This is a genomic window from Parabacteroides sp. (genome assembly GCF_977054455.1).
The window spans coordinates 57672-115342 of sequence record NZ_CDRTCT010000006.1; the positions used below are offsets into that span (position 1 = coordinate 57672).

48 protein-coding genes and 3 tRNA genes (2 of these 51 cut by a window edge) are annotated in these 57671 nt (G+C 45.7%); 32 read left to right on the top strand and 19 right to left on the bottom strand.

Features of this window, described 5'->3' with window-relative positions; translation table 11 throughout:
• From ACW6QF_RS04120 to ACW6QF_RS04155, 8 genes are all read right to left on the bottom strand, one after another.
• A protein-coding gene (locus ACW6QF_RS04120) for a SufE family protein (RefSeq protein ID WP_456086922.1) crosses the window boundary here: on the bottom strand, positions 1–223 show its 5' portion. 203 nt of this gene lie to the left of the window's left edge; only the first 223 of its 426 coding nucleotides appear in the window; its start codon is at positions 221–223; its stop codon lies off the left edge, out of view.
• Between the two features lie 30 nt (positions 224–253).
• The gene (locus ACW6QF_RS04125; RefSeq protein WP_298550016.1) at positions 254–1252 is read right to left on the bottom strand and encodes a M28 family peptidase; all 999 of its coding nucleotides are present in this window, start codon (positions 1250–1252) and stop codon (positions 254–256) included.
• 10 nt (positions 1253–1262) lie between these two features.
• On the bottom strand, positions 1263–3041 hold the full coding sequence (locus tag ACW6QF_RS04130) for a membrane dipeptidase (protein ID WP_456086923.1): 1779 nt from the start codon (positions 3039–3041) through the stop codon (positions 1263–1265).
• A gap of 95 nt (positions 3042–3136) precedes the next feature.
• Entirely contained in the window at positions 3137–5092 is a 1956-nt protein-coding gene (gyrB, locus tag ACW6QF_RS04135; RefSeq protein WP_298550012.1) for a DNA topoisomerase (ATP-hydrolyzing) subunit B, read from the bottom strand.
• Between the two features lie 162 nt (positions 5093–5254).
• Positions 5255–5326 (bottom strand) — tRNA-Glu (locus tag ACW6QF_RS04140).
• A gap of 60 nt (positions 5327–5386) precedes the next feature.
• Complete coding sequence (gene rpsT, locus ACW6QF_RS04145; protein ID WP_005637528.1) at positions 5387–5644, bottom strand: 30S ribosomal protein S20; 258 nt, start codon at positions 5642–5644, stop codon at positions 5387–5389.
• Between the two features lie 43 nt (positions 5645–5687).
• Positions 5688–5759 (bottom strand) — tRNA-Glu (locus ACW6QF_RS04150).
• Between the two features lie 131 nt (positions 5760–5890).
• The gene (locus ACW6QF_RS04155) at positions 5891–6286 is read right to left on the bottom strand and encodes a DUF2721 domain-containing protein (RefSeq protein WP_298550008.1); all 396 of its coding nucleotides are present in this window, start codon (positions 6284–6286) and stop codon (positions 5891–5893) included.
• A 91-nt stretch (positions 6287–6377) separates the two neighbouring features.
• Here ACW6QF_RS04155 and recO point away from each other — a divergent pair, with 91 nt between their 5' ends.
• Together recO and ACW6QF_RS04165 are read left to right on the top strand one after the other, a co-directional pair.
• The gene (recO, locus tag ACW6QF_RS04160) at positions 6378–7103 is read left to right on the top strand and encodes a DNA repair protein RecO (protein ID WP_456086924.1); all 726 of its coding nucleotides are present in this window, start codon (positions 6378–6380) and stop codon (positions 7101–7103) included.
• Positions 7104–7174: 71 nt separating this feature from the next.
• Positions 7175–7246, top strand: a tRNA-Arg gene (locus ACW6QF_RS04165).
• A gap of 37 nt (positions 7247–7283) precedes the next feature.
• On the opposite strand, the gene ACW6QF_RS04170 is transcribed toward ACW6QF_RS04165, so the two are convergent.
• Together ACW6QF_RS04170 and ACW6QF_RS04175 are read right to left on the bottom strand one after the other, a co-directional pair.
• Positions 7284–7697: a hypothetical protein gene (locus tag ACW6QF_RS04170; RefSeq protein WP_456086925.1), complete on the bottom strand. Its 414-nt coding sequence runs from the start codon at positions 7695–7697 to the stop codon at positions 7284–7286.
• A 95-nt stretch (positions 7698–7792) separates the two neighbouring features.
• The gene (locus tag ACW6QF_RS04175) at positions 7793–8539 is read right to left on the bottom strand and encodes an IclR family transcriptional regulator (protein ID WP_298550743.1); all 747 of its coding nucleotides are present in this window, start codon (positions 8537–8539) and stop codon (positions 7793–7795) included.
• A gap of 770 nt (positions 8540–9309) precedes the next feature.
• Between ACW6QF_RS04175 and ACW6QF_RS04180 the strand changes: the two genes are divergently transcribed.
• The 10 genes from ACW6QF_RS04180 (at position 9310) to ACW6QF_RS04225 (ending at position 25012) form a co-directional block, all read left to right on the top strand.
• Entirely contained in the window at positions 9310–12300 is a 2991-nt protein-coding gene (locus ACW6QF_RS04180) for a SusC/RagA family TonB-linked outer membrane protein (protein ID WP_456086926.1), read from the top strand.
• A gap of 24 nt (positions 12301–12324) precedes the next feature.
• Positions 12325–13782: a RagB/SusD family nutrient uptake outer membrane protein gene (locus tag ACW6QF_RS04185; protein ID WP_298550740.1), complete on the top strand. Its 1458-nt coding sequence runs from the start codon at positions 12325–12327 to the stop codon at positions 13780–13782.
• 54 nt (positions 13783–13836) lie between these two features.
• Positions 13837–15066, top strand: a complete 1230-nt coding sequence (locus ACW6QF_RS04190; protein WP_298550738.1) for an MFS transporter — start codon at positions 13837–13839, stop codon at positions 15064–15066.
• Positions 15067–15091: 25 nt separating this feature from the next.
• On the top strand, positions 15092–16393 hold the full coding sequence (locus tag ACW6QF_RS04195) for an endo-1,4-beta-xylanase (protein ID WP_456086927.1): 1302 nt from the start codon (positions 15092–15094) through the stop codon (positions 16391–16393).
• Positions 16394–16411: 18 nt separating this feature from the next.
• Positions 16412–17962, top strand: coding sequence for an endo-1,4-beta-xylanase (locus ACW6QF_RS04200; protein WP_456086928.1), 1551 nt, complete (start codon positions 16412–16414; stop codon positions 17960–17962).
• A 10-nt stretch (positions 17963–17972) separates the two neighbouring features.
• Entirely contained in the window at positions 17973–19163 is a 1191-nt protein-coding gene (locus ACW6QF_RS04205; RefSeq protein ID WP_456086929.1) for an enolase C-terminal domain-like protein, read from the top strand.
• 12 nt (positions 19164–19175) lie between these two features.
• Positions 19176–19949 carry an SDR family NAD(P)-dependent oxidoreductase gene (locus ACW6QF_RS04210; RefSeq protein WP_456086930.1) on the top strand — a complete coding sequence of 258 codons (774 nt, stop codon included), beginning with the start codon at positions 19176–19178 and terminating at the stop codon, positions 19947–19949.
• 21 nt (positions 19950–19970) lie between these two features.
• The gene (locus ACW6QF_RS04215; RefSeq protein ID WP_186929962.1) at positions 19971–20714 is read left to right on the top strand and encodes an RraA family protein; all 744 of its coding nucleotides are present in this window, start codon (positions 19971–19973) and stop codon (positions 20712–20714) included.
• Between the two features lie 10 nt (positions 20715–20724).
• Positions 20725–22158: a cellulase family glycosylhydrolase gene (locus ACW6QF_RS04220; RefSeq protein ID WP_456086931.1), complete on the top strand. Its 1434-nt coding sequence runs from the start codon at positions 20725–20727 to the stop codon at positions 22156–22158.
• Between the two features lie 109 nt (positions 22159–22267).
• Positions 22268–25012, top strand: a complete 2745-nt coding sequence (locus tag ACW6QF_RS04225) for a glycosyl hydrolase 2 galactose-binding domain-containing protein (protein ID WP_456086932.1) — start codon at positions 22268–22270, stop codon at positions 25010–25012.
• A gap of 134 nt (positions 25013–25146) precedes the next feature.
• Here the strand turns inward: ACW6QF_RS04225 and ACW6QF_RS04230 are convergent, their stop codons facing one another.
• Positions 25147–26100, bottom strand: coding sequence for a hypothetical protein (locus ACW6QF_RS04230; protein ID WP_456086933.1), 954 nt, complete (start codon positions 26098–26100; stop codon positions 25147–25149).
• Between the two features lie 138 nt (positions 26101–26238).
• On the opposite strand from ACW6QF_RS04230, the gene ACW6QF_RS04235 reads away from it, so the two are divergent.
• The 4 genes from ACW6QF_RS04235 to ACW6QF_RS04250 all read left to right on the top strand — a co-directional run bounded on the left by ACW6QF_RS04235 (position 26239) and on the right by ACW6QF_RS04250 (position 30260).
• Positions 26239–27228 carry a sugar phosphate isomerase/epimerase family protein gene (locus ACW6QF_RS04235; RefSeq protein ID WP_456086934.1) on the top strand — a complete coding sequence of 330 codons (990 nt, stop codon included), beginning with the start codon at positions 26239–26241 and terminating at the stop codon, positions 27226–27228.
• Positions 27229–27913: 685 nt separating this feature from the next.
• The gene (locus tag ACW6QF_RS04240; RefSeq protein WP_456086935.1) at positions 27914–29149 is read left to right on the top strand and encodes an RHS repeat domain-containing protein; all 1236 of its coding nucleotides are present in this window, start codon (positions 27914–27916) and stop codon (positions 29147–29149) included.
• Complete coding sequence (locus tag ACW6QF_RS04245; RefSeq protein ID WP_456086936.1) at positions 29146–29280, top strand: hypothetical protein; 135 nt, start codon at positions 29146–29148, stop codon at positions 29278–29280. The genes ACW6QF_RS04240 and ACW6QF_RS04245 overlap by 4 nt, the downstream gene beginning before the upstream one ends.
• A 23-nt stretch (positions 29281–29303) precedes the next feature.
• A complete protein-coding gene (locus ACW6QF_RS04250; protein WP_456086937.1) occupies positions 29304–30260 on the top strand; it encodes an outer membrane beta-barrel protein in 957 nt (318 codons plus the stop codon).
• 63 nt (positions 30261–30323) lie between these two features.
• Here the strand turns inward: ACW6QF_RS04250 and ACW6QF_RS04255 are convergent, their stop codons facing one another.
• Positions 30324–30560, bottom strand: coding sequence for a winged helix-turn-helix domain-containing protein (locus ACW6QF_RS04255; protein WP_456086938.1), 237 nt, complete (start codon positions 30558–30560; stop codon positions 30324–30326).
• Between the two features lie 286 nt (positions 30561–30846).
• On the opposite strand from ACW6QF_RS04255, the gene ACW6QF_RS04260 reads away from it, so the two are divergent.
• From ACW6QF_RS04260 to nagB, 4 genes are all read left to right on the top strand, one after another.
• Positions 30847–31743 (top strand): diaminopimelate dehydrogenase, encoded by an 897-nt coding sequence (locus ACW6QF_RS04260; RefSeq protein WP_298550715.1) that lies wholly within the window; start codon positions 30847–30849, stop codon positions 31741–31743.
• A gap of 29 nt (positions 31744–31772) precedes the next feature.
• The gene (gene lgt / locus ACW6QF_RS04265; RefSeq protein WP_456086939.1) at positions 31773–32606 is read left to right on the top strand and encodes a prolipoprotein diacylglyceryl transferase; all 834 of its coding nucleotides are present in this window, start codon (positions 31773–31775) and stop codon (positions 32604–32606) included.
• A 37-nt stretch (positions 32607–32643) separates the two neighbouring features.
• Positions 32644–33840 (top strand): FprA family A-type flavoprotein, encoded by a 1197-nt coding sequence (locus ACW6QF_RS04270; protein WP_456086940.1) that lies wholly within the window; start codon positions 32644–32646, stop codon positions 33838–33840.
• Positions 33841–33913: 73 nt separating this feature from the next.
• Entirely contained in the window at positions 33914–34726 is an 813-nt protein-coding gene (nagB, locus tag ACW6QF_RS04275; protein ID WP_186930675.1) for a glucosamine-6-phosphate deaminase, read from the top strand.
• 67 nt (positions 34727–34793) lie between these two features.
• Here nagB and ACW6QF_RS04280 read toward each other — a convergent pair whose 3' ends face one another.
• A complete protein-coding gene (locus ACW6QF_RS04280; RefSeq protein ID WP_298550708.1) occupies positions 34794–35057 on the bottom strand; it encodes a tetratricopeptide repeat protein in 264 nt (87 codons plus the stop codon).
• Between the two features lie 149 nt (positions 35058–35206).
• On the opposite strand from ACW6QF_RS04280, the gene topA reads away from it, so the two are divergent.
• Positions 35207–37552 (top strand): type I DNA topoisomerase, encoded by a 2346-nt coding sequence (gene topA, locus ACW6QF_RS04285; protein WP_298550707.1) that lies wholly within the window; start codon positions 35207–35209, stop codon positions 37550–37552.
• Positions 37553–37839: 287 nt separating this feature from the next.
• On the opposite strand, the gene ACW6QF_RS04290 is transcribed toward topA, so the two are convergent.
• The 4 genes from ACW6QF_RS04290 to ACW6QF_RS04305 form a co-directional block, all read right to left on the bottom strand.
• A complete protein-coding gene (locus ACW6QF_RS04290; protein ID WP_298550705.1) occupies positions 37840–38715 on the bottom strand; it encodes a VIT1/CCC1 transporter family protein in 876 nt (291 codons plus the stop codon).
• A gap of 1 nt (position 38716) precedes the next feature.
• On the bottom strand, positions 38717–39481 hold the full coding sequence (locus ACW6QF_RS04295; protein ID WP_456086941.1) for a class I SAM-dependent methyltransferase: 765 nt from the start codon (positions 39479–39481) through the stop codon (positions 38717–38719).
• Between the two features lie 15 nt (positions 39482–39496).
• Entirely contained in the window at positions 39497–41290 is a 1794-nt protein-coding gene (gene argS, locus ACW6QF_RS04300; RefSeq protein WP_456086942.1) for an arginine--tRNA ligase, read from the bottom strand.
• 181 nt (positions 41291–41471) lie between these two features.
• Positions 41472–41744 (bottom strand): HU family DNA-binding protein, encoded by a 273-nt coding sequence (locus ACW6QF_RS04305; RefSeq protein ID WP_005637478.1) that lies wholly within the window; start codon positions 41742–41744, stop codon positions 41472–41474.
• A gap of 187 nt (positions 41745–41931) precedes the next feature.
• Between ACW6QF_RS04305 and ACW6QF_RS04310 the strand changes: the two genes are divergently transcribed.
• The 5 genes from ACW6QF_RS04310 to ACW6QF_RS04330 all read left to right on the top strand — a co-directional run bounded on the left by ACW6QF_RS04310 (position 41932) and on the right by ACW6QF_RS04330 (position 46886).
• Positions 41932–42642, top strand: coding sequence for a rhomboid family intramembrane serine protease (locus ACW6QF_RS04310; RefSeq protein WP_298550700.1), 711 nt, complete (start codon positions 41932–41934; stop codon positions 42640–42642).
• Positions 42623–43501, top strand: a complete 879-nt coding sequence (locus ACW6QF_RS04315) for a rhomboid family intramembrane serine protease (RefSeq protein ID WP_456086943.1) — start codon at positions 42623–42625, stop codon at positions 43499–43501. The genes ACW6QF_RS04310 and ACW6QF_RS04315 overlap by 20 nt, the downstream gene beginning before the upstream one ends.
• Positions 43498–44619, top strand: a complete 1122-nt coding sequence (locus ACW6QF_RS04320; RefSeq protein ID WP_456086944.1) for an endonuclease/exonuclease/phosphatase family protein — start codon at positions 43498–43500, stop codon at positions 44617–44619. The genes ACW6QF_RS04315 and ACW6QF_RS04320 overlap by 4 nt, the downstream gene beginning before the upstream one ends.
• Before the next feature lie 122 nt (positions 44620–44741).
• On the top strand, positions 44742–45236 hold the full coding sequence (locus ACW6QF_RS04325) for a hypothetical protein (RefSeq protein ID WP_298550694.1): 495 nt from the start codon (positions 44742–44744) through the stop codon (positions 45234–45236).
• 21 nt (positions 45237–45257) lie between these two features.
• Positions 45258–46886 carry a flotillin family protein gene (locus ACW6QF_RS04330; protein ID WP_298550692.1) on the top strand — a complete coding sequence of 543 codons (1629 nt, stop codon included), beginning with the start codon at positions 45258–45260 and terminating at the stop codon, positions 46884–46886.
• Positions 46887–47014: 128 nt separating this feature from the next.
• Here the strand turns inward: ACW6QF_RS04330 and ACW6QF_RS04335 are convergent, their stop codons facing one another.
• Together ACW6QF_RS04335 and ACW6QF_RS04340 are read right to left on the bottom strand one after the other, a co-directional pair.
• Complete coding sequence (locus ACW6QF_RS04335; protein WP_456086967.1) at positions 47015–47566, bottom strand: DUF4468 domain-containing protein; 552 nt, start codon at positions 47564–47566, stop codon at positions 47015–47017.
• 8 nt (positions 47567–47574) lie between these two features.
• Complete coding sequence (locus tag ACW6QF_RS04340) at positions 47575–48576, bottom strand: DUF4468 domain-containing protein (protein WP_456086945.1); 1002 nt, start codon at positions 48574–48576, stop codon at positions 47575–47577.
• A gap of 165 nt (positions 48577–48741) precedes the next feature.
• Here ACW6QF_RS04340 and secDF point away from each other — a divergent pair, with 165 nt between their 5' ends.
• The 6 genes from secDF to hutH form a co-directional block, all read left to right on the top strand.
• Positions 48742–51756, top strand: coding sequence for a protein translocase subunit SecDF (gene secDF / locus ACW6QF_RS04345; protein ID WP_298550687.1), 3015 nt, complete (start codon positions 48742–48744; stop codon positions 51754–51756).
• A gap of 174 nt (positions 51757–51930) precedes the next feature.
• Positions 51931–53934: a urocanate hydratase gene (locus ACW6QF_RS04350; protein ID WP_456086946.1), complete on the top strand. Its 2004-nt coding sequence runs from the start codon at positions 51931–51933 to the stop codon at positions 53932–53934.
• Positions 53931–54836, top strand: coding sequence for a glutamate formimidoyltransferase (gene ftcD, locus ACW6QF_RS04355; RefSeq protein ID WP_298550684.1), 906 nt, complete (start codon positions 53931–53933; stop codon positions 54834–54836). Before ACW6QF_RS04350 ends, ftcD begins: the two co-directional genes overlap by 4 nt.
• Before the next feature lie 3 nt (positions 54837–54839).
• Positions 54840–56090 carry an imidazolonepropionase gene (hutI, locus tag ACW6QF_RS04360; protein WP_456086947.1) on the top strand — a complete coding sequence of 417 codons (1251 nt, stop codon included), beginning with the start codon at positions 54840–54842 and terminating at the stop codon, positions 56088–56090.
• A gap of 90 nt (positions 56091–56180) precedes the next feature.
• Entirely contained in the window at positions 56181–56816 is a 636-nt protein-coding gene (locus ACW6QF_RS04365) for a cyclodeaminase/cyclohydrolase family protein (protein ID WP_456086948.1), read from the top strand.
• A 5-nt stretch (positions 56817–56821) separates the two neighbouring features.
• Positions 56822–57671 carry the 5' portion of a histidine ammonia-lyase gene (hutH, locus tag ACW6QF_RS04370; protein ID WP_298550678.1) on the top strand. It continues 644 nt past the right edge of the window, so the window shows 850 of its 1494 coding nt (coding positions 1–850); its start codon is at positions 56822–56824; the stop codon falls past the right edge of the window.

Sequence of the window (57671 nt, forward strand, 5' to 3'; positions counted from 1 at the left end):
CTGCGTCACTCTCGCCTTTGAACACGATCTTGCCATCCGCATAATCCGCCTGCAACCAGACACGGCTTTGGCAACCTTCGATCAGGTTGCTTTCTGTTTTGTACTTTTCATCCAAAGGGGGAAGCGAGTTACCCAAGTCTATCAGTAACGCATACTTGTCCATCCAGTCGTCGAAATCTGCAAACTCTTCGATGACGTTGTCTTGAAGTTCATTAATGCTCATCTTCTTATGATTTTTTTGAGTTATCCATTGTCAGTTCGTATATACGACTTCCAGTACTGTCTGCCCTACGGCTTTCAGCACGTTTTTGTCTATATTTCCCATGTTGTCGTTTTGTGTATGCCAATGGTCGCGGAAACCTTTGTCCGAGTTCGGATCATAGTTGATGATGTCCAGACAAGGAATGCCGGTTTCTTCAATGACCGCTTCATGGTCGTCCGTCACGCCTCCGCCGTTCGCGTTGATGAAATATTTGCCGTATCCTAAGTTACGGGCCGCTTCCCACACTTCGTCTACATAGCGGGCGGCATATTTCATGGAGATATATTCTTTATAAAAGACCGCATCTTTGGCTCCGACCATGTCGAGCAGGATACCGAATTTGGCTTTGTAGCCCAGTTTGTGCGGGTTCTTACCCCAGAAGCGGCTGCCGAGGCACCAGGTGTCGCTCGTGTCGTTGTACCTGTCTTTAGCAAATTCGGGTGTCCCGTAGTCTTCGGCATCGAAGAAGATGATGTCCACCCCTACGTTCGGAGCTTTCATTCCTATCTGGCGGGCGATCTCCAACAGGGTGCCTACGCCGCTTGCCCCGTCATCGGCGCCATCCAACGGTTTCTTATGGTTGGCCGGGTCGGGATCGTGGTCCGAATAAGGACGCGTGTCCCAGTGGGCGAAAAGCAGGATACGTTTGTCTTTGTCGGGATTGAAGGAACCGATGATGTTGCGCGATTCCAACGGAGTCCCGTCGTATGCCGTGAGCGTAGCTTCCTGTTCGTAGACTTGTGCCCCGAAACGTTTCAGCTCGGATGCCAGGTAATCGCCGCAAGCCTTGTGACCCGGCGTGTTCGGGACGCGGTAACCGAATGACACCTGTTTCTCGACATAAGCATAGGCGCTGTCCGCATCAAACGACGGGGCGGTTGTTGCCGGAGCTTTCTTCACTTCCGTGACGGGAGCCGTTGTCTCGCCGGCTCCTTTCTGACCGCATGAAAACAGGGCCATGGAGAATAATAATAAAATCAGTTTAGTCATATCTTGTCGTTTATAAGGAGTTATCGGGGGCGGATTGCGCTTTGTTCATCACGCGCAGCAGGTTGCCTCCCCATATTTTAGCAATATCGTTTTCTGTATATCCTTCTTTTAAAAGACGCATGGTGATGTTTATCAGTTCGTTGCTTGCCCGGCAACCGATCAGTTCGCCGTCACCGTCGAAGTCGGAGCCGATCCCGACATGGTTGATCCCGATCAGGTCCACGATATGGTCGATATGGCGGATCGCATCGCTCAGAGACGCTTTTTCGGCATCTTCGTTGATGAATCCTTTGTAGAGGCATATCTGTGCGACGCCACCTTGTTCGGCAAGCGCTTTCAGTTGTTCGTCCGTCAGGTTGCGCGGATGGTTGCAGAGGGCGCGGGCGGAAGAATGGGAGGCGATGATCGGGTAGGCGCTTGTTTCAAGTGCGTCATAAAAGGTACTTTCGGCGGCATGCGAGATATCGACCAATACCCCTGTCTCATTCATTTTGCGGACGACCTCTTTTCCGAAGGGGCTGAGTCCGTTCCATTCCGCATCTCCTCTTGCCGAGTCGCATAGGTCGTTGCTCCCGTTGTGGCAGAGAGTGATATAGGAAACTCCCATTTTTCGGAAACGGGTGATATTCTCGATGTCCTTGCCTATCGCATATCCGTTTTCCACGCCTAACATGATCGCTTTCTTTCCGGCAGCTTTCAGCACGTGGACTTCCTGCGGCGTGTAGGCAATACACATGCGTGTACGGTTCAACTCCATTTGCCGGTGTATTTCCTGCAGGCGGTTCATGGCGAAGTCCGTCGCTTTCAGCAGTGAAGCATCGTCTCTCGGTCCCTGTGGAATGTAGGCGACCATGATCGCCGCATCTATCAGCCCCTCTTCCATGAAAGGGAGGTTCACCTTGCCGCCTTCTTTCAACCCGATGTTGAATTCACCCGGAAAGATCATCGGGGTATCGGTATGGGAGTCGAGCGTCACGTTCCGGTGATGGATGTGTTTGGCTTCTTTGAACAGACGGGACGATTCGACATGATGCCTGAAAAGTTTCAACATCTGTTCGTCGTCGTTGGCGGCCATCGCTTCGGGATGCCATTGGACGCTGAATATTTCTTTTTCCGGATGTTCCATCGCTTCGTTGATCCCGTCGGGAGCTGTTGCCGTAGCGATAAATTCGGGAGCCGGCTCTTTGATTGCCTGATGATGGAAGGAATTGACCAAAAGTTCTTTTTCACCGTCCAGCATGGTGCGGAGCTTCGAAGGACCTTCGGCCAGCGTGACGGAATGGGAAGCCTGTTCGCGAGGAAGCGCCTGGCTGTGTTTCAGTAACTTTTGATTGTGCTGGGTATGGATATCCTGATATACGCCGCCGCCGAATGCGACGTTCAGTATCTGGTGGCCGCGGCATATCCCCATCACCGGCAGCTGGCGGTTGGTCGCCAAGCGGAGCAATATCAGGTCGTATTCATCCCGGTAGGTATCCACATCCTGTAAGGCGGGGATCGGTTCTTCCTGCATGTAAAGCGGGTTGATATCGCCACCGCCGCTCATGACCAGTCCGTCCAACCCGTTCACGATTGCCGTCAACGCTTCAATGTCCGTAATGACCGGGATCAGGACCGGTGCGCCGCCGGCTTTCAGCACCGCCTGCACGTATGTCTCTGCTATGCAGGAAAGCCCGTCTTTCCGATTGGCGGATATTCCTATACGGGGAGGTTGAAGACTTTCTTTTTTCGGAATATAATGATCTACTTCCTTGTAGAGGGCCTCTAAATTCGGACGACGGAGCTTCATGTATTTATGATTTATAATGTATGATTTCTGAATTATGATTTATAATTTATGATTTAGTATCGGTGCATAAATCATAAATTATAAATCATACATCTTTACGCGTCGATATTTGCGTATGTCGCATTCTCTTCGATGAACTCGCGGCGCGGACCGACATCTTCCCCCATCAGCATGGCGAATATCTGGTCTGCTTCGGCGGCACTGTCGATCGTGATCTGCTTCAGCGTACGGTTTTCTGGGTTCATGGTCGTATCCCACAATTGGTGGTCGTTCATTTCTCCCAAACCTTTGTATCGCTGTGTGTGAATCTGGTTTTCGTTACCGCCGCCGTATTTGTCGATGAATGCCTGGCGTTGCTGGTCGGTCCAGCAATATTCTTCCACTTTGCCTTTCTTGCACAGGTAGAGGGGAGGAGTGGCCAGATAGACATATCCGTTTTCGATCAGCGCACGCATACGGCGGAAGAAGAAGGTCAGGATCAGGGTGGCAATGTGGCTTCCGTCCACATCGGCATCGGTCATGATGATCACCTTGTGATAGCGCAGTTTACTCAGATTCAATTCTTTCGGATCTTCTTCGGTGCCGATGGTAACCCCCATTGCCCGGAAGATGTTCTGGATTTCTTCGCTTTCGAATATCTTGTGGTCCATCGCCTTTTCGACGTTCAGGATCTTACCGCGGAGTGGCAGGATCGCCTGGAAGTTACGGTCGCGTCCCTGCTTGGCCGTACCGCCTGCAGAGTCCCCTTCGACGAGGAACAACTCGCAAAGTGCGGCATCCTTAGAAGAACAGTCGGCCAGCTTGCCTGGAAGTCCGCCACCTGTCATCGGCGATTTGCGTTGTACCAGTTCGCGGGCTTTACGGGCTGCTTGGCGTGCCTGGGCTGCGAGGATCACCTTGTCGACGATTATCTTGGCTTCCTTCGGGTGTTCTTCCAAGTAGTAGCCTAATGCTTCGCCGATGGCCATGTCTACGGCGCCGGTCACTTCGTTGTTTCCCAACTTCGTCTTGGTCTGACCTTCGAACTGCGGTTCCGCCACCTTGATGGAGATGACCGCTGTCAGACCTTCGCGGAAGTCATCGCCGGAGATTTCAACCTTAGCTTTTTCAAGCAACTTGGAGTCGTCGGCATATTTTTTCAGCGTACGGGTCAAACCGCGGCGGAAACCGGCCAGGTGCGTACCTCCTTCTATGGTGTTGATGTCGTTTACATACGAAAATACGCTTTCGTTGAATGATGTGTTGTAAGTCATGGCGACTTCGACCGGAATACCCTGTTTTTCCGTAACGATATGGATCACGTCCGGGATCAGTTGCTCTTTGGAACGGTCGATGTAGCGGACAAATTCTTTCAAGCCTTCTTCCGAACGGAATATCTCGGATTTGTAGCTGCCGTCTTCCTTCACGACGCGTTTGTCTGTCAGGCTAAGTGTGATGCCGGCATTCAGGAATGCCAACTCGCGCAAACGGGTAGCCAGGATCTCGTATTTATACTCGGTCACAGAGAAGATGCTTCCGTCCGGCTTGAACAGGATAGTGGTACCGGTCACATCTGTCTCGCCGATCACTTCGATGGGATGAAGGGGCTTACCGCAGGAGAATTCCTGCATGTGGACTTTCCCGTCACGGCGTACCTCCGCTCTCAGGTAAGTGGAAAGTGCGTTTACGCAGGATACACCCACGCCGTGCAGACCTCCCGAAACCTTGTAGGAGCCTTTGTCGAACTTACCTCCCGCGTGGAGAACGGTCAATACGACTTCAAGTGCTGACACGCCTTCTTTCTCATGAATATCTACCGGGATACCACGGCCATCGTCCGTAACGGAGATGGAGTTATCTTCGTTTATCACTACGTCAACTTGGGTACAATACCCGGCCAGTGCTTCGTCAATAGAGTTGTCAACAACTTCGTATACTAAATGGTGGAGACCTTTCTCGCTGGTATCGCCAATATACATGGACGGTCTTTTACGTACTGCCTCTAACCCTTCAAGTACCTGAATACTATCCGCAGAGTACTCTGTAGAAGTATTCTTAATTTCTTCACTCATGAGTCTTTATCGTTTAAAATCTGTAATTATCTGTCTGTCTAAAAAAGCTAACAAATATAGTGAAAATAATTAACTTAGATGATATAGATAGTGTGAAAATAGTCAAATGCCGGGGGATAACAAAAAAAGAGACAAAGTTAGACTTTGTCTCTTTTTAAAAGGTAGCCCGTGGGGGAATCGAACCCCCCTTTCAAGAATGAAAATCTTGCGTCCTAACCGATAGACGAACGGGCCGTCAGGTTTAAAAAAGCCGGGCTGACCAGTCCGGCTTTATACTATATAAAGTATAATACCTTATTTTGCAAGTGCGTTGACGTGCTTTGCTAATTTGGATTTCAAGTTGCCAGCCTTATTCTTGTGAATAATGTGCTTTTTAGCAAGCTTGTCCAACATAGAGCACACCTTCGGGAACAGAACCTGAGCTTCGTTCTTGTCTTCAGTAGCACGCAGAACTCTCATTGCATTTCTTGCAGTCTTTGCATAATATCTGTTATGCAGACGTTTTGCGTTGGTCTGTCTGATTCTCTTGATAGATGACTTGTGATTTGCCATTTCTTAGCTATTCTCTTTATTTATTCTTTAATCCTGTTTATTGTAGCCCGTGGGGGAATCGAACCCCCCTTTCAAGAATGAAAATCTTGCGTCCTAACCGATAGACGAACGGGCCATCCTGTCAAAGCTCTTGCTTTTTGCTCCCGGAATTGTTGATTTCCCGATTGCGAGTGCAAAGATAGATGTTCTCTTTAAACTGACAAAATATTTGAAAGAAAAATCATTCATCTCTATCTCATTTAACATCTATTTGGAACTCATGTCTTGTAGGTGTATCTCCAATGCGTTGACGGAAATATTTATTTCCCAGATACATACGCATAACGACGCAGCCAGCAGGAGTAATCCTACTCCGAATATATAGGCGGCTATGATTTGCCACGAAATATAGATGAAGAACATCGAGACGACGCAAAAGAGCAGGCTGAGCAGCCCTAATATTTGCATCGAACGTGTCAGGTATAATCGTTTCCGCAGGTTGGCAATCTGTGCGATGTCTTTCGGATCATGTGTCTGTTGATGTTTCTCTTTCAATGTCCGTACGAGGCTCGCATACGAAATGAAGCGGTTGGTATAGGCCAGCAGGATAAGCGATACTGCCGAAAACAGCAGCGATGGGGTGGTAAGCGTGAGTTCTTGCATGTTTATATGTTCTTTAGGATGTAGTTTGTTATGTAATAAAACAAGGCGGAAAAGGAAAATGTTGTAACTTTGTTGAGCAAATTTCAGTGATATGTTGTGTAAAACGCGCGGGATTGTCCTGCATTCCATTCCGTATAATGACAAGTACTCTATTATATATATGTACACGGAGGCTTTCGGGCGTGCTTCTTATCTGGTTGCCCGCACCCGTGGGAAGAAGTCTTCTGTCTCGAAGGCGCTGTTTATGCCTCTTTCGGTAGTGGAGATGGAGGTGGAACATCTGAATAAGCGGGATTTGCATCGTATCCGTGAGACGAGACTCTGTTATCCGTTGACGGAGCTGTTCTGCAATCCGGTAAAAAATGTGCTTGCGCTTTTCCTTTCCGAGGTTCTTTTCCGCGTGGTGAAGGAGACGGAGCCGGACCCGCGGCTTTTCGAGTATTTGTCCGAGTCGATACAATTGTTGGAACTTTCTGATAAGGGAGTCGCGAATTTTCATCTGGTCTTTCTGCTGCGGCTCTTGTATTATCTGGGGATATACCCGAATGCCGATTCGTATGCGGCAGGTTCCTGTTTCGATATGCTGAATGGCGTGTTTGTCGATCGCATACCGATGCACCGTCATTATCTGAACCGTCAGGAGAGTGCGGTTTTTGCCCGGTTGCTGAAGATCAGCTTCGAGAATATGTCGTTGTATTCTTTTTCCCGTCAGGATCGTGTGAGTGTCATAAACCGTATTCTTGAATATTATCGTCTGCATTTGCCGGATTTTCCCGAAATAAAGTCCTTATCTGTCATGCAAAGTCTGTTCGATTAGCATATTGCCCTTTTAAATACTTGCCAGTTTGCGGAAAAGGTTATACTTTTGCCACACTTATTATAAAAAACGGCTCTGTAGTTCAACGGATAGAATAGAAGTTTCCTAAACTTTAGATCCGAGTTCGATTCTCGGCGGAGCTACGACAAAAAAGGCAATCGTTGCGATTGCCTTTTTTTATTACCAGTAGAATGCCTTGAAGGTCACCCGGTCTCCGTTTAGGAAACACTTTAAATATTCGTTACCTATTCGAACATCCTCGTAATAATCAGTCCCGTTTGCATATTCGACATAGAAAGAATCGAAATAGTCGTCTTCCCAGTCCCAATAAAAACTTGTTTTCAATTCGTCAGTCATACCGTCGGGATAATAGATAATTGTAAAATCTTCTCCCGTATGATCGTTATAGAAGTCGAGCCGTTGCTCGCATTCGTACCCTTTGTTATTGGTATAAAAATCAACCCAAGTATTATTGCATAATGCATCGGTCGCCCAGCCGTAATCATCATAATACGGATCATCCTCACAATTGTTGAACAAACAGAGTGCGGACAACAGAAACAATAAACCGAGTATATTCTTCTTTTTTATCATAATTCATACATTAGGCTATTCAATGACAAAGATATGAATTAAAACGATATCTATAATAGGATCGATTGAAGATATAAATACCAGATCGTATCATATTATTGGATTATCGCATTAATCTTTTCATTGATAATGTCAGTTGTCTTTTTCAACTGTTTTATGATGCTATTTTTTTCTGATTTGCCGAAGCGTATGTCAGGCAAGTAAATTCCAAGACTTGCTATAACTTTTCCTTTTTTCAGGATAGGGGTGGCCAGGCCTACTACATGGTTTTTATTCCATGAAAGTTCGATGTTCTTAGTTCGTATATCGTTTAGCAGTTGGATCAATTCGGATTTTGTTTTGACTTCCGGCCATTCTTCTTCTGTGGGCAATCCGACTTTGTCGATAAAATCATTTAACTCTTTAGGAGAATAATGAGCTAGGATCATGCGACCTGTCGTGGCTCTGTATACGGAAGACTCGTTGGTCGTGCGGACCTGGATTTCATGTGTGCATTGTGATTCGTTCAACAAAATCCTTTTATCCCCTTTTATAACAGATAATATTACAGTTTCGTTGATACTGTCACGTAGATTATCCATTGCGATTTTTGAAGCATTGACGAGTTCCGTGTTATAAGAATTGTCGCGCGTGAGTTGATAAACCATGTATCCTAACTTGTATCCTTTCTTTATGCCGGATTGCTCTACATAGTTGCGATGTACAAGAGTTTTTAGGATATTGGCGCAAGTTCCCGCATTCAATTCTACAGCAGTAGCGATTTCGGATAATCCGAACTCTTTGTCTGGCTCTTGTGCTAATATTTCGAGAATATTCATGGCTCTGTTTATAACTTGTATCATACTTCCTCGTTTTTGTTTCGTGTAATCTGATTATATAACTGACAATTAGTAAGCTTATTTGCAAAACTACAAAAAATATAGCATTAAAATAGATTTCTAAAAGTCTTTATTGTGAGCATTCGACCTAATTCTTACTATTTTAATTTGTGATAAATCAAATTTCTATTTAGCTTATCTGTTTGATCCCTTATTTTTCATTCTGGGTGACTTCTTATTCTATCCGTTCTCATGATGAAAAGTAGGCTAAGAACTATTGATTTTTCTTAATCCTATGTTTGTGATGAATTGCTATAATTTTGTATATTTGTGATTGTATTGAGAATATAACGTAAAAGCGTTTAGTGAATCCTTGTCATCGAAATCGCCAATTTCAATAATGCCACAAGGTGTAACTATTGAACGCCTGCGTCCTTATAGGCGTGGGCTATAGTTTATTTGTGGCATGGTGTTTGGCGATACCTCGATGACAAATAGGCTGTAGTTCCACGTTTTTTTATGCCTAAATCTAAGTGTGAAAAATTACTTTTTTACTATACGACTTCCTTTTATTTATTTTATATTGTAAAATATACTTTTTGTATTGTTTTAATTATGATGTTGCGAATGTATTTCGCTTTTTGCTTTAAATAGCAGTATATTTGTATGTTTAAGAGCATAAATATTGATTTTCTTACAAAAATATTTTGTGTTTTATGTTGTTGTACTTAATATTGCATTGTAAAATTTAGTTTTACAATAATAAATATCAAGTTAAACTTAATTCATGTCTTATGAAAAATCGGCAGAGTTTTTTGTTATGGATGTTGCTATTCTTTGGCAGTGTCTCGGTTTTTGCTCAGCATGCTGTAAAAGGGAAAATTACAGATGCTAAAACGAGAGAACCTTTAGTTGGTGTGAATGTTGTTTTGAAAGGTTCATCTGAATCTGGTACTATTTCGGATTTGAATGGAAATTACTCTTTGTCTGTTCCCGAATCTTCTTCTTTGATTTTTTCTTATATCGGTTATGTTACCCAAGAAATTTCAGTAAAAGGCCAATCTATCCTCAATGTCGCTTTGTCGGAAGACATGGAAGCTTTGGAGGAAGTTGTAGTAATCGGCTATGGTACAATGCGAAAGCGAGACTTGACAGGATCATTGACTCAGGTAAAAGCGGAGGATATGCAAGCCATAACGGTTCCAAATCCGATTCAGGCCTTGCAGGGACGTGTTCCAGGTGTTGTGATTACCACAAATACGGGATCGCCCGAAGGAAATTTTACGATTCGTGTCCGTGGAACTAATTCGATTAGAGGTGGTAACGATCCTTTATATGTTGTAGATGGGATGCCTGTAAATCCTTCTTCCATTAATAGCCAGGATATCGAATCGGTCGAAGTATTGAAAGATGCTTCTGCTACGGCTATTTATGGTTCTCGTGGTGCAAATGGAGTTATATTGATTACAACTAAGAAAGGGAAAACAGGGGCTACCTCTGTCACGTATGACGGCAGTTATGGCATTCAGTCTTTGATAAAGAAGATGGATATGATGGATGCTACTGAATGGGCACAGATTGTAAATGAGCAGCAATTAAATGATGTCGGGAAAGAGTATTTTACCGCTGAGCAGGTTGCCGCTTTCGGGAAAGGTGTAGATTGGCAGGATTTGGTGTATAAGGATGCGCCGATCCAGAATCATAACTTGACGATTAGCGGAGGTAATGAAAAAACTCAGGTCTTGGTCAGTGGTTCCATGATGTTGCGCGACGGTATTATCAAGCCAAGCAGTTATAATAAGTATAACTTAAGAGGGAATATTAATCATAAAATAAATGATAAATTCGATGTGGCTCTGATCATGGCGTATGCCCGGACTACTAAAGATCAGCAAAACAGTAGTGGTGGTAACCGGGGAGGTTCTGTTATCGGAGCTGCCATTTCCGCTCCTCCGTCTGTCTCTCCTTACAATGAAGATGGGAGCTATAACAATATCATGTTGTCTTATCCCTTTATGTCGAATGCTTTATATAATCCTCTGAATGTTATAAACGAACAGCGTTCAAAGGTGAAAGCGAACTTGATAAATACGAATGCAGCATTAACTTATAAACCCATAAAGGGTTTATCGTTGAAAGCTTCTATCGGCGTTGAAAATCTGGATTATCGAACCGATTCATATACGACATCCAAATATTTATATGGTTCGAATAGTGCATCTGTCAGCCAAAATACGGAAACCACGATTATTAATGAAAATATTGCCAATTATAATATAACGATTGCTGAAGACCACCGCTTGGATTTTACGGGTGGTTTTACTTACCAGCAATATGAAGGACGCTCCATGAGCGTTAGTGGAAGCGGTTTCATTAGTGATGTGCCTGAAAGTGATCAATTGGGGGCTGCTTCTGCATTTGGAACACCGGGGACAAGTTATTCAAAATGGGTATTGATGTCTTATTTGGCTCGTGCCAACTATTCTTACAAAGGCAAATATATTGCCACAGTCAGTTTTCGTGCGGACGGTTCTTCCCGGTATAGCGAAGGTAACAAGTGGGGATATTTTCCTTCTGCAGCACTCGCGTGGCGTATTTCGGATGAAGGTTTTCTGAAAGATGTTGAACAATTGTCAGATTTGAAAGTGCGTGTTGGTTATGGTGAAACCGGTTCTACAGCTATTAACTCTTATGCAACTCTGAATATGTTGAGCCAGGGAAAAGCTCCTGTGAATGGTGGCGTTTCGACTTATTATGCTGCCAGTACGACATTACCTTCTGATCTGAAATGGGAGACGACTGCTCAGTGGAATGTCGGCGTTGATTTGAGTTTGTTTAATTCCAGGCTGCGCGTTACTGCCGATTATTATCAAAAGATGACAAGAGATTTGCTGAACTCGGTAGCTTTGCCGGCTTCTACCGGTTATGATACAACGATCAAGAATATTGGCAAAATGAGTAATAAGGGTATAGAGCTTTTGGTAGAAGGTGAAGTTTCCCAAACAAAAGATTTTTCGTGGACTTTGTCTGCCAATTTTGCACTTAACCGTAATAAGGTTGTGAAATTGTACGGAGGCAAAGATGTTTATGGTAGCCGTGTAGGATTGTCTTACATTGAAGATTTTATAAATCTGGTTCGTGAAGGTGAGCCTTTAGGCGTTTTTTATACCTATAAGGAAGACGGGTATGATGAAGATGGCAATTTGAAATATGTAGACCGTGATGGAAATGGTGTCTTGAATAATGATGATAAATTTATTACAGGTGATCCGAATCCCGACTTTACATATGGCCTTAATTCTGATATCCGTTTTAAAAATTTTGAATTTTCTTTCTTCTTCCAGGGGAGTCAGGGTAATGACGTCTTTAATGTTGCCGAGACCGCAAACTTGGATCAGGGTATGGGACTGAACCTGAAAAGAGATGTGCTATATAGTCATTGGAGCTCCAATAATACTGAGGCTCAGAATATGGTGGCAAAATATCCTAAAATTACGCGTAAATTGAATATGAACTATTCCGACCGATATGTTGAGAATGGTTCGTACTTGCGGTTGAAAAACATCTCGTTAGGGTATAATTTGCCCGTATCGAAATGGGCTGTAGGTAGTTGGTTGAAAGGCGTAAAGGTTTATGTAAGTACCCAGAATATCCTGACTATTACAAGTTATTCGGGACGTGATCCGGAAGTTAGTTCATGGGGCGGCGGTGTAAACTCCGGTCTGGACTATCTGACCTATCCGAATGTAAAAAGTGTAACGTTTGGCGCAAAAGTCCAATTTTAGTTAAATCCTTAAAAAGAGTATGTTATGAAGAGAATATTATTTTTACTGGTTGTTGTAGCTATCTTTTTTACTTCCTGCTCCGATTGGTTGGAAGAACATCCAAAAGCAGTGGCAGCAGAAACATTTTATAATACGGAAGAGGAAGCTGATGCGGCTGTGCTTGCTCCTTTAGCAAAATTCAGAAGCGGATTTGCGATGAGCTATCCGGGACTGTTGGAATGCTTTGCCGATTATGCTTATGGACGTGGCAGTTGGGAGGCAAATAGTGATTATGAAGGTCTGAATACGCAGAACCAGACTCGTGCAAATATGGTTTGGGCCAGCCTTTATAAAGCAATCCGAGATTGTAATATTGCTATTTCCCGTTTGCCGGAAGCATCTGGTTTGTCTGAAACATCGAAAGCCGCTTATTTAGGCGAATTGCGTTTTATCCGTGCCTTAAGCTATTTTTATTTGGTACGTTCTTTCGGAAGCTGCCCTTTGCGTACTGAAGAAAATATGGCGGACTATAATTTAGGAAAAAGTAGCGTAGATGATATTTATGCCTATATCGTAAATGATTTATTGTATGCTACTGAAAATGGACCTGATAAGGCCCGTTTAGTGGGAACGCCCTGTAAGAATAGTGCCCGGAGTCTCTTGGCTCAGGTATATCTGCAATTAGAAAAATATCAGGAGGCAGCCACGTTTGCGAAGCAGGTTATCGATAGTAATGCCTATTCTCTGGTTCCAGTTTCCTCTTCCCGTGATTTTGAAAAAATATTTGGAGCGGGAGTCGTTAATACGACGGAGGAAATATTTTATCTGAAGCAAGACAATACGACGAAGAATGGTTGGGAGTTTGTTATGTTCTGTGCACATCCATCTGCTTTGATAAATGGAAAACCGATGTGTGGTGCTGGTGGCTGGTACGGACTTTATACAACAACAGAAAACCAGATGATAGCAGAATGGGATGTAAAAGACTTGCGGAAAGATTATAATTTGTTGCTTCATGATTTTGGTTTAGGAGATAATACCTATTTGATGGCGAAGTTTTACGATCCGGATGCTTTGAGTGGCAGTGGATCAGGTAATTCAAATCCGTTAATCCGCTTCCCGGATGTCTTGTTTATTTATGCTGAAGCCATAACAAAGGCGACAGGCACTCCTACAACCGATGCTATGGAAATGCTGAATCGTATCCATCGCCGCGCGTATGGCTATGATCCTAATAGTCCTTCCGAGGTCGATTTTAAGCTGGCGGATTATGGATCGGTCGATAAATTCATGGATCTGTTAATAAAAGAACAAGCTTATGAGTGCATGAATGAAATGAAGCGTTGGTTCTTCTTATGCAGATTGGGGATTGCAAAAGACCGGATTAAGAAAATCAAAGGTATAGATGTGGCGGAGAAACATATGCTTTTCCCGATTCCGACAACAGAATTCGATTATAACGAGGCCCTTGATCCGTCGAAAGATCAAAATCCGGGGTATTAAATTAAAAATATGAAGGTGTGGTTTAAGTCACACCTTCGATAAACTATTCGTAAAATGAAACGACTACGTATTACCTATAAGTGGGAGTTGATTATTATGTTATGGGTTGCCTATTTCCTGAACCAAGGTGACCGGCAGATTTTTAATGTGGTGATCCCTTTGATAAAGGAGGATCTGCATTTGACGGATGTACAATTGGGGCTTGTTGCTTCTGTATTTACGGTTGTATATGGCTGTTTGGTCCCGTTCGGCGGATATATGGGGGATTTTCTGAAGAGAAAATGGATTATTCTTATCAGTATCCTGATTTTCAGTATCGGGACATTATGCACCGGATTTAGTGGCGGGCTGATCTCTTTAATTATATTACGCGGTGTTACAACAGGAGGAGGTGAAGCTTTCTATTATCCAGCCGCAACATCATTGATTAGCCAGTATCATCATAAAACCCGTGCAATGGCAATGTCCATACACCAGACTTCTTTATATGTCGGAATTGTTGCCAGTGGGTTTATTGCTGCTTACATCGGAGAACATTTCGGATGGCGTATGTCTTTCTTTACGTTTGGAGCAGGAGGTTTGCTGTTGTGTGTCTATTTGTTTTTCCGAATGGCAGATACTCCTCAGGAGAATAAAGAAGAAAGACGGCATTCTATTGGATATGTCATCAAAGAGATATTTAAGAAAAAGACAGTCTGGATGCTTTGTCTGGCTTTTGGAGGAATGTGTTTTGTGAATATCGGTTATGTGACTTGGATGTCTACGTTCTATCATGAAAAGTTCCATTTGTCTCTTTCGACGGCCGGGTTTACCTCTATGTTTTTTCATTTTGCAGCCGCATTGTTGGGTGTTTTAATAGGTGGAAAATTTTCAGATAAATATGCGCAAAAGCGTAAAACAGTCCGTCTGGAAACGGAACTGGTCGGATTGTTGTTCGGTGCTCCGTTTATATTCTTCATGGGATATACCTCGAATTTATATGTAAGTTATGCAATGTTGGCTCTGTTCGGCTTTTTCAGGGGAATTTATGATTCAAATCTGTATGCCGCCTTGTTTGATGTGATAGCTCCGGATTTAAGAGCATCTTCGGTAGGGATTATGACCGCTTTTGCCTTTATCGTCGGGGCGTTGGCTCCCTTGATATTGGGATATCTGAAGACTGATTATGGCTTGTCTTTTGGCATATCGTTTCTGGCAATATTCTATTTATTAGGAGCTTTAGCCGTTTTTGTGGCGATCAGATTCTTTTTATTGAAAGAGTTTTATGAAGAGACAGATAATTAGTAAAGTGTCTATAAAATTGTAAAATATGAAAAATGTAATATTATTGATAGGATTGTTTTTCTCTGCTTTTTGCTTACAGGCACAAGATCATAAGGATGTCATGAGCGAGGCTTATTGGGAGATCTGGAATCCGGATGTCCAGGCAAGCATAGATAAGAATATAGAGCAATACCGGAAAGGGGATGCCGTATTGAAAATTCCTTCCGGAACAACTGTCAAAATCGAGCAGTTGAGCCATTCGTTTATTTTTGGTGGTAATATCTTTTTGTTCGGTCAGCTTGAGACTACGCAACAAAATAAACAGTATGAAAATACTTTTGGTGCTTTGTTTAATTCTGCTACATTGCCTTTTTATTGGAAAACGTTGGAACCTGAGCAAGGAAAGCCACGTTATACGGCGGGATCTTCTTATATTTTCCGTCGTCCCCCCGTCGATCCCATCCTTGAGTTTTGCGAATCGAACAAGATAATGGCAAAAGGCCATGCTATTATTTATGGTATGCGCCGTTGGGGACATCCGGATTGGATGCCGTCAGATCGTAAAGAGATGGAATTTTATTTTGAAAAGCATATTCAGGAATTGGCGTTGCGCTATAAGGACAGAATCCGGATGTGGGACGTAGTCAATGAACCGGTTAATCAGGCAAATCGCGGAATAATGCCGGATGATTATACTTATAAGTCGTATAAGTGGGCTATGAAATATTTCCCGGAATCTGTCATTTTTAATATTAATGATATTGATTTTAAAAGTGGTATTCCTTATACAAGGCGGTATGTAGAGATTGCTCGAAATATGATAGACAGGGGTATCCGTATAGATAATGTCGGAGCTCAAATGCATATTTTTAATCCGGTCGAGGCTCAGAAAATAGCTGAGGGGGATAATATCCTGACACCGGCTAAACTCACGGAAGTAGTTGATTGCCTGAATGAAGTAGGGCGTCCTGTCCATGTGAGCGAAGTAACGGTTTGTGCCCCCGATTCTACGAGGACAGGAAGTGCGATCCAGGCTGTCATAACTGAAAATTTATATCGTTTCTGGTTCAGTTGCCCCAATATTACAGGTATTACCTGGTGGAATGTCGTGGATGGAGGTGGTGCTCCGGGTGAACCGTCTTATTCAGGACTTTATGACAAAGAAGTGAATAAGAAGCCCGTCTATGAGACATTGGACAGGTTGATAAACCGGGAATGGAAAACTTCACTGACCGCTACGTCGAACGCACAGGGTGTGGTTCGTTTCAGAGGCTTTAAGGGGCATTACCGTGCAACTTGGACAAGTAAGAATGGTAAGATAGAAATTCAAGAATTTGACATTAAATAATTAAAATCATAGTTGTATATGAAAAGAATAACATTAATAATCAGTTTAGTTCTATGTTGTTTTAACCTGTTTGCACAGAAAGGTTTTCCCAAAAGTGCAAAAGAAGACAAAGACAAAATCATGAGTGAAGCCTATTGGAATATCTGGAATCCGAAGGTACAGGCTAAAATCGATAAGGACATCGAGCAGAATAGAAAAGCAAATGCTATTGTTAATTTACAGAATGTTGCGGCTGGATCAGAAGTGAAGATCGAGCAAGTTTCGCATGATTTTGTATTTGGCGCCCATATATTTAACTATAATCAATTAGGTACTCCTGCATGTAACCAAAAATATAGAGATGTGTTCGGGACGTTATTTAATCGTGCGACTGTCGCATTTTATTGGAAAACGCTGGAAATGCAACCGAACCGCCCCCGTTTTCGTGAAGAATACTGGGATACGGAAGAATATTGGAATCGCCAGACGGATCCGAAGCATCAGCCACACTGGCGTCGTCCTTCTCCCGACCAGATTATAGATTTCTGTCTCAGCAAGGGGATTCCGGTACACGGCCATCCGCTGATCTGGGGAAACCGTAAGTGGCATAATCCTAACTGGATTATAGGTCAAATGATGACGCCTGATGAGAAAAAAGAAATGGATAAACTAATTCTGGAGTATGGCAATCTGGATAATTACCTGGATAGCGAGAAATACACGGATGAATACAAGAATATGACTGTAGCCCAACTGGAAGCGAAATTTCCTAATTTGACGAAGAAGTTGAAGGAGTTGTTTGAAAAGCGAATTATAGAGATAGCTAAATATTATGGGGACCGCGTCAGCAGTTGGGATGTTGTCAATGAGAGTGCACAAGATTTTGCCAAAGGGGCAATGGTTCCGGGTTCCGGGCTTTGTAAAAGTAATTATGGGGTAATGCCAGGTGATTATACATTTGAAGCTTTCAAAACTGCCAATCAGGTATTCTCGGATAATGTCCTTTTGAATATCAATGATTATTGGACTGGTCCGGAATATCCGGAACAGGTAAAAGACTTGATGAAAAGAGGGGTGAAGATAAATGTCGCCGGTTCTCAAATGCATTTGTTTAATCCTCAGCAATGCCTGGATATTGCCGCAGGAAAAGAAATACAAACCCCAGACCAGATCTGGACTATCATGAACCGGATTTCGGAAACCGGATTGCCGATTCATTTAAGCGAAATAACGATTACATCTCCGGGTAATGATGACCGAGGACAGAAAATACAGGCTGTTATTGCACAAAACTTGTATCGCCTATGGTTCAGTGTTAAAAACATGATGGGAATCACGTGGTGGAATGTGGTAGACGATTGCGGTGCACCGGGAGAACCGTCTGTTTCCGGGTTGTTCACCAGAAACATGGATCCCAAACAATCATTTTATGCACTTGATAATTTGATCAATCATGAATGGAAAACTAATATGGTCGTAAAAGCCAGTAAAAACGGAGATGTAAAATTCCGGGGATTTAAAGGTCAATATCAAATTACTTATACGGATAAATCAGGAAAGGATCAAGTTATAGAGTATCACTTAAAATAAGTATAAAGAAATGAAAATCGTAGACATGAAAGTCCGTTGCGTTGCAATTCCTATGAATTGCATGTTGCGGCATAACACGGGAGTACATCCGGGTTATTTATTGAGGACAATCTTGGAACTTATCACGGATGAAGGAATTGTCGGATTGGGTGAAGTCGGCGGCGGAGATTCAAGAGCGGCTCTTCTTAAGCTGAAACCGCGCATTATCGGAATGAACCCGATGGACCTGGAGGCTATTAAGATGAAAGTTCTGAGAAGTATTTATTATATTTCCAATTCCCGTTTGTATGGTGCAATAGAGATTGCCTGTTTGGATATTATGGGGAAGGCATTTAATGTTCCGATGCACCAGCTTCTTGGCGGCAAATTACGCGATTCGATTCCAATGATCGCTTATTTGTTTTGGCGCTATGACCGTCCGGGTGGCGGACATGATACCTGTGCGGAGGATATGGCCGATTTTTGTGTACAGTTGAACGATGAGTTGGGTGTCACGGCAATGAAGTTGAAAGCCGGTGTCATGGATCCGATGGAAGAAGTGAAAGTACTGCAATTATGCCGGCAGAAGTTAGGAGATGACTTTGGTTTGCGAATTGATCCTAATGGGGTATGGAGTGTTGCGACAGCCGTAAAAGCCGGTCATAGGATGGAAGAGTTAGAACTGCAATATTTTGAAGATCCTTCTTGGGGCATAGAAGGCATGAAGGCTGTCCGGGAACAGGTTCGTATTCCTTTGGCGACTAATATGTACCCGAATAAATTTGATGATTTGGGCCCTTCTGTCCATATGAGATCGATAGACATCATATTGACGGATTTACATTATTGGGAAGGCCCGCGTGGTGTAAAAGACTTGATTGCGGTTTGTCGTACGTTTAATATAGGTGTGGCTATGCATTCCGGGGCAGAATTCGGTATCGAATTGGCGGCTATGTTACATACTGCATCTACCATTCCTCAAATGACTATGCCGGGAGATGCTCATTATCATTATTTGGAAGATGATATTATCCAGGGTGGAAAACTACAATATGTCAATGGGGCTATAAAAGTTCCGGAAGGACCGGGATTGGGAGTTGTTTTGGATGAAGAAAAAATGGATAAATATGAGCGTTATTATGAAAAAATGGGAGATTATTACGCTCGTTTTCATCAAGATCCGTATAATCCGAACTGGTATCCGATAGTAGGTGGTATTTAATAAAGAAGCGTTATGGGAGTGAAGCATTTGTTTAATATAACAGGAAAAACCGCATTGATTACAGGAGCTGGCCAAGGAATTGGCCGCTCCATCGCTTTAGCTTTGGCTGAACATGGGGCGAATGTTGTGATCAATTACCGGAGTAATCGTCAGTTGGCGGAAGCAACTTTACAGGATGTGCTGAAGATGGGAGGAAAAGCGTGGCTATGGGAATACGATTTATTATCAGATACGCTGACTTCTGACTTTCAACAGTTGCAGCAAAAATTGGGAATTGGAGTCGATATTTTAGTTTTGAATGCTTCTATTCAGATTCGTAGAAAATGGGAAGAAGTGACTCTATCTGAGTTTAATACTCAGATGAATGTGAATGTAAGGGCTTCGCTGGAGTTGATGCAATGTTGTGTGCCTCATATGGAATCTAAAGGTTGGGGAAGAATTGTCACGTTAGGTTCCGTCCAGCAGAACAGGCCGAGTAAGCAAATGATTGTTTATGCCGCTTCAAAAGCTGCTCAATTGAATATGGTGAAAAATCTCGCCTGGCAATTGGGTAATAAAGGAATAACGATTAACAATCTGGCTCCCGGAGTGATCGGAACGGTTCGCAATGAGGAAGTTTTGTCGAATGAAGTTTTCAAAACAAAAATAGAGAAAAATATTCCATTGGGGTATATCGGAGAACCGAATGATTTGGCCTCTATGGCGTTGCTTTTGTGTAGCGATGCCGGACGCTATATTTCCGGTGCGGATATATGGGTAGATGGTGGAATGAGTTTACCGGAGTGATTAATTAAAAATAAAAGAGTTATGAGCGTAGATCAGTATAAGAAAGAAATCGGGATGATGAATCTGGAAAAATTGATTCAGGACCGTGAAGGAATATCTTCGAAAAAGTTTCCCATACCGGATAAAGAGTTATTATTTAGATATGAGCAGTTGTATACAGGTGCCGTAAACGACGTAATGCGTGAATTTTGCCTTTTGGAGCAGGCTTTGCCCGGTAGGATTAAACCTTTACGCGAATATCATTCTGTTGCCGGTTTTGCGTTTACTGTCAAAAGTGCACCGAACGTAAAGATAAAGGGTGAGATGGAATATCGAACTCAGATGTTGGATGAGATGCAGGAAGATCATTTTGTTGTCTGGGATACAAGCCGGGATGACAAAGCTACTTTGTGGGGAGGTGTAATGACGGCGACTGCTAAGGGGAAAAAACTGAAAGCCGCTTGTATAGATGGGGGAATACGGGATACACATCAGATTTTGAGTGCTGATTTTCCTGTGTTTTACGAATACCGGATATCAAATGGCAGTTTGGGGCGTTGTTTGATTACTCACTATCAAATTCCGATTAAAATCGGAGATGTAACGATTAAGCCGGGTGATATAATACTTGGGGATATTGACGGAGTTTTGGTAGTACCAAGAGAAATAGCTTATGAAGTGCTTTTACGTTCGGAAGAGATACGTGAAAATGAGAAGAAGATTTTCTCTTGGGTACAAAACGGAGACAGTGTCCAGGAAATTACAGCAAAAGGTGGTTACTTTTAAGAATCAGTCTATGATACGGAATATATTATATATGATGATTCTATGCTCTTTTTTCTCTTGTGGAAAAGAGCGTGATCAAAACTTTATAAGGGTGAGTCAGGTGAATCCTCGTTATTTGGAATATTCGGACGGTACACCTTTTATTCCTGTAGGTCCTAATATTTGTTGGGAACGTTTTGAAACAGATGAAACAAAAGTTTTACAGCTTTATGAACAGCGTTTTCGCAATCTTTCGGAAAATGGAGGAAATTACACACGTATTTGGTTGAGTGCGCCATTTTTTGAGGTTGAACATAAGAAAGCCGGAGAGTTTGATGAAAATAGAGTAAAGCGAATTGACAAACTGTTGGAGTTGGCGACGAAATATGGGATCAAGATCAAATTTTGTTTGGAAAATTTCAGGAAACTAACAGGATATTCAGCCCCGTTTTCTTCGTCAGTGGCTTTTGATAAACCAATCTATTCTTGTGATAACCGGGGGCCATTGAGCGATATGGATGATTTTATCAAAACACAGCAGGGGAAAAATTTATATATAGACAGGGTTGCCTTTTTAGCCACCAGATATGCGGACAATCCGGCTATTATGGGTTGGGAATTGTGGAATGAAATCAATTCTGTAAGTTTTTCCGAGGGAATAGCAGGGGAGCTGGAATGGACAAGAGAGATGCTGCCTGTCGTTAAATCTTATTTTCCGCATCATTTGGTTATGCAAAGCCTGGGGAGTTTTGATAATGAAAAATGTCAGGAGTGGTATATGGATTTTTCATCTCTTTCGGATAATGAGATAGCCCAGGTTCATCGCTATTTGGATCCGGGAGCCGTCTGGGATATTTGTCAGGCTCCTATGGATTCTTTGGCAAGTCAGGCGGTCGTTTTATTGCGTAGTATGGTTGTTGATAAACCTGTTATACTCTCGGAAGTGGGTGCGGTCGAGGCACATCATTCTGGACCATCCAAATTATATGAATTGGATACGTTAGGTATTCTGCTACATGATTTGATTTTTGCCCCTTTTTTTTCGGGAGCTGCTGCTCCTGGACAAAGTTGGCACTGGCAGTATTATATAGAAAAGAATGATTTATGGTGGCACTTCGGACGTTTTAGTCATGCTACAGAAAATATAAATCCGGTAACAGAGCAGTATCAGCCTGTGTTTTTTATGCATGATCAGGTTCGTTTTTATTGTTTAAAAGGTAATACGCATACTTTAGTTTGGTGCCGGGATGCCTTAAGCAATTGGCATACTGAATTGATCGGAAATCTATTGCCGGATAGCAGGACGGTGAAACTGCCACTACAATTTTTAAGTAATAAAGTCTCGGATGTTGAACAATATGATCCTTGGAGTGATGTGAGAAAAGTTACCCATGTGGTGGACGATACTCTGGAGATCACTTTCAAACGTTCGGTTGTATTGCGTTTTAATAATGAAAATCATTGATTTTATATGGAATCTATGTCTAATAACTAAATGAAAAAGTATGTTAAGAAAGAGCGTTTTTAAGTATAGATGTCTTTTAATATGGTGCTGTTTATGTTGCGTTTCGATTGTGAAAGCGCAGGTAAGAGATTTGGAGTCTCCATATTATATTTATCCGAGGCTGGCAGAGCAGCATATCGATTTATCCCAGGATTGGGAATTGAGTTCGGAAGAATCTCCTGTTGAAAACTTGGCAAAACTTAGGGAGAATGCCTGGTTTACGGTGGCATATCCGACTTCTGTCCAAATGGCTAATTATAAAGCAGGCATATTGGGAGACCCTTATAAGCATTTGAATGCCAGGGAACATGAAAAGTTGGAACAGAGAGTTTGGTATTATAAAAAACTATTTGCGATTCCTCAAAAACGGAGTGGTTACTCTTATATACTGAATTTTGATGGTATTGACTATTTTGCGAAAGTTTGGTTAAATGGCATAGAATTAGGCAAGCACCGGGGTATATTCGGTGGTCCGGTTATAGATGTAAGTGAAAACTTAAATTATGGAGGGAATAATGAACTGATTGTAGAAGTCATGTCTGCCAATTATGGGAAAGCTTCTTTTAACCCGAATCGACCGGGAAATATTGTTAAAGGCTGGTTTCTGATGGGAGGAAGTGCGATGGAACCTTTTTTCAATTTGGGTTTATGGAGAAACGTTCGTCTGGAATTCGTTCCTGAATACCATCTGGAACGTCCTTTCCTTTTTACTAAAAAGATAGAAAATAATCAGGCTACAATAGGCTTTAGTGTTGAACTGTTTGCCGGAAAAAATACATTGGACTATCAGTTACATCCTTGGAATAATTGTCAGATATCGAATTATGGAAAGCCATCAAATGCCCCGCAGAATAAACAGGTAAAAGATAAGTTGACAGTGGTGCTCGACTTGATAGATAAAGGTCAGATCGTATTTTCAAAAGAATTTTCACCGAAGGTGATCGAAGGGAGATGCTGGATGGAAGAGCACTTTGTTATCGAAAATCCTAAACTATGGTATCCGAATGGTTTGGGGAGCTCGGATTACTATCAGGTAAAAATGACATTAAAAGTAAATGATCGGTTGGCCGACTGCATTCAGTTTGATTTTGGTATCCGGACAATAGAACAGATTCGGAGTGCCGGTATTCGGACAAGTGACAGATGGCAAAACTGGCAGTTTGTCGTAAACGGGAAAAAGTTTTTTGTAAAAGGTGCTAACTGGATGCCTGTTGACGCCCTCTACGATTTGACGGCAGATAAATATGATTGGGCTGTGAAAATGGCACGGAATATGGGAATTCAGATGTTTCGTATTTGGGGAAGCGGGCTGTTGGAGAGTGATGCTTTTTATGATGCATGTAATAAATATGGTATAATGGTTTGGCAGGATTTTAATATTGCCAATTTTGATACACCCGAATGGCCGCAGGAAGTTTGGGAGGCACAGATTTGCCAAAATATTTTCCGGTTGAGAAATCAACCTTCTTTGGCTGTTTGGTGCGGTGGAAACGAATTTAATCCGTATTCTTATGGAAATGCAGCTTCCATGGGTATTTTGGAACGTAATTTGGCTATTTTTGATCCGACAAGGTGCTTCCTACGTACTTCTCCGGATGCAGGTTCCATGCATTCTTATCCGGATTTTGATCCTGCATGGTATAAAGGTTTTGAGTTGATACCCTATGTGGCTGAGACAGGTGTACATTGTATAACGGATCCTGCAAATATCAAACAAGTGGTTTCTCCGGGTGAGTTGGTTGATTTGGGAGGAATGTACGATAAGAATTTTGTGTTGGGGCATCCTGAATTTGTAGAACATTTTGCTGAATATAACCCTTCTCGCGTACCTCGTATGTTAAGTCGTGCTTCCCATATTGACAATATGGCTAAACCGGCGTTGGAAACAATTGCTGAGGCAACTCAAATTGGTGCTGGTGAATTCTATCAGGTTATGTCGGAAGGTCTTCAAAGTAATTATCCGGTAACAACCGGACTGATGCCTTGGGTCTATAAGCGTCCTTGGCCAGTAGTTGCTGCAATTAATTTGGTCGATGGTATGGGACAGCCTTCGGCAACTTATTATTTTTTAAAAAGGACATACGAACCAACTCATGTTTTGTTGGACATTAAGCGTTTGCTGTGGGCACCTGGAGAAGCTTTTCCGATTTCCGTAAATATTTTAAATGGAGTGGGTCGACCTGGTTTTAAAGGAATGGTACAGGTGAAAATATTGGATGACTCTTTTAGAAAAGTTTGGCAGATTTCGAAAAATGTTAATGTTCCGGAAGGCACATCGGTTTTAAAAGAAGAGATAGGGGTATATGCTATCCCACAGGTATATAAAGAAAAGTACTTTTTTGCTATTGTTTCTTTGACTGATGAGTATGGAAAAGTGATTTCTCATGCTGAATATTGGCCTCGCACCATCAAATTAATGGAAGATGAGGCTTATTATCTGAAGTTTGTTTCTGAGCCTGTCGATTGGCCGACTTTAGGCAATGGTCCCTGGTTAAAGCCAACCGTGGCTAAACATAAAACTTCTGTTGAGTTGAAAGAAGTAAAGTTAATGAAAATAAATGGAAACAAAGGACTGCTGCATGTAGTTGTGACGAACACAGGAAAGTTGCCCTCTTTTATGACTAATTTGGATATAGAAGGAAGTCCTCGTTCTTTTTATGCGAATGATAATTTCTTCTGGTTGGATCCTGGTGAAACGAAAAGTATCGAGATCGATTTTGAACTGAGAGGAAGACAAGTGGCAAGTTCGATGAAGCTGGTTCTTAAGTCTTGGAATGCTAAAATACAGAATCGGACAGTGAAACTGATCGATTAATTTTGGGAAAATGGAAAGCCCATGCTTTCACAAGTACGGGCTTTCTTAAAAAAATAACCATTAAACTAAAACTATTATTTATAAATCCAAACTTGATTTTTAAACAAACTGTCAACTATAACAAGATAAATATTTTACTCATAATCAGGCAATTCAACATCGGATGTCACTTCCCATTTCCCGTTGTTGTAGATGCTGATTTGAAATGTGTCGTCGGATTCGGAACGGCTGTAGATACGGCCTTTGTAACGGATGATTTTGTTCTTTTCCGGGATGATATTGTCGATTTGCCGTTCACGGATCGGTTCGCCGTTGTGGGCGATGGCTGTGAGATGGACGGCCATTTTATTGTCGGTGGCAGGGATGAAAGTATAGAAAGAATGTATTTTGTTTACTTCTCCGATCTCATCATTGTTGAATGTATAGGAGAAGATTTGCTTGTCCGGGGTTTTTATCCCCTGGCCGGTGGAGATGTCCAGCTGATTGGATATTCCGTCGATCTCCATATCGAACTGGTTCAGTATGTCGGAAACCGAATCGGTCGCCATGAACTCGATACGGCTGACGATACGCTGAAGGGAGATATCCTTATTGATGACTTCTGCAACCCCGATGTTCAGGGATAGCATTTCATAGAATGTATCCGAGATGCTATCGAAAGAGAAAGTCGAACCGGACAATACTGCAGTTTTTGAATTGTGGGCCAAAAAGTAGAATTTGTAGTCGCCTTGTGGCAGACTGTCGTATATGCAACTGAAATCCGCATCCATATCGGTAGGACTGTAAGTGAACTGCTTGTGTTTGATGAAAGCGGGAATCTCTTCGTTTTTGAATACCACATATTCGAGAGTGGAACATAATTCGTTCAACTCGACGTCATTCTCTCCGGCTTTAGAAACCGATGGTTCCGGAATCACGTTATCAGGCATGCTGCGGGTGGTGGGAAAAGACATGATTTCTTTTTCCATCTGAATGCTGAATTGGACGGGGAAAAACTCTGTTTGCGGAATAACCTCTTCAAGCGAAGAACTGTTGCAACCTGTCAGGTAGAGCACAAAGGCGAGTGCAAAAAACACTTTCTTTCTCATAGCTAATTTTTTAGTTGTTTATAATGTCGCAAAGGAAAGATAAATATCCAGAAATAAAAAATATTTATAGATAAATTTAAAAAGAAATTTTATATTTGCCGAATAGGCACAATATATTCACCTTAAAAGAATGAAATTATGGCACGTCCTGTAACATTATGTACATTGCAGTGGGGAGATTTACCGCTGGAAGTTATTTGTGAAAAAGCAAAATCATTTGGTTTTGACGGTGTTGAATTGGGATTACCTTCTCATTTGGATGTTCGGCAGACAGATCCGGAATATTATCGGAATATCAAGGCAACGCTCGACAAGTACGGTTTGCAACTGTTTTGCATTTCGAACCATCTGGTCGGACAAGCCATATGTGACCGTATCGATCAACGGCATAAATCCGTGTTGCCCGATTATATCTGGGGGGATGGCGATCCCGAAGGAGTACACCTGCGGGCGATCGAAAATATGATCCAGGCCGCCCATGCCGCTAAGATGTTGGGAATCGATACCGTAGTCGGTTTTACGGGAAGTTCGATCTGGCAATGGCTCTATTCTTTTCCTCCCGTTACCGATGAGATGGTGAATGAAGGCTATGCTGATTTTGCCCGGCGTTTTATCCCGATTTTGGACGAATACCAGAAATTAGGCATTCGCTTTGCCCTCGAAGTGCATCCGACCGAGATCGCATTCGATACCTATTCTGCCCGTAAGGCTCTTGAAGCGATCGATTATCATCCGGCTTTCGGTTTTAACTACGATCCGAGCCATTTGGGGTATCAGGGAGTGGATTATGTGGACTTTATCAACCAGTTCCCGGACCGCATTTTCCATGTCCACATGAAAGATGTGTATTGGAGCGATACCCCGAAACAGATCGGCGTGTTCGGCGGTCATTCGACTTTTGGCGATGCCCGTCGTTTCTGGAATTTCCGTAGTCTCGGACGCGGTAAAATCCAATTTGAAGAAATCATCCGTACCTTGAACGATGCCGGCTATCGAGGCCCTCTTTCTGTCGAATGGGAAGATAGCGGCATGGATCGTGAACACGGGGCACGCGAATCCTGCACTTTTGTGAAGCAGGTAGATTTCCAGCCGTCGGCACATGCTTTCGATGCTTGTTTCGAACGATAAAAGGGAGTTGTGGAATCGTTTACCGTTATGTCAAGTGGCGAGGGCTTCTTGGTATAACGGTTTTTTTGTAGACATACGGATCGGGTTCCGGCAAAGTGTCCGGAGCATGGCTTATTGTCAATTTTTTTTTATACCTGTTAGTCAAAATCGAAACTCATGCCCATGAAAATCGATTTTCATACCCATGAAACAGAATTTTCCTGCAAGGGTAATATTTTTTAATAAACTTGGATTTTAGCTTGTTGTTGTGAATGAGGCGTTTATGCAATATTGCCGTTTTAAGGGGGATATTGTCGTTTTTTATCGGATTTTTCCAATAGATTTCGTAAGCAACGTTCCAGACGGGCCGGATCTGTATATATAATGTATAGGAATCGGATTGTCCAGCTCGTACTGATATTTTTTTCCGGGAAACAAAAGGGCTACTTCCCGGTTGACTTCTTCGATCAATTCCGGTAGAGAAACCTGTGTTCTTTTTATTTCAACGTTTTGTTTTTCCTTATGTGTATTCAGTATGGAGTCGATAATGTCTGTCAGTTTGCGGATTTGTACTTTCCCTGTTTGCAGTAATGATTTCCGGCTGTTGTCGGTTTCCCTTATATTTTTTGTGTTTAGAGTCTACTGTTTGTCCGTTTTTGTTACATGATTTTAGTTGGAATGTTGCGTGGTATGTTTTTTTGTGTTGTTGAAAAATAATTATACGGCATTATTTTCTTATAATGGATCCGGAGAAAGAGTAAAAATGGATATCACCCGGAATAATAAAACAGAAATTCTCCGTTATTACTTAAACGGGAGTTATGAAGTCGATCACACTCCGGCGGGAGACACGGAACGGCTTTATATGGGAGGCGATGCTTATTCCGCTCCTGCTGTGCTGATAAAAAAGAATGGTAGTTGGAACTTGCATTATATTTGTCGTGATTATTTGGGTAGTATAACACAGATGACAGATAGTAATGGCACTTTGCTGCAGGAAGTGAGTTATGATGCTTGGGGACGGTTACGTAATCCGAATACATTGGTCGCTTATCTGCCGGATATGGAACCGGAACTCCTTTTAGGGCGCGGTTATACGGGGCATGAACACTTGACAATGTTTGGTTTGGTGAATATGAATGCCCGGCTGTACGATCCGGCAGTAGGACGCTTCCTGAGTCCGGATCCTTATGTGCAAGTTCCGGATTTCACACAAAGCTATAATCGTTTTAGCTATGCGATGAATAATCCGTTGATGTATGTGGATGCTGATGGCGAAAATCCCCTTCTGGTATTGGGATTGGTCATCGGTACTTATATCGGAGGAGTTGCGACAAATCGCGGAGAGCTAAATCCGTTCCGTTGGAATTATAGTTCTATTACTACCTATTTAGGGCTTGGATTTGGTGCTTTGGTTGGTTATTATGGTGCATATGGGATTGTTTATCCTGGAAGTATGAGTATTGCCGGTTCAATCGGAACTCCCTGGGTCAGTGCTGGTACGTCAGAGGTTTATTATAGTAAACATTTTGGTACATGGATGGGAAAAGATTTCAAGGTGAGAAGTCAAAGTTGGGGTGGAAATCAATACACTGGAGGAAAGAATCAATTTGCCAAACAGATGTCTAAAAGGATAACGTGGGGTGGAAATATGGTAGGGATTTATGGTAGCATAAACATATATAGTGATTATCGGTCCGGGAGAATATCGAAAAGTCAATTTTTTTTAGAAGAATCTTCGAATGCATATTCTACTGTTGGAGGAATTTATGGAGCGGCTTGGGGCATTGGTTGGGAAATGGGAAGACAAACAACCTACCAAGCATGGTATCAACAGTTAAAATATCGTTTTTGGTATAATCGAATGGAGAATTTAATTGGACCTCCTTCTGAAACAAATAAAATATATTGGAATGAATTTTATAAAAATTATCGGCCATGATTGATGTATTATATCTACTATTTAAAGAAGCTGAAAGATACGGAGCCGCATGGGAGAACGGTATGGGCTTTGAGTTTTGTAGGGAAATATATGTTGCAATTCGTGAAGCTTATGTCACAAATAATATTTGATTAATTAAAAAATATAATCAAGAATGAAAAAGTTGATTTTTTCTTTGCTTCTGCCTCTGCCTCTCTTTTTAGGCAGTTGCGCCCCCAAAGTGTTGACGCACATAGAAAAGAAGTATCCATCCCGGGTTGCTGCGGATGAAGTCCATTTGTATGGAGTCGGGCAAACCGTGCCGGAAACGGCAGAGCGGATCGGAAGTGTAAGAGTGGTGGATGGCGGGGCATCCACCAAGTGCAACTACGAGCAGGTTGTGGCATTGGCCAAACAGGAGACGGCGAAGAGTGGCGGAAATGCTTTGGCGTTAACGGATCACCGGAAGCCGTCATTACTGGGTAGCAGTTGCCATCAGATCGCCGGCGATATGCTTTGGATCGGCGACACGGCAAATTGGGAAACGGGGACGGTTGCTAATTTGTCTGCTCCGGTTGGTGATAAAAATACCACCGGTGTGGCTAAAAGTGCTTTCCGGCATAGCACGTTCTATGCTAATGTCGGGTATGCTTTTATAACCAGTAAGTATTATTTACCGTCGGGTGCATCGGGCGATCCGAAAAATGGCATGGACTGGCAATTGGGTTATGATTGGGTGTCAAGGAGCGGCTTTGGAGCCGGGTTGATGTATTCGGGCTATAAGTCGTCTTATGCGTATTCGAATGTGGATGTCAAAGTGGGGCTTGCATACGTGGCGCCTCAGTTTGTGATGAAACAAAAAGTAGGCCGTTGGGGGATTGAGGAAAAATTCGGTATCGGCTATTTCAAGTATCGGGAGTCGGCGAAAGGCACGAGCGCTTCTCTTTCGGGTGTGGGATATGATTTCCTGTTTGGAGCGGAATATTATCTGTCTGATCATGTCGGGATCGGAGCAAACCTTGGATACATCGGCGGCTCTTTGCCGAAGCAGGACTATGCGGGTTATGGAGATGAGGAACATACCGGAATCTTTCGTTTGCACTTTGACGTCGGAGTGCGGTTCCATTTCTGATCGGCGGATTTGACAACCGGGAGAGGCTGGATTGGGTTCGGTTTCTCCCGGTTGGGTTGTCCGTCAGAAATCCAGTTGATATCCGATACAGGGATATGTCTGGATATGAATGTTTTTATCTTGTGATAATTTTTTACGAAGTTGCGCAATGTTGTTATTTAGACTTTCTTCGCTCGAATCGTTTCCCCATATTTCTTCGAGCAGTTGTTTGCGTGTGACTACCTGATAAGTGCCGATTGCCCATATCGCTGCCGGTTGTTTTTCGGACTGTTGCAATAGGTTTTGAATCTGAAATACCAATTCCGTAATGTCATACGGCTTTTTGATGTAATGGTTGGCTCCGGCGTCATAACTGCGGATGATCTCGGTTCCGTCCGTATGTGAGGAGGCTATGATGACCGGTAGTTGAGGGTATTTTATTTGTCATTTCCCTTTTTTGTTTCAGAGAGCAAGATAGTAAAAACATCCTATATGACATAGGATGAGGGAACCTCTTTTCATTTTAAACAAAAACAACATACCCCTTTCTTGTCAATCCCCTAATTATAACTACTTTTGTGGCTGAAGAAAAAGTAAAAACTAAAGTATGAAAAAGATTAGAGCTGCCATCGTTGGATATGGCAATATTGGAAAGTATGTATTGGAGGCCCTGGAGGCTGCTCCCGATTTTGAAGTTGCTGGTGTTGTACGTCGTAATCCGAATGATATTCCGGATGAATTGAAAGGATATACCGTCACTGATAATATAACGAAGTTGGATAAAGTGGATGTGGCTGTTCTGGCAACTCCGACACGTAGCGTAGAGACGTACGCCAAGGAAATACTTTCTTTAGGCATCAATACGGTGGATAGTTTCGATATCCACGGTGGTATTGTCGATCTGCGCCGTTCGCTCGATGCAGTGGCGAAAGCTCATAACACCGTTGCTGTCATCTCTGCCGGTTGGGATCCGGGAAGCGACTCTATCGTTCGTGCTTTGTTGCAGGCGATCGTTCCGAAAGGAATTACATATACGAACTTCGGACCGGGCATGAGCATGGGACATACCGTTGCCGTGAAAGCCATCGAAGGGGTCAAGGCGGCTTTGTCTATGACAATCCCGATGGGAACAGGCGTTCATCGCCGTATGGTTTATATCGAAGTGAAAGAAGGATATGATTTCGATAAAGTAGCCGCTGCCATCAAGGCGGACGACTATTTTGTTCACGACGAAACGCATGTGATCCGGGTCGACTGTGTGGACGACCTGAAAGATATGGGGCATGGCGTGAACCTTGTCCGTAAAGGCGTTTCCGGTAAGACGCAGAACCAGTTGATCGAATTCGACATGAAGATCAACAATCCGGCTCTTACGGCGCAGATTCTGGTTTGCGTTGCCCGTGCAAGTTTCAAACAACAGCCCGGAGCCTACACGATGATCGAGTTGCCGGTGATCGATATGCTTTATGGCGAAAGAGAGGACTTGATAAAAAAATTGGTTTAATAAATTGACAATGGATAATTGATATAATTATGCTTGATTTTATTACCTGGACGGCTGACCCCGCCATCTTTTCCATCGGTTCGCGTGAGATACGCTGGTACGGACTGGCGTTTGCCATCGGCTTCCTGATCGGTTACAAGATCGTGGAGAAGATGTGGAAAAGAGAGAAACTCAATCCGGCATGGATCGATTCCTTGCTGATTTACACGATGTTGGGTACAGTGATCGGTGCCCGTTTGGGACATTGCCTTTTTTATGCGCCGGACTATTATCTGGCTCACCCGGTCGAAATTTTAAAAGTTTGGGAAGGCGGGCTGGCCAGCCATGGTGGAACGTTAGGCATAATTATCGCCGTCTATTTTTACTCTAAGCGGGTCAGCCACCGGAGCATGCTCTGGACATTCGACAAACTGGTGGTCCCTACCGGCCTTGTGGCTGCTATGATCCGCTTGGGAAACCTGATGAATCATGAAATATACGGACATCCGACTGATCTGCCCTGGGGATTTCGTTTTATAGAAAACCTGCATGCATGGAAAAGAGGGGCTGCTCCCGTCTTTACCGTTCCCAGCCATCCTACACAACTCTATGAAGCTGCCGGTTATTTGGTGACTTTCGCTATTTGTATGTGGCTCTACTTCAAAAAAGATGCTTGGAAAAAGGAAGGGCTTATCTTCGGAGTGTTTATGATTTGCGTATTCGGTTCGCGCTTCTTCATTGAATTCCTGAAAAACGACCAGGAAGAATTCGAAGCTGATATGATGCTGAATATGGGGCAATGGCTCAGCATTCCGTTCGTTTTGGCCGGTATCTATTTCGTATGGCGTGCCATGCGGCTTGGAAAAGGGATGAAGAAGAATTGATTATTTAATTTTCAACTTTTAATTTTTAATTTTCAAAGTGTATAAGTTAAAAGAAATAGCAGATGAAGTTTACTATGTAGGTGTAAACGACCGGCAAAAAGCTCTTTTTGAGAATATGTGGCCTTTACCTTACGGCGTATCTTATAATTCCTATCTGATCGTGGATGAGAAAACGGTCCTGGTCGATACGGTGGATGTGTGTTATTCCGATATTTTCCTGAAAAAAATAGCGGATGCTCTCGATGGGCGTCCTTTGGATTTCCTGATCGTGAACCATATGGAACCGGATCATGCGGGCAGTATCCGTTTGTTGCGCCAGCAATATCCGGATGTCCGGATCGTCGGAAACAAGCAGACTTTCGGCATGTTGGATGGGTATCACGGTATTTCGGCGGGATTGTATGAAGTGAAGGAAGGAGACACCCTGAACGTGGGCCGTCACCAACTGTCTTTCTATATGGCTCCGATGGTACACTGGCCGGAAGTAATGGTCACTTACGATTCGACTGACAAAATCCTGTTCTCTGCCGATGCCTTCGGTACTTACGGCACGTTGGACGGCGGTGTGATCGACTCTGAAATGAATGTGGAGCATTATTGGGAAGAGATGATCCGTTACTATTCCAATATCGTCGGTAAATATGGAAATCCTGTACAGCGTGCTTTGCAGAAGTTGTCGGCTTTGGATATCCGGACGATCTGTTCGACTCACGGCCCGGTTTGGCGCGAATATGCAGCGAAGGCGATCGATATTTATGACCGCATGAGCCGTTATGAAGGGGAAGAAGGCGTGACAATCGTGTACGGTAGCATGTATGGCAATACCGAGCAAATGGCAGAAGCGATTGCAGCCTCTTTGGCCGCAAACGGGGTGAAGAATATCGTCATGCACAATGTCAGCAAAAGCCCCGCATCTTATGTATTGAAAGATATTTTCAAGTTTAAAGGCTTGATTATCGGTAGCCCGACTTACAGCAACCGCCTTTTCCCTGAAATCGAATCGATTCTGGATAAGATCGAAACACGTGAAGTGAAACATCGTCTTTACGGCTATTTCGGCTCTTTCACCTGGGCGGGAGCTGCAGTGAAGAACTTGGCGGCATTCGGTGAGAAGATGAAATGGGAAGTTGTGGGGGCTCCGGTCGAGCAGAAACAAGCTCTGAAAGCTGATAAGTATGAAGAATGCTGGGCTTTGGGAGAAGAAATGGCCAGGAAATTGAAAATAAAGAATTGAGGATTGAAAATTCTTGGTCGTAAAGAATAAAGATATTACTTTTAGGAACGAAAGAACTAAATTAAAAAAGCGTATGAGACTAATTATTGAACCTAATTACGAGCAACTCTCAAAGTGGGCTGCTAATTATGTGGCTGCCAAGATTAAGAAGGCGAATCCTACGGCAGAGAAACCATTTGTATTGGGCTTGCCTACCGGCTCTTCTCCCCTGGGCATGTACAAGAATCTGATCGAACTGAACAAACAGGGTGTGATCTCTTTCCAGAATATCATAACTTTCAATATGGACGAATATGTAGGTTTGCCGAAAGACCATCCTGAAAGCTATCATTCTTTCATGTGGAATAACTTTTTCAGCCATATCGACATCAAGCCGGAGAATGTGAACATCCTGAATGGAAACGCAGAAGATCTGGAAGCCGAATGTGCCGCTTACGAAGCAAAGATGAAAGCTGTCGGCGGCGTGGACCTGTTCCTGGGCGGCATCGGTCCTGACGGGCATATCGCTTTCAACGAACCGGGTTCTTCTTTGTCTTCCCGTACCCGTGTCAAGTCTTTGACTACCGACACGATCATCGCCAATTCCCGTTTCTTCGACAACGATGTCAACAAAGTCCCGAAGACTTCCGTCACGGTCGGCGTTGCTACGGTATTGGATGCGAAAGAGGTGCTGATCATGGTGAACGGTCACAACAAGGCTCGCGCTTTGCAGCAGGCTGTAGAAGGTGCGGTAAACCAGATGTGGACTATCACGGCTTTGCAGATGCACCCGAAGGGGATTATTGTTGCCGACGAGGCTGCTTGCGCAGATCTTAAAGTCGGTACATACAACTATTTCAAAGATATTGAGAAAGACAATCTTTGTCCCTGCTCTTTATTGAAGTGATTTTTTTTATTCATAATAGTTTTGATTTAACATCGGAAGGCTGTATCTGCGATAGATGCAGCCTTTTTTATTGGTTGAACATGTCTTTGTTATAGAAGTTCATGATTGAAATCAGTTGATTGTGGGCGATTTGTGCGGGGCTGTCGGGGTTCAGGTCCATCGCCGTAAGGTAGTTGTTCAGGGCTTGCCGGATATCCCCTTTTTTGCGGTAGGCATTGCCGCGTAAGTAATACGCTTCATCCGAAAAAGCGTTTTTTTCTATGTATTCGTCCAACAAACGGATTGCTTCATCTGTTTTACCGTCGGTAATGAGTTGTTTAATAGTTTCCATTTCGAGATTTATGATTTATAATTTATGAATTATAGATGCCGATTTGGGCAGATAAAGTGCAAATTTAAATCATAAATCATAAATGATAAACCATAAATCGTGGATTTTGTGTAAGTTTGCACCCGATTTCAAAAAGATAAGACGTTATTATGCAAAAGAATCTGGTAATAGTGGAGTCACCCGCTAAGGCAAAAACCATTGAAAAGTTCCTCGGAAAAGATTATAAGGTTATGTCGAGCTATGGTCATATCCGCGATCTGAAGACGAAAGAGTTTAGTATTGACATCGAACATGATTATGCTCCGCAGTACGTGATACCGGCCGATAAGAAGAAGTTGGTCAGCGAACTGAAGTCCGAAGCCAAGTCGGCCGGACAGGTATGGCTCGCTTCCGATGAGGACCGTGAGGGAGAAGCCATATCCTGGCATCTGTATGAAGTGCTGGGTCTGAAACCTGAAAATACCAAACGTATCGTCTTTCATGAAATTACCAAGAATGCCATTCTGCATGCAATTGAAACTCCGCGCGATATCAATATTAACCTGGTGAACGCCCAGCAGGCACGCCGTGTGCTGGACCGTATCGTGGGGTTCGAACTTTCGCCGATTTTGTGGCGTAAGGTAAAACCGGCTTTATCGGCCGGGCGTGTGCAGTCGGTCGCTGTGCGTCTGATTGTGGAACGGGAGCGGGAGATCAATGAATTTGTAAGCGAAGCGGCTTTCCGTGTGATTGCCAATTTTATCCTGCCGGACGGGACAACGGTGTTGAAGGCCGAGCTGAACCGCCGCTTGAAAGACAAGAAAGAGGTGGAAGCCTTTTTGGAATCCTGTAAGAATGCTTCGTTTACGATTGACGATATCACGACGAAACCGGTAAAAAAATCGCCGGCACCTCCTTTTACGACTTCCACTTTGCAGCAGGAAGCGGCTCGTAAGTTAGGATACTCCGTGTCGCAGACGATGATGATCGCACAGCGTTTATATGAATCCGGGTTGATTACTTATATGCGTACCGACTCCGTGAACCTGAGTGACCTGGCGTTAGGTACGGCAAAAGAAGCTATTTTCGAAACATACGGTGAGAAATATTATAAGTTCCGCCAATACCACACCAAGAGTAAGGGGGCGCAGGAAGCGCACGAAGCGATTCGTCCGACTTATATCAGCAATGTGGAGGCAGGAAGCTCTCCGCAGGAAAAGAAATTGTATGAACTGATCCGTAAACGTACGATCGCTTGCCAGATGGCGGATGCCGAATTGGAACGCACGACTATTTCGGTCGGTATCAGCGGACAGACGGAACGTTTTGTCGCTGTCGGCGAAGTGATCAGTTTCGAAGGTTTCCTCCAGGTTTACATGGAAAGCAATGACGACGATGTGGAGAAAGAACAGGAAAACGGCCTGCTTCCTCCGGTAAAGCTTCATGAGGCATTGGCGTTGAAAGATATCGTGGCAACGGAACGTTTCACGCAGCGTCCTCCGCGCTATACGGAAGCCAGTCTGGTTCGCCGCCTGGAAGAACTGGGGATCGGACGTCCGTCTACCTATGCACCGACTATCCAGACGATCCAGAACCGCGAATATGTGGTGAAAGGAGATAAGGAGGGGGCGGAACGTACTTATACGGTTGTTTCGCTGTCCAAGGGAAAGATCAAGGAGACGGAGAAGACCGAGATCGTCGGGGCCGACCGCAATAAACTGATGCCGACCGATATCGGTACGGTGGTAAACGACTTCCTGATGGAGTATTTTCCGGATGTGCTGGACTACAACTTTACGGCCAGCGTTGAAAAGGAATTCGACTCGGTTGCCGAAGGCGAACTGGTCTGGACGAAGGCTATCGATAAATTCTATAAGATTTTCCATCCGATCGTCGAGGCTACGGCTGCCGTTAAGACCGAACATAAGGTAGGGGAGCGCGAACTCGGCATCGATCCGAAGAGCGGCAATCCGGTATTTGTAAAGATCGGCCGTTATGGGCCTGTCGTTCAGATCGGAGTTGCCCATGCCGACAACAAAGAGGCGCCGAAACCTCAGTTCGCCTCTCTGATGAAAGGCCAGTCCATCGATACGATCACATTGGAAGAGGCTCTGAAACTCTTCGACCTTCCCCGTACGGTCGGCGAATATGAAGGCAAGGTGATGGTGGCCGCTGTCGGCCGTTTCGGGCCGTTTATCCGTCATGACGGTAAATTTGTCTCTATCCCGAAAGATTTGAATCCGCTGACGATCACGGCAGAGGAAGCAATCGCCCTGATCGATGGTAAAAGGGAAAAAGACGAACAGCGTTTTATCAAGAAGTTCGAAGAAGATCCGGAGATGGAAATACTGAAAGGTCGTTTCGGCCCTTATATTTCTTATCAGAAAGCGAACTATCGTATTCCGAAGACGGTAACCGATCCGACTGCCTTGACGTTGGAAGATTGCAAGAAGATCATAGCCGAGGCAGGAGAAAAACCGGCAGCAAAGAAGACAACGCGCAAAAAGAAAGCCTGATAAAAGTCGGGCCGATCGTTCCTGGGGATAGATCAGTTCATCATTTGCCGGGAGTTGTTACTGCCCATCGAATCAGCAGTATTAAAAAAAACGGTGCCTGTCGTTTCTTCAAAAGACGGGCACCGGTTGCCGAATAGATGCCTACCTTTTTCCTGTTAGGCTATAGGCTTTTTGCGAATAGGTTATAGGCTTTTTGCGAATAGGTTATAGCCTTTTTGCGGACAGGCTATAGGTTGTATTTTTTTAGCCTATAACCTATATTCTATGGGGCAGGGACCCTTGATACCTTATACATCTATCCCCGTAAACTCTTTCAGCGCATAGCCGATCAGGAAACTTAAAGTGGCAACGCTGAAACTCAAAACTGCCATTTCAGTGAACCGCTTGCGGAAACTTTCGCTTCTGGCTACGGAATAGTAGTAGTTGAACAAGGCGATAATCAATAGGGCGGAAAGCAACATAATGCCTAATGCCGCCAATACGTTGCTGATGAAGATAAAGGGAGCTACCAGCGCGATGACGGTGAAAATATAAGCTATCCCCGTGTAGATAGATGCTTTTACTGGATGTTTCCCTTCTCCGCCGCCTTCGGATTTTGTGGATAGATATTCTGATGAAGCCATTGAAAGTGCTGCCGCAATCCCTGTGATGCTGCCGGTCAAAGCGATCAGTTTCGAATCGCTAAGGGCCAGCGTGAAACCTGCCAGCGCACCGGTGAATTCCACTAAGGCGTCATTCAGTCCTAACACTACGGAACCCATATATTCAAGTCTTTCCTCGTTAATCAGGGCAATGAGTTTTTCTTCATGCTCGTCTTCGTCTTTGGCAATCTGGAGTAGATCCGGATAGTCCTGATAGGCGGCATATCCGTTTTTTGCACCTTCCTCGCTGCCTTCCATTAGCTTGATGGCAAAAGTGATGCCTAATATGCGGGCCAGTAGGTAATATTTCAGGACTCTCCATGTATAAGGAGCGACCTCCCGTCCGGTATATTTCTTCAAGATTCCGTAATGTCCTTTTTCATCGGCTGAAATACGGAGCAGCACGTTCCGGTTGCCCGGATCTTTCTCGATTGCCGCCAGTTTCGTATAAACAATGCTCTCCGTGATTTCATTGCGCTGAAACCGAAGGAGGGCATCGTATGTTTGTTGATTTATGTTCATCTTATTGCTTTATACAATCAATGATTTCCGCATCGAAAGCATCGGTAAGACATTCTTTTTCAATAAACTCTGGTGAGAGTTGCTTCACATAGTCTATGATACGGGCTTTCAAGCCATAGGAATTTAAAATATCCGTGATGTCACGTCCGTAAACTCGGCAGGTTGCTTCATCTCCATATACATCATGCAGTTCCTTTTTGGGTAAATGATGGAGTTCGCGTGTTGTATCGCCCTCAATGGTGTCTACGATCAGTGCTCTGCCTCCCGGACGTAGCACCCGGTGGATTTCCTGCATGGCTTTCCGATCTTCCGGCACACAATATAATATATGGGAACAAATGATGAGGTCGAACGAATTATCTTCGTATGGAATTTGTGTGATGTCTACCTGGTAAGTCGCGACATTAGGATTTATGTCCGCATCCCGGTAGTCAGATACTTGGGACGAATTCCTTAGAAAGTCCTTTAAACCTTTCACCGGAGCGAAATGAAGTACCCGGAGGTGTTGATTGGCATCTGAAAACACTTCATTTTTGATGTACATACAAAGGATGCGTGTTCGTTCCAATGACAGGCAATGCGGGCATTTGATATTCTTGCGTAATCCCAGATTGCCGTGAGAGAGAAACCGGCGGGATGACTTTCCGCAACAGCAACATTCGTACCGGCTACCCTTCAATAGTAAAGCCTCTATTTTGTAGAGGGCATAGTGAAGGGCGATCCGCTGTTTCTCGCTCACTAACTTTCTGTATAGGTTCTTGATCATAACCGTCAGTTGTTATTACATTCTTTCCGGAACCTCGATCCCCAGTAACGACATGGCCGATTTAACGATTTTGGCTACGTTGGCGGAGAGGACAAGGCGGAATATCTTCACTTCCTCGTTTTCTTCGCGGAGGATAGAGAAATCGTGGTAGAACTGGTTGTATTCCTTGACCAGGTCGTACGTGTAGTTGGCGATGAGGGCGGGACTGTATTCCTTTCCTGCTTCGCGAACGACAGAAGCATAGTCGGCTATCATCTGGATCAGGTTTTCTTCCTTCTCGGAGATCGTAGTCGTTGTCGGCAGTTGTTCGGGTAAAACGATGCCCTGTTCGGCGGCTTTACGCAAAACGGAACGGATACGGGCGTATGTGTATTGGATGAACGGACCGGTATTGCCGTTGAAGTCGATCGATTCCTTCGGATTGAAGGTCATGTTCTTGCGCGGGTCCACTTTCAGGATGAAGTATTTCAGGGAACCGAGGCCGACCATACGTGCGATGGCTTCGGCTTCTTCCGGCGTCATTTCGTCCACTTTGCCCAGCTCCTGCGAGATTTCGCGGGCTGTACCCACCATCTCTTCCATCAGGTCGTCGGCATCGACAACCGTTCCTTCGCGGCTTTTCATCTTGCCTTCCGGCAGTTCGACCATGCCGTAAGAGAAATGTACGAGGCCTTTGCCGAACTCGAAACCCAATTTATCCAACAGGATGGACAATACCTGGAAATGGTAGTTCTGTTCGTTTCCCACCACATAGATCATTTTGTTGATCGGATAGTCGTCGAAACGCAATTTGGCAGTTCCGATATCCTGTGTCATGTAGACGGAGGTACCGTCGGCACGGAGCAACAGTTTTTCATCCAGGCCGTCTTTGGTCAGGTCTGCCCATACGGAACCGTCTTCACGGCGGTAGAAGATGCCTTTGTCGAGTCCTTCCAGCACTTTGCCCTTGCCTTCCAGGTAGGTCTGTGATTCGTAATAGATCTTGTCGAAGTCTACGCCCATCATTTTGTAGGTCTCGTCGAATCCGGCGTACACCCAGCTGTTCATCATTTCCCAGAGAGCGCGTACTTCCTTGTCGCCCGCTTCCCATTTGCGAAGCATTTCGCGTGCTTCGGCCATCAGGGGAGAAGCGGCTTCGGCCTCCTCTTTCGTCATGCCTTTCGCTTCGAGGGCGGCAGTCTCTTCTTTCAGCTTGTTGCTGAAAAGAACGTAGAAGTCGCCGATCAGGTGGTCGCCTTTCTTGCCGGCCGTTTCGGGAGTCACGCCGTTGCCCCATTTCTGCCAGGCGAGCATGGACTTGCAGATATGGATACCGCGGTCGTTTACGATGTTCGTCTTTACCACTTTATTACCGTTCGCTTTCATGATCTCGGACAGGCTGTAGCCCAACAGGTTGTTGCGCACGTGACCGAGGTGGAGCGGTTTGTTGGTGTTGGGGGATGAATATTCGATCATGACCAGCGGGGATTGTTCCGTTACAGGAATGATCCCGTATGACGGTTGTCCGTTGATTCCGTTTAATAAATCGATCCAGCAGGCACAGGCGACGGTCAGGTTGAGGAATCCTTTGATTACATTGAATTCGGCTACTGCCGGTTCGTGCCGGAGCAGGTATTCGCCAATTTCCCGGGCTGTCTGTTCCGGTGATTTCTTCGACATGCGGAGGAAGGGGAAAACTACCAGAGTCAGATGTCCTTTGAACTCTTTCTTTGTCTTTTGCAGTTGTACCTGGTTGGCCGCCACATCGGCGCCATACAGTTCTTTTATGCCGGCAATGATCGCACCGGTAATCTGTTGTTCGATAAGCATATTCGTTTAGTATATGTTCGGATTTATTTTGCCGCAAAGGTACGGGTTTATTTTGTAAAAACCATAGGATCGGTATGAGTAAGGGAAGACATAACTATGATTTGATAAAGTGGCCGGTATGCAATAAAAAAGGCACCTCATTTACGGGATGCCTTTTTTATTATAAGAGTGTAAGACTAATTTACTTGATAATTTCTGTCAATTCGGCGCCAGCTTTAAATTTAACTGATTTACGTGCCGGAATTTCGATTGGTTGTTTAGTCTTCGGGTTAACGCCTTTGCGTGCAGATTTTTCAGCAACAGAGAAAGAACCAAAACCTAAAAGGGCAACTTTGCCGCCTTCTTTTAATTCGCTGGATACTGTTTCAACAAAAGCTTCTACAGCTTTCTTTGCATCAACTTTGCTTAAACCGGATTTTTCGGCTACAGCATTGATAAATTCTGTTTTGTTCATGATGGTTTGATAATTAATATATTAAACAATTTTTGTGATAGCCTAAAAAGTCGGTGTCAAATGTAATTCTATTTTAATATATCGCAAAGAAAAAAAGAGTTTTTTTTATTGATTTACTATGTTTTAGTGCTGTTTTTTCAGAAAACTACCAAAATATATATACCTTTGTCCTTAAATTGATAAATATATGATGAATCAAAATAGTTCGGGATTCCTGAGCAGTATCCCGATGGTTACGAAAAACCTTATCATTATCAACCTGTTGTTTTGGGTAGCGAGCCTTGTCTTACCTAAAGTCGGGATTGATTTAGTTCAGTTATTCGGATTGCACTTTCCGGGTGTGAAGGATTTCTATCCGTTCCAGTTCGTCACCTATATGTTCATGCATGACACCCATTCGTTCGCACACGTGTTCTTCAATATGTTCGGCGTGTATATGTTCGGGCGTGTGCTGGAGAATGTCTGGGGTCCGAAACGCTTCCTTATCTTTTATATGGTGACGGGGATCGGTGCAGGTATCACGCAGGAGTTGGTTTGGTTGTATTCCGTCCATTCTTTTGCAAGTGCGAACGGGGTGACTTTGGCGCAGTTGGTGGCGGGAGATCCTTCGTTGAACTATCTGATTACGATCGGCGCTTCAGGTTCCGTATTCGGTATTTTGCTGGCGTTTGCCATGCTGTTCCCGAATGTACCGCTTTATCTGATGTTCATCCCGATTCCTATCAAAGCCAAGTACTTCGTGATTTTTTACGGATTGGCTGAATTATTTATGGGTGTCGCTAACAACGGCGGCGATTCCGTGGCGCATTTTGCACACTTGGGCGGTATGCTTTTCGGTTATTTCCTGGTACGGTATTGGAAAAAGAAAGATATAGGCAATGGGCGATATTTTTACTAATCTCAAACGGATTTTCAATTCCGGTAACATCCTGGCGAAACTGATCTATATCAATGTCGGGCTGTTTGTTATCATACGGTTGGCAAGTGTGATCCTGATGCTGTTCAACCTGAGCGGTTTCCCGTTTTTGCAGTATCTGCAGATGCCTTCGTCTCCCGAATTGCTGCTGTACCGGCCGTGGACGATCATCACTTATATGTTCACGCATTTCGACTTCCTGCATATTCTGTTTAACATGCTGTGGTTGTACTGGTTCGGCGGTTTGTTCCTTACTTTCTTCAGTGAGCGGCAATTAGGCGGTTTGTATCTGTTAGGAGGCATTGCCGGAGCGGTCCTGTTCCTGGTGGCGTACAACATATTCCCTTATTTCCGTACCGTTGCCGCCTATAGCTATTTGATGGGAGCGTCGGCTTCGGTCATGGCCATTGTGTTTGCCGTCTCTTTCTACCGGAAAGATTTGGAGATCGGCCTGTTCCTGATCGGAAGGATCAAGTTGATTTACCTGGCCCTGTTTACATTTGTGATCGACTTGCTGGCCATTACATCGACGAATGCCGGCGGTCATATCGCCCATATCGGCGGAGCGTTGTTCGGTATCTGGTTCGCCGCCCGGATCAAGGAAGGCAAAGACTTGACGGCTCCGATGAACCGCCTGCTCGACCGGGTGGCGAATCTGGGAAAAAGGAAACCCAAGATGCGTGTGACCTATAAACGCCCGGAGACCGATTATGAATATAATGCCCGCAAACAACGGGAAACAGCCGATCTGGATGCAATATTGGACAAATTGAAACGTTCCGGTTACGAAAGCCTTTCGGCAGAAGAAAAGAAAAAACTATTTGATGCCAGCAAAAAATGAGCGAACGGTTTAAAGCGATCAGGATTCTGTTTAAATCTGTAGTCGGTACTGCCAATGTGGTAGTCATCCTGCTATTCATTGCTTCTGCCTTTTCGGACCGGATTTCGCCGGATAGGAGTGTATTCTTCTCTTATCTTGGGTTGGGATTTCCTGTGCTCTGCGTTTTGAACCTCTGTTTTATTATTTATTGGTTGTTCCTTAGGGAATGGCGGTTCGTCTTGATCGGGTTATGTTCGTTCCTGCTTTGCAGGGGACCTGTAAGCCGCTATTTCCCTTTCCACGACAGGATGGGCGATATTCCGAAAGAGAACGTGTTGAAAGTTTTGACTTATAATGTCATGGGATTCGGTTATAAAGGTCATACGGAAGATTCTCCGAATCCGATCCTGCGTTATATTGCGAATTCCGGCGCGGATATCGTATGTCTGCAGGAATATGCGGTCGGTACTTCCAAGAACTTTTTAACGAATCAGAAGATCGCCGATGCGTTGAAGATGTACCGGTATCGCTCCGTTATTCCGGTCGGTACTTCCGGTACGCTCAAATTCAATATCGCCGTGTTTTCCAAATATCCGATCTCCAAATCCCGTAAGATCAAGTATGGGAGTTCTTTTAACGGCTCGTCCATCCATGAACTGGATATAAACGGAAAGAAACTGACCTTGATCAATAACCACCTGGAGTCTTTCAAGCTGACGATGGAGGACCGGAGCCATTATTCCGCCTTTATCAAGAACCTGAATTCCGAGACCCTCGACGGTTTGAGAAGTTCCATCGAACAGAAGTTGGGGCCGGCCTTCCGGATACGTGCCCGCCAGGCGAGAGCTGTCGCCGAGGAAATTAAAAAGATCGATACCGATTATATATTGGTTTGCGGTGACTTCAACGATACGCCGATTTCCTATGCCCATCGTACGATCCAAGGGCCGCTGAAGGATGCCTATGCCGCTTCCGGCCGTGGCGTCGGGGTCACTTATAATGAAAACTTCTTCTGGTTCCGGATCGACAACATCCTGCATTCCGACAACATGAAACCGATCAACTGCACGGTCGACAAGGTGCGCTACTCCGACCACTATCCGCTGTGGTGCTATTTGCAGTTGAAAATGGACAAATGACAATGAATATAGTTTTTATCCTGATTAATGATATAATTTATTCAATAATGAAAGTTGTGGCAGATATTGTCGATTCTTGATTTTTTTTCATATCTTACCAGCCTAATTAAATTCAGTCGATCATGACAAGCACAATCTTTCTTACAGTGGCCGTTGTTGCTACGGCGATCTTTCTGATCCAGTTTGTTGTTTCCATCTTTTTTGGTGACATCGATACGGATGTCGATATGGATACCGATATCGGCAGTGTTCTTTCTTTTAAGGGGCTGACGCATTTCTGTATCGGTATGGGTTGGTACATGTATATCACACAGGGGACGGATATCCCGTCTTATGTGACCGGTATTCTGGTAGGACTTGTCTTTGTGCTGGTTCTCTGGTATCTGTATAAGAAAGCCTGGCAATTGCAGAAGGAGAATAAACCGGAGAAGCCGGAAGCTTTGTTGGGGCGGGAGTGCACGATCTATACGCATGACGGAGATCGCTATATCGTGCAGATTGCCGTCAACGGCGCCTTGCGTGAGATGGATGTCCGCTCGCTTGAGGGCCGGAAATACCAGACCGGCGACAGGGTTGCGATTGTCAAGGTAGAATCGGGAATTATGTATATTCAGTAAATAACAAATCTATTTAAAATTATGACACAGGAGATGTTAATCATGGTCGCTATACTGGTTGTAGTGGTCATTGTTTCGTTTATCGGCATCCTTTCGCGCTACCGGAAATGTAAGAGTGATGAGGTGTTGGTTGTGTATGGTAAGACTTCAGGGGATAAGTCTGCCAAACTTTATCATGGCGGCGCTGCTTTCGTATGGCCGATCATTCAAGGGTACGAATTCCTCTCCATGAAACCTTTGCAGATCGATTGCAAGTTGACCGGCGCTTTGTCTGCCCAGAATATCCGTGTGGACGTGCCGACAACCATTACGGTCGCCATCAGTACGGATCCCGAAGTGATGCAGAACGCAGCCGAACGTTTGCTGGGGTTGCAGTCGGAAGACAAACAAAACCTGATTACGGATGTCGTCTATGGGCAGATGCGTCTGGTGATTGCCGACATGACGATCGAGGAGTTGAACTCCGACCGTGATAAATTCCTGTCCAAGGTACGTGAGAATATCGATACGGAACTCCGCAAGTTCGGTCTTTATCTGATGAATATCAATATCAGTGATATTCGTGATGCCGCCAACTATATCGTCAACCTCGGTAAAGAAGCGGAAAGCAAGGCCCTGAACGAGGCACAGGCCAACATCGAAGAACAGGAAAAGTTGGGAGCCATCAAGATTGCCAACCAGATCAAGGAACGTGAGACAAAGGTCGCCGAAACCCGCAAGGACCAGGATATCGCCATTGCCGAAACCAAGAAGCAGCAGGAAATCTCGGTGGCCAATGCCGATAAGGACCGTATCTCCCAGGTTGCCATCGCCAATGCCGAAAAGGAATCGCAGGTGGCAAAAGCGGAAGCCGAGAAGAATATCAATATAGAGAAAGCCAATACGGAAAAGGAAAGCCGTATTGCCGAACTGAACTCCGACATGGAAATCAAGAAGGCCGATGCGGAGAAGAAAGCCGCTATCGGACGAAATGAAGCCGGCAAGGATATCGCGCTTTCTAATTCCGAACTTGCCGTGACGCAGGCGGATGCCGATAAGAAAGCCGGTGAAGCCGCCGCCCGTTCGGAAGCCTCTGTGCAGGCCGCACGCGAGATAGCCCAGAAGGAGGTGGAAGAGGCTAAAGCCAGAAAAGTCGAATCGGCCCTGAAAGCCCAAAAGATCGTCCCCGCCGAAGTGGCAAAGCAGGAAGCCATCCTGCAGGCCGATGCCGTTGCCGAAAAGACCATCCGTGAGGCCGAAGCACGTGCAAAAGCCTTGCTGGCGCAGGCCGAAGCCGAAGCCTCTGCCATCCGCATGAAACTGGAAGCCGAGGCTGACGGTAAGAAGAAGTCGTTGCTGGCCGAAGCCGACGGTTTCCGGGCGATGGTCGAAGCTGCCGAATCGAATCCGGCGATTGCGATCCAGTACAAGATGGTCGATCAGTGGAAAGAGATCGCAGGCGAACAGGTTAAGGCGTTCGAACGTATCAACCTCGGCAATATTACGGTATTCGATGGCGGAAACGGCGCTACCGGCAACTTCCTGAACCAACTCGTGAAGACGGTCGCTCCGAGCCTCGGCGTATTGGATAAGCTGCCGATCGGCGAAACCGTCAAGAACATCATCAAGCCGGACGAGAAAGGAAAGGATGATCCGGCTCCTACCTTATAATATATGAAAAGTTCCCCTGTAAGGAAACCGTAGTTTCTCTATAGGGGAACTTTTGTTTCATGCCTATGGAACTTTTGTTTCATGCGGGTGAAACTTTTGTCCCATGCTTATGGAACCGACCCTTCATGCTATAGTTCCGCCTCGTTCACTGCATCCAGGATATCGGCGAACAGGTTCTCGACGAAGAAGAACGTGGCATTGCAGAACAGCTTCGGGTCCTTGATCAATGCGACCGTATTGCTGTTGCCATTGCCGGCGATCACGCTTTCTGCCGGATAGGTCTTGAACTTCTTGTTGTTCTCAGGATCGTATTGATAAACGATGTTGCTTACTTCTGCCGAGTAACTGTTGTCGTGGCAGCTGATCTTCATCTTGTATTTGATGATCGTCTTGTCCGTATCGTCCAGCAGCATCTCGACTTTGGATGCAATATTGATGGTCCCTTTGGACTTCTTGGAGTTGACATTCGACAGGAATACATCCTTCGCATAGCTTTTCTTCGCCCATCGGTTGATGACTTCGAATATCTGATCCTGGCTCATATCGTTCACACGGACGGTGTCGTGATAGCATACCTTCCCGTTTTTCATCGGGGCGCACTCGTCGACTTCGCCTTTATGCCCCTGTGCCATTGCCAGCGCAGGGAACATGATTAATAGAAGGAAAAACAACTTTTTCATCATCCTGGCTATTTCATCCATACATTTACGATTTCACCGATAACGGTCATCTGCCGGCCTTCCGCCGTTTCGCCCTGCTTGCGGCAGTCGATGATCAGCCAGGCTTCCCCGCTTTCGCCTTTCTTGAAGAAAGACAGGCTGTAGGTGCCGTTGTCACCTATTTCTTTATAGACAGGGCTGTCTTGGCTGATGGCGATCGAGGCGATCGATTTGCCGAACATATTGCCCGTGCCTTTCCATTCGGCGGATGTCTCTTTGGTGTCCGGTTTGCCGGCGGATGCGACCTGCATATCGCTTTCCGGCAACATCTGTAATAAGGTAGACGGAACTTTGTCGGCGGCAAAAGCCACATATCCTTCTTTTGCCGGAACAGGAGTTGCCGGTTGTACGGCTTGTGCCGGCGTCACAGTCCGTGCCGGCGTGACCGGAGTGGCCGGAGCTACGTCGGCGGCTGCCTGCACGCCTAAAGCGGCAGAGGCGGAGGCGAACATCTCATCCATGAAGTCGACCGTCTTTCTACGGAACTTGCCGTTGCCCCGGTTCAGTTTGGTTTTATCCTTGTTCAGGCAATATTTATCTGTGATCCACTCTTCGGCAGTGTATTTTTCCGGTTCGCGCTGGTAAGAGACATTATATTCGTAGCGGATACCGGCCACTTTCATGATACATTTCCGGTTCTCGCATTCCATCGTGACGCGATAGTTCATTTCCGTACGGTCCAAGGAGAGGGCCGTATTCTGGAACACTAAGTTGGCTTGTCCAACTGCGGCGATGTCGCCTTTCGCCTTGTCGGAGTAGACAACGCGGTTGCCGTCTTCACGGAAGAAACCGTCCGCCCAGCCCAACATCCTGTCATATACTTCATCTTTTGAAAAAGAAGGAGCGTTTATCTCTTTTGTGAATACTACTTTGCCATTCTCGACGGGAACGGCTCCGGCTAAATACTTGGAATCGTCCTGAGCCCAGAGCAGGGTCGGGATAAATAGCGCTAATAATAAAAGTTGCTTCATGGTTATTCTTGACTTATGTTTTTTTACGGGCAAAGATATATAATTGTGGCTGAAATAAACTAAGAGTGTGACAAATAAATTAATCTAATTACTGTTGGACAAAGAAAAAAAGCCTATATTTGCACCCTGTGAAAAAACGAATAATAACATAAACATAAGATTCAAATGCAAAACAAAGGATTTGTAAAGGTCTTTGCGGTGTTACTTACGCTTGTCTGTATGTTTTATCTGTCATTCTCGTTCGTGACAAGACATTACAACAGTAAAGCCGCTGAGTATGCAGGTGGAGATCCGGTAAAAGAGAGTTCTTATTTGGACTCGTTATCTACTCAGAAGGTATGGCTGGGCTATACGCTCAAGCAGTGCCGTGAAATGGAAATTAGTTTAGGACTTGACTTGAAGGGCGGTATGAACGTCGTTCTGGAATTGAATGTGGCTGATGTGATCCGCTCGCTTTCAAACAACAACCAGGATGAGAATTTCAACAAAGCATTGGATTTGGCCTATGCTCACCAGGCTACAAGTCAGAAGGACTTTATTGATCTCTTTGCAGACGAGTATAAGAAGTTGGATAATGGCGCACGTTTATCCGCCATATTCAGTACTTTCGAATTGAAAGACAAAATCACTCCGCAGAGTTCGGACGCACAGGTGATCGCCGTGTTGAAGGAAGAGCTGAAGAGCGCTATCGATAATTCATTTAACGTTTTGCGTACCCGTATCGACCGTTTCGGTGTGGTATCCCCGAACATCCAGCGTCTGGAAACTGCCGGCCGTATCCTGGTTGAACTTCCGGGCGTGAAAGAACCTGAACGTGTGCGTAAATTGTTGCAGGGAAGTGCCAACCTCGAATTCTGGGAAACGTACAACTTGCCGGAAATCTACCAGCAGCTGGTTGCTGCCGATAATATGTTGGCTACACTCCTGAAATCGGACGATGCCGCCGCCGACGGTTCGGAAACTGCTGCGGCCGAAGCAACAGGAGAAGTGGTTGCCGACAATGCTGCGGCCGAAACGACCAACGATGCAGATTCTTTGCTGGCCAAGATCGGGGAAGACAAGCCGGAAGCACAGGCTGCCAAGAGCATGGAAGAATTCGCAAAGCAACATCCGTTGTTTGCCGTCCTGCAGATCAACCAGTATAACGGACAGTTGGCATCCGGTCCGGTTGTCGGTATTGCCGATAAGAAAGATATTGCCAAGATCAACGAATACCTGAACATGAAGCAGGTGAAAGATATCCTGCCGCGTAACCTGTCTTTGAAATGGGGCGTAAAGGCTATCGACGACAAAGAACAATATTTCTACTTGTATGCGATCAAGATGACGAACCGCGACGGTACGCCCGCTTTGGGCGGCGATGTTGTCACGGATGCTAATGCCGACTTCGTCCAGCAGGCCGGCCGTTCCGAACAGCAGGTCAGCATGACCATGAATGCGGAAGGCGCTAAGGCATGGGCTCGCCTGACAAAAGAAAACATCGGTAAAGCGGTTGCCATCGTTCTCGACGATATGGTTTATTCCGCTCCGAACGTACAGGTGGAAATCACCGGCGGACGTTCCCAGATCACAGGCCACTTCACTCCGGAAGAAGCGAAGGACTTGGCTAACGTGTTGAAATCGGGTAAGATGGCTGCTTCTGTAAGTATCGTGCAGGAAGACGTTGTCGGACCGTCTCTGGGTCAGGAAGCTATCAATTCCGGTGTGATTTCGTTTGCATTGGCATTGGTGCTGTTGATGTTCTACATGTGTGCTTTCTACGGAGTCATTCCGGGGCTGATAGCCGACGGCGCTTTGGTGTTGAACATCTTCTTCACAATGGGTATCCTTGCCTCATTCCAGGCCGTTCTTACATTGCCGGGTATTGCCGGTATGGTGTTGACATTAGGTATGGCCGTCGATGCCAACGTGTTGATCTACGAACGTACGAAAGAAGAGCTTCGTGCCGGTAAATCGTTGAGCAAGGCAATTGCCGATGGTTATGGAAATGCATTCTCCGCCATCTTCGACTCCAACTTGACGTCTATCATCACGGGTGTCGTATTGTTCTACTTCGGTACAGGTCCTATCCGTGGTTTTGCCACGACGATGATTATCGGTTTGATCGCATCCTTCCTGACGGCTGTCTTCCTGACGCGTATCGTCTATGAAGCGCTGCTGGCTAAAGATAAACTGAAGAACGTGACCTTTACGACTTCTATCACGAAAGACCTGTTGACGAATCCGAAGATCAACTTCCTGGCTGCCCGTAAGGTGGGCTATCTGATTCCGGCCGCTATCATCGTGTTAGGTGCGATCTCCATGTCTACTATCGGTTTGAACAACGGTATCGACTTCACCGGTGGACGTAACTATGTGATCCGCTTCGACCAGGATGTGAAGACGGACGAAGTCCGCAATATGCTGGATGCCCAGCTGGACGGTTCCGTAAGCGTTATCCAGATCGGTACTCCCGACCAGGTGCGCGTTTCTACCAACTATAAGATCGACGACAACGATCCGGCTATCGACCAGGAAATCGAAAATAAATTGTTTGAAGGTGTCAAGTCATTGCTTCCGGCAGGTACGACGCTGGATCAGTTCACAGGACAGTATATCCAGAGTTCGCAGAAAGTGGGACCGAGCATGGCAGACGATATCAAGAATGCTGCCTTCCTCGCAGTTGTATTCGCGATGTTCTGTATGGCAGCTTATATCCTGCTCCGTTTCCGCGACATTTCGTTCTCGGTCGGTGCATTCGCTTCCGTTGCGGTCACGACCTTGTGTATTATTTCATTCTACACATTGCTTTGGAAGGTATTGCCGTTCTCTATGGAAGTCGATCAGACCTTCATCGCGGCTATCCTGACAATCATCGGTTACTCTATCAACGATACCGTGGTTGTGTTCGACCGTATCCGTGAGACGATCGGCCTGTATCCGAAGCGCGACCGTTACCAGGTGATCAACGATGCGTTGAACTCCACTTTGTCTCGTACCTTCAATACATCCTTGACTACATTGGTAGTGGTATTGTGTATCTTCATCTTAGGTGGTGCGACGATCCGCAGCTTTACGTTCGCGATCCTGTTAGGTATCATTGTCGGTACATATTCTACTCTGTTCGTGGCAACTCCTATCGCATACGAATTGCAGAAGAAAAAGATCAATAAGAAAGCAGCTGCCGAAGCTGGTAAATAAGAATACATTCTAATCCGATAGAAAAGGGCTGTTCCCGTTGGGGGAATGGCCCTTTTTGTGCTTCTAAACATACCGGTGCCGGTTGGCAAGATGAAAGAGAATGCTTATCTTGTAGGCCTCTTACTTCTGTTATTTACTTACAGATTGTAAACAAACACCTTAAAATGTCATGTTATGGAAGTACGCCTGAGCAACCAATTGCCGGTTTATCCATCTTTTGTCCCCGGTATCCGCCGCGCTCCTGATCGCGGCTATTCGCTTACGCCTGCACAGACGGAGACGGCCTTGAAGAATGCGCTCCGTTATATTCCCGAAGAGTTGCATGAAGTGCTGGCTCCGGAATTTATGGAAGAGTTGATGACCCGCGGCCGCATTTACGGATACCGTTACCGGCCGGAGGGAGACCTGAAAGCAAAACCTGTCGATCAGTATAAAGGCCGGTGCCTGGAGGGAAAAGCCTTTCAGGTAATGATCGACAACAACCTCTGTTTCGATATCGCCCTTTATCCTTATGAGCTGGTTACATATGGCGAGACCGGACAGGTCTGCCAGAACTGGATGCAATACCGGCTGATCAAGCAATACCTCGAAATACTGACGAGCGAGCAGACACTCGTGATCGAGTCCGGACATCCGTTGGGACTGTTCCGTTCCAGGGCGGATGCACCCCGTGTGATCATAACCAATTCCATGATGGTCGGCATGTTCGACAACCAAAAGGACTGGCATATCGCCGCCCAGATGGGAGTGGCCAATTACGGGCAGATGACTGCCGGCGGCTGGATGTATATCGGTCCGCAGGGGATCGTGCACGGGACGTTCAATACCTTATTGAATGCCGGGCGGAAGAAATTGGGCATTCCGCAGGATCGGGACTTGCGCGGACATCTCTTTGTCTCTTCCGGTCTCGGAGGAATGAGCGGTGCACAACCGAAAGCCGCCGTTATCGCCGGTGCCGCCAGTATCATTGCCGAGGTGGACAGTTCCCGTATCGAAACCCGTTACTCGCAGGGATGGGTACAGCATGTGACCGGTGATAAAGCGGAGGCCTTCCGTAGGGCGCAGGAAGCGATGCAGGCAAAAGCACCGGTTTCGGTCGCTTATCATGGCAATATAGTCGATTTGCTGGAATTTGCCGAATCACAGGCGATCCGGATCGACTTGTTGAGCGATCAAACCTCTTGCCATGCCGTTTATGAAGGCGGTTACTGTCCGGCGGGTATTTCCTTTGCCGAACGAACGGAACTCCTTTCCCACGATATAGACCGTTTCCGTTGGCTGGTCGACCGGTCCCTGCACCGGCATTTTGCGGTAATCAAGAAATTGGTGGCTCGCGGCACTTACTTTTTCGATTACGGAAACTCGTTTATGAAAGCCATCTACGATGCCGGTGTAAAGGAAATCTCCCGGAACGGGATCGATGAGAAAGACGGCTTTATCTGGCCCTCCTACGTCGAAGATATCATGGGGCCGGAACTGTTCGACTATGGTTACGGGCCTTTCCGTTGGGTCTGTCTGAGCGGGAAACAGGAAGATCTGGCGAAGACCGACCGGGCAGCGATGGATTGTATCGATCCTGCCCGGCGCGGGCAGGACCGCGATAACTACAACTGGATTCGCGATGCCGGGAAGAACCGGCTTGTGGTGGGTACCCAGGCGCGTATCCTTTACCAGGATGCGGAAGGACGGCTGAAGATCGCACTCCGTTTCAACCGCATGGTGCGGGACGGAGAAGTCGGGCCGGTCATGCTCGGACGCGACCATCATGATGTAAGCGGGACGGATTCGCCTTTCCGCGAAACGTCCAACATCTATGACGGGAGCAACGTCATGGCTGATATGGCCGTCCAATGTTTTGCCGGAAATGCGGCGCGGGGGATGAGCCTTGTCGCCCTTCATAACGGCGGCGGGGTCGGTATCGGTAAAGCGATAAACGGCGGCTTCGGGATGGTGCTGGACGGAAGTGAGCGGGTGGACGAGATCCTCCGTTCGGCCATGCTCTGGGATGTGATGGGAGGAGTGGCCCGCCGTTCATGGGCCCGGAATCCGAATGCCCTGGCGACCAGTGCCGCCTTTAACGAAAGCTATGGCGACCGGTATCACATCACACTGCCTTTCATACCGAAAGAAGATTTGATTCAAAATATAATACGTACCTCTTTAAAACACAAAGTATGAGTGCTTGGAGCAAAATAATGGAATGTGTCCCCAATTTCAGTGAGGGAAGGGATTTAGCGAAAATAGAAAAGATAGTGGATAAATTTCGTGCCAAAGCCGGTGTAAAGCTGTTGGATTACAGCAATGACGAGGATCATAACCGACTGGTCGTAACGGTAGTCGGCGAACCGGATGCCTTGAAGGACGCACTGCTCGAAGCCATCGGGCAGGCGGTCGAACTGATAGACCTCACGAAACATTCAGGGCAGCATCCCCGGATGGGAGCGGTCGACGTCGTTCCTTTTATTCCGATCAAAGGGTGTACGATGGATGAAGCGATCGCGCTCTCTAAGGAAGTCGGCGAGAAGGTGGCGGCTCTGTATCGCGTGCCGGTCTTCCTCTATGAGAAATCGGCTTCGGCCCCGCATCGGGAGAACCTGGCAGCTATCCGCAAAGGAGAATTTGAAGGAATGGCTGAAAAGATCAAGCTGCCGGAATGGAAACCGGACTTCGGGCCTGCCGAGCGGCATCCGTCGGCGGGGACCGTGGCGATCGGCGCCCGTATGCCGTTGGTGGCCTATAACGTCAATTTGGGTACGGCAAATCCGGAGATCGCGAACAGCATTGCCAAAAAGATCCGTTTCATAGGTGGCGGACTCCGTTACTGCAAGGCGATGGGAGTGGAATTGAAAGAACGCGGCATCGTGCAGGTTTCGATCAATATGACCGATTATACCCGTACCGCCCTCTACCGTGCTTTCGAGCTGGTGCGCATCGAGGCGCGTCGCTACGGCGTTCCGGTCGTCGGAAGCGAGATTATCGGGCTGGTCCCGATGGAGGCGTTGATCGATACGGCTTCTTACTATTTGGGACTGGAAGACTTTTCGATGGATCAGGTGTTGGAAGCCAGAATAATGGAATAGACTATGGAGGATGAAAAGATATTGATACGGAACGCATCGCAGGTGGTGACCTGTTCCGGTTTTGAAGCGAAGAAAGGCAAGGCCATGTCCGATGTCGGTGTGATCGAAGATGGGGCCGTTGCCGTATCGAACGGTATTATTACGCATGTGGGGCCGACCGAAGAAGTCCTCCGGCAAGTGGATGTTGAAGATTATCTGGAAGTAAATGCTTGCGGGCGAGCGCTTCTGCCGGGGTTCGTGGATAGTCATACGCACTTTGTCTTCGGCGGTTACCGGGAAGAGGAGTTCTCCTGGCGGATGAAAGGCGACAGCTATATGTCGATCATGGAACGGGGAGGCGGGATCGTCAATACGATGAATGCGACGCGGAGCAGTAGCTACGATGATCTGTTCGGGGATGCATATGACCGTCTCGACTCTATGATGGACATGGGTGTGACTACCGTCGAAGGAAAGAGCGGATACGGTCTCGATCTCGCCACGGAGCTGATCCAACTTCGCGTAATGAAGGAACTTAATGACGACCATCCGCTGGATGTGGTCTCCACTTTCCTGGGGGCACATGCCGTTCCTCCCGAATTTGCGGGGCGTACGGATGCGTATGTCGACTATGTAATAGAAGAAGTGTTGCCGCATGTCCGTACAGAACGCTCCGTGACCTTTTGCGATGTCTTTTGCGAGCAAGGCGTTTTTTCGATCGAACAAAGTGAACGCCTGTTGAAGGCAGCCCGCAGCCAGCGTTTTAAACTTAAACTCCATGCCGACGAGATCGTGCCTTTTGGCGGGGCCGAGTTGGCAGTCCGCCTGAAAGCCGTGAGTGCCGATCATCTGTTGCATGTGTCCGATACCGGTATCGAGCGGTTGGCGCGTTCCGGCACGATCGCGACCTTGTTGCCGCTTACCGCCTTCTCACTGGGCGAACCGTATGCTCCGGGACGCCGGATGATAGATGCCGGTTGTGCCGTGGCGTTGGCTTCCGACCTGAATCCCGGAAGTTGTTTCTCCTGCTCGATCCCGCTGTTGTTCGCCCTCGCCTGCATCCAGATGAAGATGACTCCTGAAGAGGCTTTGACCGCCCTTACGATCAATGGAGCCGCAGCCCTTGGGCGGGAAAAGAAGATCGGCAGCATCGATGTCGGAAAGAAGGCGGACCTGATCTTGTTGAAGTTCCCTTCATATAAGTTCCTTCCTTATCATGTAGGGATGAATATCGTGGACACGGTTATCAAAGACGGTGTGCTTTATATCGTATGATAGAACGAAAATTAAAGAGAGCGGGTAAATCGCCATTTACCGGTAAACCGAATAAAGAAACAAAATGTTTAATCTTAAATAATAGACATTATGCTTGTAGATTTGACGATTAAAGGATTCCTTGCCGAAACGGCAGGCAGCGCCCCTGTTCCGGGGGGCGGAAGTATCTCGGCTTTGAACGGGGCTATTGCGACAGCGCTTACCGAGATGGTGGCAAACCTGACGGTCGGGAAAAAGAAATATGCCGACGTGGAAGGCCAGATGAGGACTATCGCGACGGAAGCGGCTCTCATCCGTGAACGCCTGATCCGCGATATAGACCGCGACAGCGAAGCGTACGACCGCGTGTTTGCCGCCTTCAAGCTCCCGAAAGATACGGAAGAGGAAAAGGCGGAACGCAGCCGGGTGATCCAGGATGCCACGAAAGAGGCGGCAATGGTCCCGATGGAAGTGGCCGAAGAGATCGCTTCGGTGATGGAGGCGATTATCTACGTGGCGCACAAAGGGAACCGGAATGCCGTGACCGATGCGTGTGTGGCTATGATGGCGGCTCGTACCTGCGTACTGGGGGCGTTGCTGAATGTCCGCATCAATCTTGTATCCATAAAGGATGAAGCCTTTGTCCGGCGGATGTCGGAGAAGGCGGATTACCTCGAATCGGAAGCTATCCGGATAGAGAAGAAGTTGCTCGATTGGGCGAAAGAGCAATTGAAAACTGAAAGTTGAAAGTTATGGGAAATGTTCATTATGTGGGAGCGGAACCGCTGACGTTCGAACGTATCGAAGAGATACTGACCGGAAATATGAAGCTGGAACTGACCCCGGAAGTGAAGGAACGCATCCAGCGTTGCCGCGATTATCTGGACCGTAAGATCGAGACGCAGAAAGAGCCGCTTTACGGCATCACGACAGGCTTTGGTTCCTTGTGCAATAAGAATATCTCTCCGGACGAACTCAGCACCTTGCAGGAGAATCTGGTGAAGAGCCATGCTTGTAGCGTGGGCGATGAGGTGAGCCCGGTGATTGTCCGCCTGATGATGCTGCTGAAAGCGCATGCCTTGTCTCTGGGGCATAGCGGCGTGCAGGTGATAACGGTGCAGCGTATCCTTGATTTCTTTAATAATGACGTGCTCCCGATCGTCTATGACCGGGGTTCGCTCGGTGCGTCGGGCGACCTGGCTCCCCTGGCGAATCTATTCCTTCCGCTGATCGGGGTGGGGGATGTCTATTATAAAGGAAAGAAGAGGGAGGCCATCAGCGTCCTGGACGAGTTTGCCTGGAAGCCGGTGCGCCTGATGAGCAAGGAGGGGCTGGCGTTGCTGAACGGTACGCAGTTCATGAGTGCCAACGGCGTGTTTGCCCTGATGCGTGCCTTTGCCGTGTCGAAGCGGGCGGACCTGATTGCCGCTCTGTCGCTCGAAGCTTTCGACGGGCGGATCGATCCTTTTATGGATTGCATCCAGCAGATGCGCCCGCATCCCGGACAGATCGAGACGGGCGATGCTTTCCGTCGCATCTTGGAGGGCAGCGAACTGATCGGCCGGAAGAAGGAGCATGTGCAGGACCCGTATTCGTTCCGCT

Excerpts from the sequence above, each read along its gene's own strand:
- ACW6QF_RS04155 (WP_298550008.1), bottom strand. The coding sequence starts at position 6,286 with ATGCAAGAACTCACGCTTACCACCCCATCGCTGCTGTTTTCGGCAGTA.
- ACW6QF_RS04325 (WP_298550694.1), top strand. The coding sequence starts at position 44,742 with ATGACAAGCACAATCTTTCTTACAGTGGCCGTTGTTGCTACGGCGATC.
- ACW6QF_RS04330 (WP_298550692.1), top strand. The coding sequence starts at position 45,258 with ATGACACAGGAGATGTTAATCATGGTCGCTATACTGGTTGTAGTGGTC.
- ACW6QF_RS04280 (WP_298550708.1), bottom strand. The coding sequence starts at position 35,057 with ATGGAAACTATTAAACAACTCATTACCGACGGTAAAACAGATGAAGCA.
- nagB (WP_186930675.1), top strand. The coding sequence starts at position 33,914 with ATGAGACTAATTATTGAACCTAATTACGAGCAACTCTCAAAGTGGGCT.
- ACW6QF_RS04130 (WP_456086923.1), bottom strand. The coding sequence starts at position 3,041 with ATGAAGCTCCGTCGTCCGAATTTAGAGGCCCTCTACAAGGAAGTAGAT.
- rpsT (WP_005637528.1), bottom strand. The coding sequence starts at position 5,644 with ATGGCAAATCACAAGTCATCTATCAAGAGAATCAGACAGACCAACGCA.
- argS (WP_456086942.1), bottom strand. The coding sequence starts at position 41,290 with ATGCTTATCGAACAACAGATTACCGGTGCGATCATTGCCGGCATAAAA.
- ACW6QF_RS04340 (WP_456086945.1), bottom strand. The coding sequence starts at position 48,576 with ATGAAGCAACTTTTATTATTAGCGCTATTTATCCCGACCCTGCTCTGG.
- ACW6QF_RS04180 (WP_456086926.1), top strand. The coding sequence starts at position 9,310 with ATGAAAAATCGGCAGAGTTTTTTGTTATGGATGTTGCTATTCTTTGGC.
- ACW6QF_RS04245 (WP_456086936.1), top strand. The coding sequence starts at position 29,146 with ATGATTGATGTATTATATCTACTATTTAAAGAAGCTGAAAGATACGGA.
- ACW6QF_RS04210 (WP_456086930.1), top strand. The coding sequence starts at position 19,176 with ATGGGAGTGAAGCATTTGTTTAATATAACAGGAAAAACCGCATTGATT.
- ftcD (WP_298550684.1), top strand. The coding sequence starts at position 53,931 with ATGAGTGCTTGGAGCAAAATAATGGAATGTGTCCCCAATTTCAGTGAG.
- ACW6QF_RS04235 (WP_456086934.1), top strand. The coding sequence starts at position 26,239 with ATGGCACGTCCTGTAACATTATGTACATTGCAGTGGGGAGATTTACCG.
- ACW6QF_RS04220 (WP_456086931.1), top strand. The coding sequence starts at position 20,725 with ATGATACGGAATATATTATATATGATGATTCTATGCTCTTTTTTCTCT.
- ACW6QF_RS04260 (WP_298550715.1), top strand. The coding sequence starts at position 30,847 with ATGAAAAAGATTAGAGCTGCCATCGTTGGATATGGCAATATTGGAAAG.
- ACW6QF_RS04315 (WP_456086943.1), top strand. The coding sequence starts at position 42,623 with ATGGGCGATATTTTTACTAATCTCAAACGGATTTTCAATTCCGGTAAC.
- ACW6QF_RS04230 (WP_456086933.1), bottom strand. The coding sequence starts at position 26,100 with ATGAGAAAGAAAGTGTTTTTTGCACTCGCCTTTGTGCTCTACCTGACA.
- hutI (WP_456086947.1), top strand. The coding sequence starts at position 54,840 with ATGGAGGATGAAAAGATATTGATACGGAACGCATCGCAGGTGGTGACC.
- ACW6QF_RS04335 (WP_456086967.1), bottom strand. The coding sequence starts at position 47,566 with ATGAAAAAGTTGTTTTTCCTTCTATTAATCATGTTCCCTGCGCTGGCA.
- ACW6QF_RS04295 (WP_456086941.1), bottom strand. The coding sequence starts at position 39,481 with ATGATCAAGAACCTATACAGAAAGTTAGTGAGCGAGAAACAGCGGATC.
- ACW6QF_RS04365 (WP_456086948.1), top strand. The coding sequence starts at position 56,181 with ATGCTTGTAGATTTGACGATTAAAGGATTCCTTGCCGAAACGGCAGGC.
- ACW6QF_RS04250 (WP_456086937.1), top strand. The coding sequence starts at position 29,304 with ATGAAAAAGTTGATTTTTTCTTTGCTTCTGCCTCTGCCTCTCTTTTTA.
- ACW6QF_RS04305 (WP_005637478.1), bottom strand. The coding sequence starts at position 41,744 with ATGAACAAAACAGAATTTATCAATGCTGTAGCCGAAAAATCCGGTTTA.
- secDF (WP_298550687.1), top strand. The coding sequence starts at position 48,742 with ATGCAAAACAAAGGATTTGTAAAGGTCTTTGCGGTGTTACTTACGCTT.
- topA (WP_298550707.1), top strand. The coding sequence starts at position 35,207 with ATGCAAAAGAATCTGGTAATAGTGGAGTCACCCGCTAAGGCAAAAACC.
- ACW6QF_RS04170 (WP_456086925.1), bottom strand. The coding sequence starts at position 7,697 with ATGATAAAAAAGAAGAATATACTCGGTTTATTGTTTCTGTTGTCCGCA.
- ACW6QF_RS04350 (WP_456086946.1), top strand. The coding sequence starts at position 51,931 with ATGGAAGTACGCCTGAGCAACCAATTGCCGGTTTATCCATCTTTTGTC.
- ACW6QF_RS04205 (WP_456086929.1), top strand. The coding sequence starts at position 17,973 with ATGAAAATCGTAGACATGAAAGTCCGTTGCGTTGCAATTCCTATGAAT.
- ACW6QF_RS04290 (WP_298550705.1), bottom strand. The coding sequence starts at position 38,715 with ATGAACATAAATCAACAAACATACGATGCCCTCCTTCGGTTTCAGCGC.
- recO (WP_456086924.1), top strand. The coding sequence starts at position 6,378 with ATGTTGTGTAAAACGCGCGGGATTGTCCTGCATTCCATTCCGTATAAT.
- ACW6QF_RS04320 (WP_456086944.1), top strand. The coding sequence starts at position 43,498 with ATGAGCGAACGGTTTAAAGCGATCAGGATTCTGTTTAAATCTGTAGTC.
- gyrB (WP_298550012.1), bottom strand. The coding sequence starts at position 5,092 with ATGAGTGAAGAAATTAAGAATACTTCTACAGAGTACTCTGCGGATAGT.
- ACW6QF_RS04215 (WP_186929962.1), top strand. The coding sequence starts at position 19,971 with ATGAGCGTAGATCAGTATAAGAAAGAAATCGGGATGATGAATCTGGAA.
- ACW6QF_RS04185 (WP_298550740.1), top strand. The coding sequence starts at position 12,325 with ATGAAGAGAATATTATTTTTACTGGTTGTTGTAGCTATCTTTTTTACT.
- lgt (WP_456086939.1), top strand. The coding sequence starts at position 31,773 with ATGCTTGATTTTATTACCTGGACGGCTGACCCCGCCATCTTTTCCATC.
- ACW6QF_RS04125 (WP_298550016.1), bottom strand. The coding sequence starts at position 1,252 with ATGACTAAACTGATTTTATTATTATTCTCCATGGCCCTGTTTTCATGC.
- ACW6QF_RS04190 (WP_298550738.1), top strand. The coding sequence starts at position 13,837 with ATGAAACGACTACGTATTACCTATAAGTGGGAGTTGATTATTATGTTA.
- ACW6QF_RS04200 (WP_456086928.1), top strand. The coding sequence starts at position 16,412 with ATGAAAAGAATAACATTAATAATCAGTTTAGTTCTATGTTGTTTTAAC.
- ACW6QF_RS04310 (WP_298550700.1), top strand. The coding sequence starts at position 41,932 with ATGATGAATCAAAATAGTTCGGGATTCCTGAGCAGTATCCCGATGGTT.
- ACW6QF_RS04175 (WP_298550743.1), bottom strand. The coding sequence starts at position 8,539 with ATGATACAAGTTATAAACAGAGCCATGAATATTCTCGAAATATTAGCA.
- ACW6QF_RS04195 (WP_456086927.1), top strand. The coding sequence starts at position 15,092 with ATGAAAAATGTAATATTATTGATAGGATTGTTTTTCTCTGCTTTTTGC.